Below are 55,533 nucleotides of genomic sequence, written 5' to 3' on the forward strand. Positions count from 1 at the left end.
TGAGATTGCACTCACTTTTTTCACTTCTCTATTTTATTGCGATCGCATTCCTCTTTAAAAACTGTCCGGAGTATTGACAAATCTCAATGTGCTTGTTTGGTACTTGATCTGCAAGAATCTTTAAACTTTATTAAGTATTTAAGTAAACTCCTGAAAAAATTAACGACAAAACTGCTGAATCTACTCGGTGTGATAGTAGAGGATAGCTTGGACAGAGAAGAGACGATTATTTTTGCGGTTAGAGTAATAAAGAAAACAGCACTTGCCCCACGATGTAGCTCAAGCAATTATTATCTTTATGACAATAAGATAGTGCTGCATACTCAGGACTACGCCAATTTTTACAGGACACAATGGCTGTACTTGCTTGAAAGTACCGATTTTTGTTAATATTGTTAAAACTTAACTAAATTCCTATGAAATCAACTACTAGGGCGCTGAAAGAATGGAATGTAGCAGTTAATGCTTTGGAACAAGGTCAAACGATTGTGCTGTTGCGGAAGGGGGGAATTCGCGAGCAAGCAGGACAGTTCAATGTCACTGACAAACAGGTTTTGCTGTATCCAACTTTTGAACACCAACAGCCGGGTTTATTAAAGCCGGAGTTTGCACATCAAGTCAAGACTGTCAAATCTGGTTGGCATCCTGAAGTGATTAGAATTGGTAGTTGGGCGGAGATTACTGATGTTTTTTTGGTAGCTTGGGAACCGGCAATTACTGCGCTATTTCCCTACCATATTTGGAATGAAAATTTTGTCAGCGATCGCCTAAAATGGAAACAAGCTCAGCCAATTTATATTTTATTGCTGCGGGCTTATCGCCTTGCAGAAAGCCGCGAAATTCCCTACATTCCTGAATACGGCGGTTGCCGTTCTTGGATCGATTTGGCTGATGCTATTTCGCTGGAGGGAAGCCAAGCTGTTTTGAGCGATCGCGAATACGTTGAACGCTCAAATGAAATCCGCAATCTGATAGCAAATCCTGCGAATGCTTCTGGTTAGCAGATAGTGACAACGCTGACAGATGGCACTCAGGATTTTAGTCCTCATTAATAGTTTTTAAGGTACTTTTCGAGAGGCGCGCTTCTACAAAACCCAGCCCAAAATCCGCAGCTAAGGCCATTAAAGCGGCCGGAATTGCCCCAGCCAAAAGTAACTGATTGTTGACGGTAGCAACGCCACGAAAAATAAACACCCCCAAGCCACCCGCGCCAATTGCAGCGGCAATTGTAGCAAGTCCGATCGCAATTACAGCAGCAACTCGCACCCCCGCCAGAATCACGCCCAGTGCCAGGGGAATTTCCACTTGCCATAACAGTTGCATATCAGTCATCCCCATGCCTCTTCCTGCTTCCGTAATCGCTGGATCGACGCCGACAATACCAGTATAAGTATTGCGGATAATGGGCAGTAAAGAATACAGAGTGAGGGCGATAATTGCCGTGCGATCGCCTATTCCACCCAATACCGGCACCGGGATTAGCAAGCCAAACAAAGCCAAACTGGGAATTGTTTGCATAATATTAGCAAAACCCAAAATTGGCTTTTTCAATTTGGGTTTTCGGGTGACTAAAATTCCTAGGGGCATCCCTACAATAATAGCGATAAAAATTGCCACAGTTACTAAATATAAGTGTTCACTGGCGCGCTTAATTATCTCAGCGCCATACCGATTGATAAATTGCATCATGTGGAAATTAGTAATTAGGAATTCAGAATAGTAAATTTTCCTATAATCCAGTATCTCGTAGGAGTCGGTTCACCAATATCTTTAATTTGCCGCCATCAGCTTCAAAAACCGACCGATAGCCATAAACGAATGATGCGATCGCACATCATATTATTACCCAGTCCCGGGTAATTGCAAACATTCAATAAATGCGCGAGCTTCGGGATGGTGAGATTTCAGAAAATCATCGGGGGATGCCAATTCAATCAACCGTCCATCTTGCATCAAACCTATTCTCGAAGCTAACAAAAAAGCTTCTTGAATGCCGTGAGTCACAAAAATCACAGTTTTGCCGAGTTGCTGCTGCAATTGACCGAATTCCCGCTGCAATTCCAGACGAGTAATCGGGTCTAAAGCACCAAACGGTTCATCCATTAACAATATCGGAGGGTCAGCCGCCAGTGCTCTAGCGACGCCTACCCGCTGTCGCTGTCCCCCGGATAACTGATGGGGATAGCGTTTGGCGAAGTGCTGGGGGTCGAGGTTGACTAATTCTAACAGTTGCCGGACGCGAGATTGAATACGATCGCCCTCCCAACCTTCTAATTTTGGCACTAAACCGACGTTTTGCTCGACGGTAAAATGGGGAAACAAACCAATTTCTTGAATTACATAACCAATTTTTCGGCGCAGTTGAATGGGGTTCCACTGAGTTGTCGGTTTTCCCATGACCAGAACTTCGCCGCTGCTTGGCGTTAGTAAATTGTTAATCAATTTCATGGTAGTAGTTTTGCCACTCCCGCTGCGTCCCAGCAATACTAAAACTTCTCCTTGCAGCACTTTGAAATTTAGTTTGTCTACTAAATGCCTGCGGTTGAGACGATATGTAACGTCGAGGCATTCGACAGCAACTTCATGATTGAGAGGCATGATTAGTTCCGGTGATTTGGGTTTTCAGGAATTTTAGGACTTACAGACAAGGGGCTAGAAACCTGGTTTTTTGCTTAGATAATTTGCTGCTTAACCCAAAATTTGTCAGAGAAACCGGGTTCATGAGCGTAAGTCCTAAAATTAAAATCAGCGAGCATCGGGGGACAATTCCCAATTCTTAAATCTAAAATCTAAAATCTAAAATCTAAAATCTACTTGATTTTGCCATTCTAGCAGTAAGGCTCGACATTGGAGGCAAGTTAATTTTTTGAGCAAGTCGCGAATTCCGTCTGGGGTGAGAGGATATTCAGCACCGATCCTTTCGGGGTTTACTGTTGCTGTAGGGTGCAATTCTGCAACAAAACCGTAGAGTTTTTGATTGGAGAAGGAACTGTTTATTGCCCAGCCGACGGTGTTAATCGGTTCGATGCGGGCGATCGCACTTTCTGTCACGCCTAGTTCTTTCTTGAGTATAGCTGGAACTGCCGCTGCTGGCGTGGCTTCGGCTGGTACGCGACCGCCGGGAAAATCCAGGGTTGCTTCTGCCACGCCGGGGCGATACATCGGTGGGGGAAACAGCAATTTGTCAGCTTGAATGGTCAAGATTACAACTGAATCTGCTCTTTCTACTCGCCAATATTCTACTGTTTTTCCTTCGGTTGTTTCGAGATGTTCCGCGATTAGTTTTACCCAATGAGAGTTGATTTCTACAAAGCGGTCTAGAGTTTTCCAGTGGGATTTTGGAGTTGGGTTCATGTCGGAATTTTTTAAATAAATCAGATGTTGCTTGCTATGGTAGGCGATCGTTGCCGAGCGCAACAATAGCCGATCGACCTTTTCAGCTTTGAGCCAGTTTTTTCCTCTCGATTGTAAATTTTTGCTACAACCTTACACATTCGCCTAGATAATTCCGTAACATAGACTACATAATCAAAGTTTATCTGCGCCGTCGCTCTGGGTTGTTGCAACCCCGACCTGGTTCAGAGTCTTAGCCCAAAAGGAGTTGTGATGAAACTGCAAACAGATATTCGTACTTGGCAATCCCAACCAACGCCCGGAAGCTTCGCCAATGTCCGCGACTGGGAAAGATTTGGCTGCGCCGTACCTGCACCAAAATTGACTCCTTCTATGTGGGTTAAATTGTTCAACCCGCCAACCGCATTCAGCTTTGACGAAGCGTGGCTGTTGTGTGAATCTTCGGAAGAACAGTGGCTAGCTTGGATTCCTGATTATGGCGAAATTTTACTGAGTACACATGAATTTTGCGCTCCTAAATCGTGAATTACGCAGACAAACTTTCATAAACCAGGTGTTAAAATCCATATCCCTCCGGTTCCACGGGATTTTTGGGAAACAAGCTGGTTTCTGCGTAATAATGTCGTTTGTAGTGAGGAATGCAAGTCCTTAAACCTTGATAAGGACTTGCATTCCTCACTACAAACCTCTTGTATGATGTAGTTTCAGCCGATATCATATAAGTCCTAATAGATATTAATTGAAATTTCGCCAACAAAAAGAGCAATAGAAAACCTATTGCTCTTTTTGTTCAAAAACACTCTCTAGTTTTTATCTTTAAGATAGCGGAAGTTATATCAACTGGCCTCGCTTGACCCCAATATCGCTGCGGTGACGGGTTTACTGTATCGATGATTGCATGGAAGATATTTGTGAACCCGCCCTTACAGCAATTACGGTCAATTTAGCCCCTGTGATATTGCTGGTTTATTTGCAAACTGCACGGTTATTTGCGTTTCTGACAATCGTGCCTACTTTGCCATTAATCCGAACCTCGTTCTTAGTGCTGGCTCGAATCAAAAGAGGCTGTTTGGCGAGACATTCTCTGATTGATGCTGCCCAGGCGGTGAGAGCTCCGGTGTATTCTGTACGACCCGCTGGGGCGCGAAACTGATCGGTAATTAGGAAATCCGAGGTGATGCTAGTGTCAGTACCAACATTGGTAATAATTGGAAAGTCAAAGGCTCTGGGCAATGTTCTGTCCTGGATTCTGCCCGGTAGCAACTGGTATTTCTTCGATCCACCCTTGTAGTCAAACTCTGCTTGAGGGCTTGTAGGAGGGCTTGTTTGAGCCAAGGCGGAAACAGGCAAGCTTGCTACCAAAACGGTGCAGCAACTCCAAAATAATTTCGATTTCATCTGATTCATCTCCTCAACTTTATGACGATTAGCACTAATTTAGGTATGCTCAAAAGACACTAGCTTTTAGTGAGAAAGCGCCTGATGATATTGAGCTTTTGAGTTTGAGTTCAACTTACCTAATTTATTACCAAACATCTTCAAAAATGTTAAAACTGGTTGGCCTGACAAACTGTAGAAAAGTTTCAGTTGAGTTAGATATTTACACATCTGAAGTTGTTACAGCATTGGGGAGTCGGTTTTACCAGAATGATTCATTTTCGATCGATGTCATTGGAACTTTATCAAATTTTGTCTCAGATATCAAGTTTTGCCGATCGCGTATCACGTTTTAACACTGGGAAAGCGGCTCGATCGAGGTTTGAGTGTGGCGCGCTATACCAGGGCGAGAAAGATGCTACAGTGCATCGATGGGCGTTTGAGTATTTTCAGGCGACAATAGACAGAGAAGGGGCTTGAAAATAGGTGATTTTAGTGGAAGATAGTAAATTTATCGACGTATCGGACATTATGGGTGTTCCCGTGGCTCCGGCGGGTTACAAATCGGGCTTTGTGGGTATTGTCGGACGCCCGAATGTCGGAAAATCAACGCTGATGAATCAGTTGGTGGGGCAGAAAATTGCGATTACTTCGCCGGTGTCTCAGACGACACGTAACAGGCTGCGGGGCATCCTGACGACACCGGAAGCACAAATTATTTTTGTCGATACTCCCGGAATTCACAAGCCGCATCACCAATTGGGCAAGGTTTTGGTGCAGAATGCCCGCACAGCGATTCAGTCGGTAGATGTGGTGCTGTTTGTGGTTGATGGTTCGGTGGAATCGGGAGGGGGCGATCGATATATTATCGAAATTCTCAGCAATTGCAAAGTTCCGGTGATTTTGGGGATGAATAAGTTGGACGAACAACCGGAGGATTCCGTGTTGATCGATCGCACTTACGAGCAAATTGTCAATCCTGAGTGGCCTGTAGTGAAATTTTCCGCTCTCACGGGCGAGGGTGTCGAGCCGCTGCAACAATTGTTAATCGAACATTTGGAGGTTGGGCCTTATTATTATCCGCCCGATTTGGTGACTGACCAGCCGGAACGCTTTATTATGGGCGAATTGATTCGGGAACAGATTTTGCTGCTGACGCGGGAAGAAGTGCCGCATTCGGTAGCAATTGCGATCGACATAGTTCAAGAAGAAGCAAAAATTACTAGGATTCTGGCGACAATTCACGTCGAACGGGATTCCCAAAAAGGCATTTTAATCGGTAAAAGCGGCAGTATGCTCAAGTCGATCGGCAGTGCGGCCCGCGAACAGATTCAAAAGTTAATTGAAGGCAAAGTGTATTTGGAGCTATTTGTCAAGGTGCAGCCGAAGTGGCGGCAGTCGCGTACTCGTTTGGCGGAATTGGGCTATCGGGTGGAAGAGTAAAGCGAACTGATGGAGCAAATAAGGGCGATCGTTGAGAGATTTTACAACTGAACTTCCCCTCGTAGGCAGAAGTTCAGTTTAAATCATTGTCCTAAAAACTCCGCCCGCAACTGTCAACTGTCAATTGTCAACTCTTTAAGGACGTTCTGCAAATTTTTGAACAGCTTTTGGTGCAAAAGCAGCAACTAAAAAAGAAGTTGTAATGTATTTGCCATCAGCATTCTTGCTAGTTATTGTGATGACGCCAAACACAATTGCTGCAATCAGTGCAATAAAACTCATCGCTCGCATTGCCGAGTATTGTCCATTATCTTCCTGCAAAAATTCAGCCAGCTCTTGTCCGTGTTCTGCAGAATTTGCTGTAGCTTCAAGGATAGCAGAATGTGTCATTTGATTAACCTCATAAATGATTAAAGCTTAACTAACAGGACTTACGCACTAACTGAGAAACTACACTACCTGTAGTTGTAAGGTGCGCGTTTCACACCCTACAATTAGAGTCGGTACGTAAGTCCTATACAAGTGAGATAGACCGTTGTTTAGTGCCGTAACTTGCTCAAAGCGTGCCAAGTTCTCGGCCCGACAATTCCGTCGGCTGGTAAGCCCTTAATCGTTTGGAACTGTATCACCGCTACTTTGGTCATAACCCCGAAGTATCCGTCAACAAAACCGAAATAGTATCCATTCAATTTCAAGACATTCTGAACAATTTTGACAGCATTACCTGAACTACCAATCATGAGAGTCGGCATATTCACAGGTGCACCGGAGTATAGTGCTTGCCAGGTTAGAGGACTGACAATCCCATCTTCAGGTAAAAAGACGCGGTGTTGATAGTCTTTTACGGCGTCTTCAACATAGGTGTCGAAAATACCATCGATCGAAAAACCGTAATAATATCCCCAATGATATAAAAGCTGTTGCAGTTCTTTGACGGCTGGACCAGTAGAACCCCGTTTTAAAATAGGTTTCATGAGTCCAGACGCTTCAGCAACTGCAAGAGTTGATTGAGAAGTTGTATCGGCGACGACAGCGATAGCTTGATTATTGAGAGTTTTTTCTTCTGTAAACATGATGGGAATCCTCTGTGCATTCGAGTGTTTTCATTTGATATTTCAGGTATAACTGCTGTCTTCGGTGGCTTCACAGTCGCTTTTTATAGTGAAACTTGTGTGAGTTCACACATGGGAGTGTCACTCATTTGAGTTATATGTTTCCGTTTACAGTCGATCGGCAGTGTGGCGCGAGAACAGATTCAAAAGTTAATTGAAGGTAAAGTATATTTGGAGTTATTTGTCAAAGTGCAGCCGAAGTGGTGGCAGTCGCGCACTTGTTTGGCGGAATTGGGCCGGGTGGAAGAGTGAAACTTTGGCAGTTGGCAGTTGGGGTTCTTCCGTTCTATGAATCAAGAATCGAGTACGACTTTCACTCTGAGAGAGTTTCATCGGGGCCGGAGAGTCGGTACAAACCGCCGCTTAACAACTAGAACGCCATTCCAAAAACAGTACACTAAACTGAGAGCAGCCCCATTCGCCCCAGTTGACCTATGCCGCGTTGGTTCAATACTGCTGGCCCCTGCCAAGAAGACATTCATTACGCACTGTCGCCCACGGTACGCTTACCAAGCTTAGAAAGGTTAATCGCTCAACGCAACTATTTCGTCATCCATGCACCCCGGCAAGTGGGAAAAACCACCGCCATGCTGGCGTTAGCCAAACAACTCACCGAAAGCGGACAATACACCGCCGTGATGCTGTCAGTTGAAGTGGGCGCACCCTTCAGTCAAGACATTGCGGGTGCAGAGGATGCCATTCTCGGTGCTTGGCGACGGGCGATTTCGATTCGACTTCCCCCAGAATTGCAGCCGTCTACTTGGCCCTCGTCGGAACCGGGACAGCAAATCGGCGATGTACTCAGCCTGTGGACACAATCTTCTCCTCGTCCTTTGGTGGTTTTCATCGATGAAATTGACGCACTACAAGACAAAGCTTTGATTTCTATTCTGCGCCAATTACGCGATGGTTATCCCAATCGCCCGAAAGCGTTTCCGCAATCGGTGGGTTTAATTGGTTTGCGGGATGTTCGCGATTACAAAGTGGCTGCGGGGGGAAGCGATCGACTCCATACATCCAGTCCGTTTAATATTAAAGTGCGATCGATTACTCTCAGAGATTTTAATGCCTCAGAAGTCGCGGAGCTCTACGCGCAACATACCCAAGATACCGGACAAGTTTTTACACCTGAAGCCGTAGCCTTAGCTTTTGAACTGACTCAGGGACAACCTTGGTTAGTGAATGCTTTAGCTAAGGAAATTGTAGAAGAATTAGTAACAGATGAATCTAGAGAAATTACACCACAACATATTTTAGAAGCCAAAGAAATTCTCATAAAACGACAAGATACGCATTTAGATAGTTTGGCAGAACGACTGCGAGAAAACCGAGTTAAAGCCATTATCGAGCCGATGTTGGCGGGTTTGGAATTGGGCAATATCCCCAATGATGATATTCAGTTCTTAATCGATTTGGGTTTGTGTAAGATGGATGTTCTGGGTGGATTGACGATCGCCAATCCAATTTATCGAGAAGTTTTGCCCCGCGTGCTCACCGTAACGCCAATGGCTTCGTTGCCGCAAATTGCACCGAGTTGGTTGACTCATGAAGGCAAATTAGACACGCAAGCGTTACTCAAAACTTTTCTGGGATTTTGGCTACAGCATGGCGAACCGTTACTCAAAAGTGCATCTTATCCCGAAATTGCACCGCATTTAGTGTTGATGGCATTTCTGCATCGGGTGATTAATGGTGGGGGAACATTGGAGAGGGAATATGCGATCGGACGCGACAGAATGGATTTATGTTTGCGTTATGGTGAGGTAACATTGGGAATTGAACTGAAGGTTTGGCGAACTCGGAAAGTCGATCCGTTGAGTAAAGGTTTGGAACAGTTAGATGGATATTTGGCTCGATTGGGAGAAGATGAAGGGTGGTTGGTGATATTCGATCGACGCGAGAATGCGCTCGAATTAGAAGAGCGATTGAATACTGAAATTCATCTGACACCAATGGGGCGAACCGTTACAGTTATTCGTGCGTGAAGAAGTTGTGATGAATGTTTTGGTTCTGGCGATCGCCGAAAGTGTGCGATCGACTCTAATCTAAAATATAATTAAGAAGCGGTTGACACACACGAGCGAGCTGCGGTATTACTCGATTATATCCAGTATTGTACCGCAACTGCAATACAATTATTCGATCGCGCACCCATGTAACAAGCTAGTAGATCCAAAAAAAAGATGTTTGTGTAAATCGTTAAAATAGTACCAAAAACCACCAAGGAGAAACCCATGTTAACCCTAGAAATGGCAATCCAAAAAATCCAACATTTTTCCCCCGAACAACGCAATAAAGTTATTGAATTTATCGAATTTCTAGAATTTCAAGCCAGCCAAACTAAAACGATAGAACAAAAAAACGATGACTCCGATCGAGAACAATCCTTTTTTGAGCTAGCCGGAATCTGGGAAGGAAAAAATATCACCCTAGACGACATTCGCAAAGACGCATGGGGTAAAGAAAACCAATGATTTTGTGTGACACCAATATTCTCATCGAATTCTATAAAAACAATACCGCCATCATTCAAGAACTACGGCAAATCGGCAGCCAGAACTTAACCATTAGCATTATCACCAGAGCCGAACTGTACTATGGCGCACTCAACAAAAACGAACTAAACCGCATTCAAAAACACCTCGACTTACTTCAAAATATTCCCATCGATCGACCCATCTCAGAGCAATTCATCGAACTCATGGCGCAATATTCCCTAAGCCATAAACTCACAATTCCCGATGCCATGATTGCCGCCACCGCCCTAACCCATAACATTAGCCTTTATACCCTAAACCTCAAAGATTTTCGCTTTATCCAAGGCTTGAAAATATATCAATCTCCCCTATTTCCATGACCCAAACGGTTGAACACTGAAATTCAGACTAGCCCGATGCGTCGGTTAATTACAGTGATTCGAGCGTGATGAAGTTATAATGAGTGTCTCGATTTTGGCGATCGCCGAAAGTGTGCGCTCGACTCTAAATGCTCTCTAATCTAAAATCTAATATAGATAGCTTTTTTCAATGGGACGGCTTAAGTGATTGAGTCGAATCGTGCGGCGAACTCGATCGAGGAAAGGAGATTCCGAAGGGGAGTAAGAAGGGGTTGACATACATCCTTGAGCTGCGGTATTATTCGACTATATCCAGTATTGTACCGCAACTGCGATACAATTATAAAATTTATCTGCAGCAGGGTGATCGCTCGGCAAAAGCTCGAGGTTTCTTGTATGGGTGCTTCGGTAAATCTAGTCGTTGCAACTGACGCGAATTTAAGATTGTTAGCTTCGTTGAGAGGCGATCGCGCGCAGTTGAACTCGATCGTTATACGGCATTGACCCTAAAATTCACAAAACCTAGAAAATAATTTGAACTGACTGTTTAATCCCCCTGCTCTTTGGGAAGCCTGAATAGTGGATCAGTTAGCTCTCAAAGATATTATTTTGGAAAAGTAATATTGCCAAATACAATCCGTGTTAAATAAGTAGGCTAACTTAGGAGGAAGATAGGAATGATTTTCTATATCAAAGATTCTATTGAATCTGTTAAAAATGCCTTTTGTCTGGCTTTGCAATCAATTGATGAATTTTGTAAGTTAGATGCAAAAGACAAGGGGAAGGTTGTAGATGCCAACTTCAAGTCCATGCTAAGAGACTTGATGGATCAATTCGGCATGAAGCCTGGAATTGATTACGAGGACAACTTACGCCCTAATGAGCCAGGAGCAGATTTCGTTATCTACAGTAAAGAAGCAAATAACTTAATCAAAGATCTACTTGCAGGAAACATCACAGTTGTTAGAGAGCATACAAGGGTTTATAAATCCGGAAAAACTGTGATAATCGATGCTCATTATAGAAGACTCCGTTAGAACACTCAGAGGTAATCATTCATGAAATCTGAAGTATTTAAGGTTGGTAGTTACGTTTGGGAGTGTAAATCCTCCTATACCGATCCTGGTGGAGCAATTGATGTAACTTATCTTAGGGCAGAAATTGCAGATATTGAGAATAGATGGCTGTATGAAGGAAAGCCAAGCGGTTATTATTATGTTTTTCCTGTGAACCTGATCAGCAATGAAGCAAGGCGGGAACTAGACAAACTCAAAAACTCCTACAGAGGTGACGTTGATATTGACTTTTACGATCGTGTCGATATGCAAAAGCTGATTCAGAAACTGGAAAAAATTCGTGATATGCAGTCACTCGTAGATTATATTAAAGCAGTGTGGATGGGCTAATGTCTCAAAAACTACAATTCTGGCAAACAAAAATTTTCTCTGAAGAAGTTACACAAGGTTTTACATATGAAAGTTTGTATGAGGCTCTTAAGAGCCTTTTAAGAGGAACTGAGATCCACTCATCTGAGTATGTCGAAAATTACTTTGAGAAAGTTCAGCTTAATTACCTTCGGATTAACTTAGCTCAGCTTGAAAAAATAGTTCCAGAGGATACCAAGAATCTTAAATATGTACTCTTTGATCCTAAAAAAACTACTTTTTTTATGATGGATCATCAGATATGGAGCGGTATTCAGACGCTTACTGAATCTTTTATCAGGGATACAATAAACGAAGAAAAACAAGAATTAGAGGAAAAACTGAAGAAAACTACTGGGATAGCTAAAGACTACGACTGTCTCTCTAATCTTTTTGAGAAGAAGCTTTTGTTTGTAGCTATCTTTTAGTCTTAGATAGAAATGAACTGCTCCTAATATGGTCGTTATTTTACTGGGAGATTGAGCCGTATAACAATTCGCTTGGAGCGGACTGACAGAAGGTTTGGATAGATTGCGAGAGTTATTTGCAGCCGCTCAAGCGAACCGTTATCTCGTAAACACTGCCTGACCTTGGAGATGATTCGGAAGCTCGATCGAGAGCTTGACCTACAGAAAATTGGTAGAATAAATAGACACGCTTCGATCGCGCACCCATTCAACAAGCTAGTAGATCCAATCTTTTCGCCAAACCTCAAACGAGGAGATTCTCAAATGCCATTGGCTGAACTAATGTCACAGATCCAGGAACTTTCAAAAATTGACAAGCTTCGGCTGATGCAGTTTCTGGCAACAGAACTGGTCAAAGAAGAAGATGCAACAAACTTTTTTGTTGCCGATCGAGAGTATCCGGTCTGGTCGCCTTACAATTGCTCTGAGGCTGCCAACGTTTTAATGAATCTTCTGACGACAAAACAACAAGAACAGAATGATTGACGCTCAGAGATTTCCCTACAAAATCATTGACAGCAGTCTTGGCATGGTTGATCGAATGCCGTATCTGCCATTGACACTCAGCCTGAACGGTCAATCCTTGAACGCTGAGGGCTTACTAGATACAGGCGCAAGCGTTAATGTTTTGCCCTACGAGTTAGGGCTAGAACTGGGCTTAGTCTGGGAAAATGAGACACTCTCAGTCGTATTGGCTGGGAATTTGGCTCGATTTGAAGCCCGCGCAGTCGTTGTTAATGCTCGAGTTAGTTCATTCCCAAGGCTTAACCTGGCATTTGCCTGGACAAAAGCAACCAATGTACCTTTGATTTTGGGGCAAGCTAATTTCTTCTTCGAGTTTGATGTCTGTTTCTTCCGGGCACGTTCAGAATTTGAAATCCGTCCTAAGCAGAGTGAATAGAAATGAAGACACTCCAACTATACCGTTATCTCGTAAACGCAGCCTGACTTTGGAGATGATTAGGAAGCTCGATCGAGAATAAAGAATTCCGATGGATAAATATCGCCCTACATTAAGCTGTTCTGCCTTTAAATTGTATGGCAAAAAAATCAAAGTCTTGTGGGGTGGGCGTCCCGCCCGCCCTGAATATACAATTTAAATGTCGCCCTACATTACCAACACTAATTGCTGCTTTATTCTACAATTTATCAACAGATCAAAAAATCAAAATCCCTTCAATCGGTGAAAAACGGGAACGGGAATTGCGGTCTCCTACAGCTAGGACTTGATATGAAATCTACGAGCAAGGCAACTGGTTGAGCCAACAATCCCCGTACCTTAATAGTCGGGGAGTGTCAACAACAACTATCATGGCAATTCAACCGAACTCGGTTTAGCAATGTGAGGCAGGCCCCAGCCCAATTTTTCCCGCAAAATGTGGAAAAACTCAAAAGATTGCACCCGAATAAACCGGGCTGGGTACTGAGCTCGCTCGACTTGCACCCAATCTTCGGGCAGAACATAACATCCGCCGTTGCCGTCTACCACCATTACCAGGCGGTTTGGACTCGCCGGCAAAATCTTGACCGGCTCAGTGTTGGAAAACACCAAAGCCCGCGAAGCCATTGAATGCGGGCAAATAGGCAGCAACTGCAACACCGGCACTCCGGGAATGATGACAGGCCCACCGGCAGAAAGGGCGTAAGCTGTCGATCCTGTCGGAGTCGCGATGATGACTCCATCTGCGGCAATATCAATAGAGGCGTGCTGACCGATCGCCACTTCAAAATGACACATACAAGTCAGCGGTTCCCGGTGCAGCACCATTTCATTGAGACAAAGGGCTTCCCAGAGGCAGTCGTTTTCTCGAAACAGCCGCACCGCCAGCATTGATCTTTCTTCTATTTCATATTCTCCGGCGATTACCTTTTCCAAAGCTTGCGGCAGCAAGTTCAGGTAAGTTTCTGTTAAAAAGCCCATGTGACCGGTATTGACAGTCAGCAGCGGCACTCCAATCGGAGCGACTTGGCGAAATGCCGACAGCACCGTACCGTCGCCGCCCAAAACCACTGCAAACTCCATGTCGCTGTCAAAACCGGGGGGGACGAGTTGTTCGATCTGAGTGTGGCACAGGGGGCGATCGGGGCTAGAATAGCCCAGAATTCCTCCCGAACCAGAAACCGAGCAAACCTCCCAGCCGCGGGCAGTCAGCTTGTCTTCCAACTCTGCGGCGATGCGACAAGCCACAGGTTTAACGTCGTTGTATATAATCCCAGCTTTCGGCACTTTAAAATGTAAAGGGCATTTTTTGTTTACTCCGTTTTTTAGTTTTAAGCTGCTCGTACTCTATTTCCTTGAGCTTCTTCATAATCAGATTAAAGTATTCTTCGAGATAAGACTCCAAAGTAGTAGTTTCTTTGGGGTCGATTCCGAAGACACTGTAAACGTCATCCATCGGAGCTTTCAAGGGTTTTCCGGCTGCCAAAACTTCTGAAAAAGCCAACCTGTCAGCTACGTTCCAACTCCACTGAAAGAACTTAGCAAATTGACGAGTAGCCTTCAACAAGGCGTCTGGGGTGCGCGTAATTTTAGCTTGCTTCCCTGACAGCCGTTCGCACAACCGCACGATTTCGTCAGCATCCCAAGCGCGATTTCCCACCACCGGAAAGCTTTTTTTCTCGGTTTCAGGAACCGAAAGAGCCCGGACGGCAAATTTAGCAACGTCCTGAGTGTTCATGTAGGCAAGGGCTGACGGCTTGTTGGGCAGCCAGACTGCCTGATTGTCCAAAATCGGCATTGCATACAGGCTCAGCAGTCCTTGCAAAAAGCCGCAAGGTCTCAAGATTGTGTAGTCTAAACCGGATTCTGCTAAGAACAGTTCGGTACAGCGCTTGATTTCCAACAAGGGGACTTGGGGATATTTCTCAGCGTCGAGAAAGGAAAAGAATATGTAACGCTTGATGCCTGCTGCTGCTGCTGCTTGGATCAGCGATACTTTTCCGTCCCAGTCTACTCTTTTGATGCTGACAGAATCGGCTGCACTGGCTGTTGCTGCATCGATAATAGCACTGACGCCTTCTAGGGCCGGAGGCAGACTGTCTGGCTGGCAAAGGTTTCCCGGTACGAGTTCAGCGCCCCATTCTTTCAAAAATGCAGCTTTTCTGTAACTTCTGACTAAACAGCGCACCTGGTAGCCCTCGTCTAGGGCGCGGCGGGCTATCTGGCGACCGAGAGTGCCGGTGGCACCTAAAATCAATAAAGTCATCTAGGGATTAATTATGAATCTTAAACTTTCTATAAGATGGTATCAGGTTTTTGTTAAGTTTTTATAACAAACTTAACAAAAACCTGAAATTTTCTCATTTTAGGCTTGAGATATTCGCCAGAAGGCTTGCTTTCGGCAGCAAGTAGACTCTAGAAGGCAGAAGGTAGAAGGCTTCTGAAGGATTGGTTGAAAAAAACTTATTCTTCGCCGCCTTGCAATTTGAGCAGGAGGAAGCCTCCACCTATACCCACGAAAATTAGGGAAAAGGACAAAAAGGCTGCATTGAAAATTTCAGGATTCATGATTTGATATGTCCAATTGGGCGATCGCATTAAATAAAGATAATATAATTTGGGGCAACCAGGTACATGAATGCTAAAATTTCAGTGCCGAAATTGCTGTATTTTGTTGGAGAAAACTGCCTTGAGTCTCGATCGGGAATCAAAACTAGCTGTAACTTTGGGAGATCCGGCGGGAATTGGCCCGGAAGTGATTCTCAAAGCATTGGCAGATCCCGCTGCTGGTTTGAGGGTAACGGTTATAGGTTCTAGGATAGTTTTGCAGCAAACTTACGATAAGTTGCGATCGAGCAATCCAGCAGCAGAAGCGGCAAATCCCGAAACATTAAACATTATTGATATCGAACCAGACAGCAAGTGGGGCGAAATTGTCCCCGGTGTCGGGAGTGCCGCTAGCGGGGCGGCTAGCTTTGCTTACATGGAAAGTGCGATCGCCCGTACCATCGCCGGCGAATTCTCCGCCATCGTGACAGGCCCGATTTCCAAAACTTGCTGGCAGGCGGCAGGTTACAATTATCCCGGACAAACAGAACTTCTCGCAGAAAGGGCAAAATCGCAGCGATTCGGAATGCTGTTTGCCGCCACATCTCCACACAGTGGCTGGACGTTGGTAACTTTACTCGCTACCACACATATTTCACTCCGTCAAGTCCCCGATGCTTTGACTCCAGAATTACTGAGTGAAAAACTAGAATTACTGATAAACTGTTTGCGGGAAGATTTTGGGCTAGAAAGACCGAAAATTGCGATTTCTGGCTTAAATCCTCACAGCGGCGAAAATGGCAAACTGGGAAATGAAGAGCAAGACTGGATGATACCTTGGTTGGAAACGCAGCGCGATCGCTTTCCTCAAGTGCAGTTAGACGGGCCAGTCCCCCCTGATACCCTGTGGGTAAAACCGGCTAAAGTTTGGTACGGTTTAGCCAAGGAAGCTCACGACGGTTACTTGGCAATGTACCACGACCAGGGGTTGATTCCAGTAAAATTGATGGCTTTCGATAAAGCAGTCAACACTACAATTGGCTTGCCTTTTGTCCGCACATCTCCGGATCACGGCACAGCTTTTGATATTGTAGGTCAAGGGATTGCGGATGCCTCCAGCATGAAGGCAGCATTGCAGTTGGCGGCTCAGTTGGCTAGTCGCAGAACAGCAGTTAAAATAAGGCGATAGCTTTAGTACGCCTGACGCTTGGAACAATTGTGTCATTCCTATTGATTTTCGCTGGGGTGAGGCGGCAAGCAAGCTGGTAATTTCCTTCGGTCGATTAAAATCAACTTTTGGTAGCGCAGTATGGCAGCATCTAATGATAATTCAGGCAAAATATATCAGTCAGAAAAAGAGGTTTCTGATGCAACTCTGGCAAATTCTAAAGCTGGAGAGCAACTTCAGGAATTGCTAACCATACTGACTGAATTCCAGTTATTAAAGAAATCAAAAAAAGAACCAAGCGAGCTGAAGTTACCCCTTTCGGAAAAGTCTGTGCAGCGGTTGGAGGATGAGGAAAATCGACGCCAACAATTGTCTTTTCGGATCGAATCACCGAGTATTGTGCCGGAAGTATTAACTAACGAGGAAGAGATCCCATCTCAAAGACGAGAAAACAATAATCAGGAACCCGATTTATCTATTGCCGGGAAGGTAGCCAAAAATAATCGGCAGTCGGAGGAAGAATTAGAACAAGCAGTAGAGCAGTTTAAACAGTTGCAACAACTGCTGTTTGAAAGGGATTTACCGGAATTTTACAGTAATGTTTTGAGCGTGGAACAAAGGTTGGAAAATTTTGAGAATCTGATGTCTCAACCAGAAGAGTTGATGGTTTTACTGAAACCGTTAATTCCTGAGTTAGTGAGAGAAGAAATAGAGGAGTTGAAGTCTGAATTAAAAAAGGCGATCGAACTCGCGAGCAATAATAACATTAATCCGATCGAGTTGGAGGCAAAATTAGCAGATTGGGAAAATCAAATTGCTAACTTGAACCAGCAGCCACTGCCGAATACAGAACAGTTAATGCAACGGCTGATGCCGGTGGTGGGCGATCTGCTCAACCGTAAGGTAGAGGAGTCTAAGTTAGAGGTAGCTTCGGCGATCGCACCGAGAGTCAATCAAGTAATTCACAATCAAAACGGACTTGAAGAACAGGTAGTAAGAATTGAAGATAGAATTGCGAATATTCAGCAGCGTTACCAGCAGCAACCTGAAGATTTAATTAAGCAGCTAGTACCAGTAGTTAGCGATTTGCTGAACCGCAAAATTAGTGAATTAAAATTAGAGGTTGTAGAAGCTGTTGCTCCCTCAGTACAGGTAAGAATAGCTTGGGTAGAAATAGAAGAAAAAGTATTGAGCCTCATCGAGAGCCGATTGGCTACGCAACAGTCGCCAACTCAGAAGCCAGAAGAGATAATGGCGATGCTAATGCCGGCAATAACTGATTTGCTGAATCAGAAAATCGATGAATCAAAATTACAAGTAGCAGCGACGATCCAACCTTTGATAGAATCAGCAATTCTTCAAAGGGAAGTTCAAGGAAAATTGAGCGACGTAGAAAGTAGACTAAATAATCTTCAGCGACAGCAAAAAACGCAGCCGGAAGATATAATGGCAAGGTTAATGCCGTTAATGATTGAGTCGCTGAACCGGAAAATCGAGGAAACCAAGTTAGAGGTGAGAGAGGCGATCGCACCCGGTGTCAACACGGCTCTTCAAAACAGCGGTATTGCAGCGCAAATATTAAATAATGAAACTAAGATTGTCGAAGTTCAGCAGCAAGTTTTAGCCGAGATAGAAGGGTTGATGGCAAGAATAATGCCAGTGATTGTAGAAATGCTGTCTCGAAACATCGGGGAAGCAAAGCTAGAGATAGAATCTGCGATCGCCCCGGCTGTCGATGCCATCATTCAGAATAAAAGGATCGATCAAAGACTCGCGAAGATCGAACAACAGATTGTGGCGATCGAACACCGGATTTATGAATCGACAGACTTGTTTACCGATTTACTGAAACCTTTGATTGACGAGCTGATGGTTAGCCATCACGCCCAACTGCAAAAGTCTGTCATCGAATCTATTTTACCATTGTTAGATGAAGTTGTAAGTTATAATTACAGACTCAACGATAAAGTAGGGGAACTCGATCGTAAAATTACTGATGCGGAATGGGGAGGCGATCGGGAAGAATTAATCGCCCGAATTAAAATCATGTTTCCCGAAATGATGCTCCAAACAATTAATGAGTCGAGAAAATCATTTGTCGAAACCATAAGTCCGATAATTGATGAAATAATTAATACGAAAACCAGAGAAAATAGACAATCGATGGGAGTAGCCATATCGTCGGCCCTTCCTGTGGGAATCAGCCACAGAATGAGTGAATCGCCCGATGAAATTGCAATGGCGATCGCGCCGGAAATGGCTGCCGCTATCAAACAGCAAATTCATCTCAAGCGAGAAGCAATGTCGGATGCACTTTATCCGATCATCGGCAGCACGATTTTAAAATACATCGCCGAGAGGATGCGGGAGATTAATGAAAAACTCGAAGCATCTTTAAGTCCCGAGGCAATTAGTCGCAAAATTCAAGCCAAATTACAGGGCATTTCAGAAGCCGAATTGCTGATGAAAGAAACAACACCAATGAGTGTTAAAGCTGTGTTGTTAATTCAAGCAAAATCGGGATTAGTAATTTCCGCAGTGCAGAAGTCTGAACGCGAACAGCTAGAATCAGACATAGTAGCAGGGATGCTGACTGCTATTCGGGCTGTTGTCAACGATTGTATATCTCAGTCGGGAAATATTGCAGAAATTGATGCTATCGAATACGGCTCATCTACGATCGTATTGGAAGTAGCGGATCAGTGTTGTCTAGCAGTAGTGATGCAAGGAGAAGCCCGCCAGTGGTTTAAGTATAAAATGCGATCAATATTCCACAATATTGTTCAAGAATACGGAACTCAAATTCAGTCATTTAACGGCGATCCAGCAACTGTACCACCCGAAGTAAACTCGAAATTGCAAAAATTAATCGATACAGAGGTAAAAGTTAAATCTCGTAAACCTCCAATTTTACCCATGATCGGTTTGGCAGCGTTAGGTTTAATTGGCCTACCTTGGGGAATTCATCAATACCGCAGCGGAGTTGAAGCGAGCTTAGAAGCAGATACGAATTTAGCATTACAATCTGCTCCAGAGTTATCGGTTTATCGTATCGCGGCAGATGTTAAAGATAAATTATTGGAGATTTCGGGCCGAGTGCCAAATCAAAATCTGCGATTGAAAGCGGAAAAAATCGCTCAGCAAGTGGCTCCACAATCAAGAATTGAAAATAAAATTATAGCCGTTGAAGTACCTCCTGATCCGGTTTTAGTAGAAGCCGATGTCAAGCGGACGGCAGCTCTTTTGAATAAAGTAGAAAGCATTAATATCTCAGCTCGCTATGCAGAGGGAAAAGTCGCCGTTGCAGGCAGCGTAAGCAAAGTGCCAGATGCTCAGAAAATCACTCAAGCTTTTGAGAAAATTCCGGGGGTGAAGTCTGTAACAAATACAGTGATAATAGGAACTCCACCGCCGCCAAAGATAATAATGCCAGTTCGCGTGTATTTCGGTGCAGGCTCGGCAAGTTTGGAGGCGAAAGACGTAGCACAAAAGCTTAGTAAAGTCAAGGAATATATGGAGAAAAATCGCACGAAGAATTTAAGGATAGTGGGCTACAGCGATTTTAAAAGCACTCCGGTAGAAAATCAAAAGTTGGCACTGGAAAGGGCGACAAATGTGAAAAATATTTTGGTTAGACAAGGGATAAATGGCAACAGAATACAAGTTGCTTCTACTAAGGGTCGTCCCGAAGGTGTGGAGGCAAATCAACCGCTGTGGCTGAGCAGATTGGTAGTATTTGAGGTGATCAATTAAAATTGGGAATTGGGAATTGTTGACTGTTGACTGTTGACTGTTGACTGTTGACGGTGTTGAGTGATGACAACTGCCCACTGACAACTGACAACTGCCCACTGACAACTGCCTCTTAAATTAATCTAACTCGCCCGGAGGTAAAGGCTTGTATTCGATCGCCCGCCAAGCATACTAACAAGCGGCCGCATCCATCAATGCCGGCGGCTTCTCCGCAGATGGTTTCCGACGCAAGTTCGATCGCCACCGGGCAGCCAATCAACCCATCGCGGCGGCGCAATTCCGGCAAAAGTAGCGCTAAACCGGACTTGGAGGCTGGCTTGTCTGTTGTAGAAAACATATCGGCTAGTTCTAGTAAATAGTGCCGCAGTCGATCGACCAAACACAGTTCATCTGGTACTGTACTAGCAATAGAATGCAAGCTTACCGCATTGCCCAGATCCCTTTCATCCAATCCCGCAGCCGCGAAATCTACGCAGCGGTTGAGTCCAATTCCCACAACGGCGCGAGTTTTACCAAACACATTGCCGGAAGTAGCTTCGCAGAGAATTCCCGCTAATTTGTGGCGATCGATCCAGACATCGTTTGGCCATTTCAGGCGCAGCATATCGCGACAGTCGGGAACCAAATCTTCGATCGCGTAAATCACGGCTAAACCCGCTGCTAAACTGAGCCCTGGCAACAGAGTGGGGTTGAGGTTGTCGAGTACAAAACTAACAGTTAAGACACCGGTTGGGGCGTGCCAGGTGCGCCCGTGTTGGCCACGCCCGCTGGTTTGTCGCTTGGTAAATACTGCATCTCCGTGGTGGAGTTGGGCCGCGCGGGCGATCGCCCAACTGTTGGTACTCGGACAGGTATCTAACGAGTGTAGCCAGTCACGGATGTTTGGGCGATCGGCTGCCAATGCGGGCACGGGAGTTAAGGGCAATTCAGACAACGTTTGATTTGTAGTATTTGATATCTAAAAGCTGATTATCGCATTTTCCAGAAGTGCCACCTCGCGCGACGGCGAGAATTCAGAGAAATTGGAGTGTCGTACGGTTTCAGCATCAGATTTACCTTACGCCACAACATCACTTTAACAGTAAAAATGTTGATATATAAGGACTTTGGGGGTCGCAGAGGGTTGGTTGGAGCGATCGACACCCCTTTAAAAAACCCAATTTAAAAAAAAGTTGTATTACCCCCTTGACAGTCTTGTAATACACAATGTAGTATAAATATATGACGAAGGGGAAAGAGATTCAAAGCCTTACCCCACAACCAATATGAACCTTGACAACTGAATAGGAAGTTAATCGTGTCACATAATTGTGGACATTGGCGGTGTAGACTCCGGCAACAAAAGCCCGATCTGGTTGTAGTACGCGGAATCAACCGCCACCCCGTCCCAACTTGAGTAATTCAAGGACAGAATATTGTTCATTTTCGCGGGGGTATAGCTCAATCGGTCAGAGCAGTCGCCTGTCGAGCGAAAGGTTGCGAGTTCAAGTCTCGTTACTCCCGTCAGTCGATTTTAGATTTTAGATTTTAGATTTTAGATTTACTCCACAGGAGAAGAATCTGGGAACTGGAACTTTGGTCTAAAATCCACACCTCCTGTCGGAAAGCAAGTATCCGTTTTTCGGCGGGGGTCAAAGTCCCGTAGGCAAAAGTCAAGCCGTCTCCCCCTCAAGGAGAAGATTGCGAGTGCAAACCTCGTCGGGACTCCCAGGTTAGGTGGCCGAGTGGTTGAAGGCGTCGGTCTGCAAAACCGATTTTCGCGGGTTCAAATCCCGCCCTAACCTCTGTTCCCAATCAGAAATTAAAAAATAGAAATTAAAAGATTAAACTAACAGTCTTTTAATTGAAATTTTTAACTTTGAAAAGGAACGAAGCGAAAGTGACATTGCAGCGTAGCTTAATCGTAAAGCGCCAAGTTCATACCTTGGTCAATGCGGGTGCAAATCCCGCCGCTGCGACCACAAGCAGGGATGGTGTAACTGGCAACACTCTGGTCTCCAAAACCAGCATTCTGAGTTCAAATCTCAGTTCCTGTGCCAATTTATAGTGCTGTAGGCAAATGGTTTAAGCCGCTTGGTTTTCACCCAAGTGATTGCGGGTTCAACTCCCGTCAGCACTTCTCGTGGGTCGTTGGCAGAATGGTTTTGCAGCCGCCTTTTAAGCGGATGGATCGAGGTTCAATTCCTCGACGACCTACCAAAAATCCTATCTTGGGTCGGCCCTCCTATTGGCGTGGGTAGCTGTCTGTAAAACAGTAGCTTAAAGCGTTGCTGGTTCAATTCCAGCCCGACCCATTTGTAACTGCATTTAATCCGCAGTTGCAATCTTGAGAACGTGGTGTAGCCGGATAACATCTCAGTTAATAAAACTGAAGATTGAGGGTTCAAATCCCTCCGTTCTCGCTATGGAGAGGTGGCCGAGTGGCTTAAGGCGCTTTCCTGCTAAGAAAGAGCGGTTTAACAGCCGTCGAGGGTTCAAATCCCTCCTTCTCCGTTTTCCCCCGATAGCTCAGTTGGTAGAGCGCTTGTCTGAAGAACAAGAGGTCGTCAGTTCGATACTGACTTGGGGGATTGCGTTGCCTTATAGCTCAATGGTAGAGCAAGCGGTTGTTAACCGCTAGGTTGTAGGTTCGAGTCCTACTGGGGCAGCCATTTTTTCAATTGCCGAGTGGACGAAAGGCAAGTCGCATCGCTCTGAACGATGAGGTTGCAGGTTCAACCCCTGCCTCGGCATCCAATTATTGGGAAGTCGCCTAATTGGTAGGGCACCGCTCTTTGAAAGCGGCAAAATGCAGGTTCGATCCCTGCCTTCCCAGTTCTGCTATTACCAAAGCAGATCAATTACACTCCTGTAGCCCAATTGGCAGAGGCCGCAATTTCAAAAATTGTGTTGTGTGAGTTCAACTCTCACCAGGAGTACCAAATTTTTAACTAAGTTTCTACTTGCTCCTGTGGCGGAATTGGCAGACGCGGCAGACTTAAAATCTGTTTTATTTTGAGTGTGAGTTCGAGTCTCACTAGGAGCATCAACGGGATGTAATTCAGCGGCCAGAAGCCATGCTTTGGGAGCATGGAGTCGTTGGTTCAAATCCAACCATCCCGACTTTACCCCTGTGATGTAATTGGAAAACATCACTCGCTCAGAACGAGTGTTTTTTGCAGGTTCGAGTCCTGTCAGGGGTATGAGGTTTTATTCAATCTAAAATCTCAAATCTCAAATCTCAAATCGGTTTTGCCCCTGTAGCCCAATCGGTAGAGGCGCTAGATTTAGGATCTAGTTAGTGCTGGTTCGATGCCAGTCAGGGGTATTTGGTGACATCGCGGGTGAAGTAGCCTGGGTAGGCTTGGAGGTCTCATAAGCCTCTTAATAGCAGGTTCAACTCCTGCCCCCGCCACCAAAAATGCAGGTGTGATGTAATTGGCAACATGAGGCTCTTGTAAAGCTTTTTTGCCAGTTCAAATCTCGCCATCTGCTTGGCGTGCTGGTGTAGCTCAATTAGGCAGAGCAACTGATTTGTAATCAGTCGGTTGTAGGTTCAATTCCTATCACCAGCCCCACAATTGCGGATATGGTGTAACGGTAGCATTCGAGTCTTCCAAACTCTAGGCACGAGTTCGAGCCTCGTTATCCGCTTGGCTAAACGAGAGGTTTTTTTAATCCAAAATCTCAAATTTCCAATCTAAAATCGGTTTGCGGGTGTGATGTAAAGGCTAGCATCTGAGTATGCCATTCTCAGCGCATGGGTTCGAGTCCCATCATCCGCTTTTGTAGTCCTGAGCTTCGATGGTAGAGCGTTTGCCTTACAAGCAGACGCGGGGTAATCTCCTGTCAGGACTACCAATTTATGGGAGTGTAGCTCAATGGATAGAGCGCCGTGCTTCGGACGCGGATGTTGTGGGTTCAAGTCCTACCACTCTCGTTGTTTTTGCTTTAATTTAAGGAGGTTGATTCCATTGAATGGATAATTTTTTATATTAAGAGCGATCGCCCTTTGCGTGCCCCAATCTTTGGAGCCTACATACTTTAGTACGAGAGGAAAGGTAACGCTGTCAAAATCAGCGGGCGTTTGAGAACGAGGAGTGCATTGAACCCGGCAGGTTGGCTTAAAGGTAGCCATCCTTTAAAGAGTGTGTAATAACTCATCGGCGGAGTCCCTCTAGTAACTGAGAAAACGCAATGCTCTGATAACTTGCACGTCAAAGTGCGTGAAGCGCAGCTATCCCCTAGGGAATCGCGCATTAACAAAAAACATGGGAGTGTAACTCAACTGGATAGAGTGTCGAGCTTCTACCTCGAATGTTGTGGGTTCAAGTCCTACCACTCCTGCTGAATGGGTTCGTAGCTTAATTGGTAAAGCATCTAACTGGCTGTTAGAAAGATATCGGTTCAAATCCGATCGCAATCCACCACACCAATTTTAGATTTTAGATTTTAGATTTACTCCACAGGTGAATCTTTGACGCGGGGTCATAGCTCAATTGGTAGAGCGCTTGCTTTGCACGCAAGAGGCCAGGAGTTCGATTCTCCTTGACTCCACTTCCGGTGTCTGAAGTCGAAGCGGTCGAGACGCTAGCCCGTGAAGCTAGTTATTAGCGGGTTCAAGCCCCGTCGGACACCCCTTGGAAGATGCCGCTAAATGGTTGGCAACCAGTCTTGAAAACTGGGGTACAGGTAACTGTAAGGGTTCGATTCCTTCATCTTCCTTTTAACCACCGGAAGTCGAAAAGCGAGACACCGTGCTGATAACGCGGGGATAGGAGGGGCAGTACCTCCTCGGTGGATTGGTTTATAATAAGTCTAAATTTTCTAGTTATTCAACATAGAAGCCATGAGCATTCAAGCTCTCAAATTAGAATTGATTCAGTGGATTTTGTTATTAAAGGATATTCAAATTTTAAACGAAATCCAAAAACTGAAAGAAACGTCACCTCAAATGACTGCTGTTTTCAAACCCCGTAAATTTGGCTGTGCTCAAGGAATTTTTACTTACGTTGCGGATGATTTTGATGAAACACCTCCTGGTTTTTACGAGGTAAATTTGTTGTAATATCAAATTATCAAAATGAACGTGAAACATGATGAGAAAACTAAAATATTACGTTGCTTGCACCGTTGACGGGTTTATTGCTCGCGAAGATGGCTCATTTGATTGTTTTCCTATGCAAGGAGAGCATTTTGCTGATTTGTTCGATTCCTTTCCTGAGACTATTCCGGCTCACCTTCAGGAAGCACTAGGCATTCGTGCAGAGAACAAGCAGTTTGATGCGGTTTTGATGGGACGCAAAACCTATGAGGTAGGACTAAATGTGGGTGTAACTAATCCTTATCCCAGCTTGAAGCAGTATGTCTTTTCGCGCACTATGGAAGCCAGTCCCGATGAGAATATTCAACTTGTTTCGGACAATCCTGTCGCATTGGTTCAGGAATTGAAAAAAGAAATGGGTAAAGACATCTGGCTCTGCGGTGGTGGGGCTTTAGCGGCAACTCTTTTTTCTGAGATTGACGAGATGATTGTGAAGTTGAATCCGGTAGTAATCGGAGCGGGAATTCCTCTTTTTTTCGGTGCAATCGAGCCGACCAATTTGGAAGTTGCCGATCGCAAAATCTACAGCAACGGTTTCATGTTGCTTCATTATCGAGTGAAGCATTAGCGATAAGGACTTTATTAGTTGCAATTACTGCGGGCAAAAAAGGACTGAAGTCCTTACTACAAAATGATTTTCTAGGAATTACACAAAAATTGTATGCGGTATTTTCTCGATTTCAATGTTGATTCAGACCGATCGCCACAAATTTTTACAAAAATAGTTGAATTTTCAGAACAGTTGTGTTATAGTAGCCTAGATGCGGGAGTATAGCTCAGTTGGTTAGAGCAGGTGACTCTTAATCTCAAGGTCGAAGGTTCAAGTCCTTCTACTCCCATCCCAAATCCTAAACCTGAATTTATCGAAACTCACGTTTACAGTCAACTGCTGTAGCGGTTCGATGCGTCGGGGTTTTTGCGTGGTCGGATTTTTAATGCCGATCGACCATTGGGGCGAGTCGATCGATAAAAGTGCGATCGCCCAAGCTATTTTTAAACTGAATAACGACAGGAAATGGTGATTAGCTATGATGGCAAGTCTCTCGGCGCGCTGCTATGGGGGCGATCGCGATTTAGATGCGATCGCCCATTTAATCAATATTTGCGAAGAAGTCGATCGGCTCGATGAAGGCACTTCCATCTCGGAATTACAACAAGAATTTAACCAACCGTCCCTAGATGTAGCGCGCGATATCCGCCTTTGGGAAGATGCGGAAGGAAAATTAATCGGTTTTGCTCAGTTGTCGGTTTCTGAGCCTGGGGAAGTCATTGACGGTTGGCTGTGGTTTCGCGTCCACCCCGACGTGCGATCCGGCGATGTGGAAGCAGCCGCGATCGCCTGGGGTGAAGTGCGGATGCGCGAGGTGTCTGCGATGCGGGGCGGGCGCGTGAAACTGCGAACCTACGCTCGCGCTGAGGATTGCGATCGCATTTCATTGCTGACAAGTAATGGTTTCCAGGCTGATCGCTATTTTTACCGAATGGCGCGATCGCTCTCGGAACCGATCCCAGAACCGCAATTCCCACAAGGTTTTGCCCTCATTCAGTTCCCCGGCGAAGAGGATGCGGAAGCTTGGGTAGAAATGTTCAACCAGTCATTTATCGATCACTGGAATCATCACGATTTAACGGTAGATAAATTTAAGCACCAGTTAGCTAAACCCGATCACAGAAATGATTTAGACTTGATTGCTGTTGCTGATGACGGCACATTTGTCAGTTTTTGTTACTGCGAGATTAGTGTGCAAGAGTGCGATCGTACCGGGCGCAATGAAGGCTGGATTGCCTGTCTCGGCACTAGGCGCGGCTTCCGCAAAATTGGATTGGGACGAGCAATGTTGCTCGCTGGTTTGCATCGACTCAAAGCTGCCGGTGTCGCCACTGCTATTCTCGGCGTTGATGCTGAAAATTCATCAGGTGCATTGCGGCTTTACGAGTCTGCTGGCTTCCACAATATTCGCGACAGCATTTCTTATGTTAAGGATGTTTGATCGATGTTACAGCGGGCGATCGCACTTTGACCCAAGAAACCGGGTTTTTTACCGAATCTGCGGGTTGCAACGAAATATTTTCCTGAAAAAACCAGGTTTCTAGCCACTCGTGTAAGTTTTATCTAAAAAACTTTTGCTACCCCCTTGACACCTATGTAGTATACACGTAGTATATAAATATGGCAAGTGCAGGACAAGCAAAAACCTGTATTTTTCGTGCAAATTCTGAACCTTGACAACTAAATATTGCTCAAAATTTCAACGAACATCAATTTGAAAGTCTTGTAATATAAACTCGATTGTCATGTTGTTACTTTATACGAAACTGTTCGGTTACAAACTGACTCGGCCAGAGTCAGATGTTGTACGAAATCAGTCTAATTTCAACGAATTTCCTGCGGATTCAGAACAGACAAGCTCTGCCAGATTTCAATCAAGCAAAAAGGCTGAGGAAATCCGCAATATCAAACAAGCTTATCATTTAGAACGGCGCTTCTTTTAGTAAAGATTATCAGATGTCGTGAATCTTTACCGATACTGGCAGTTTGCTAAGTCTCACAAAAAGCCAAATTCGAGAGCAGATAAGCTACCAATCCACAATCCAAAATTGCTCTAGGAGGTATCGGTAATGGTTCACATTCGTTTTGAAGGACGTTCCTATGACGTGGCAGAAGACCAACTGGGTATCGCGGCAGGAATGAGCGACAAGGCTATTAAGGAACGTCTGGCCAATCATTTTGATGTCAAGGGATCTCGCTTCGAGTCTTACGTGCTCGATCGCCGTCCCAGCGGTGATTTAATTGTGCGCCCAGAAGCTGTTTACGGCTAGAAATTCACTTAAAGCACCTATTAGACAGCGCACCCCAACTAAAGAAGCTTACAAACTGGAAACGTTCGACTTAAAATCGAATTGTAGGTTCAATTCCTACTTACCGCGAGGCTAAAGCTTCTCTGACTTGTGCGCTGCCTTTTATAGCTGAATTTTTTATATCTATCCGGTGCTTAAAAGTTCCACTTCGCGCCCCAACAAAGGAAGCTTACGTACTAGCTCATTGGTAGAGCATTTCTCTTTAAAGAAAAGGTCGCGGGTTCAACTCCTGCGTATGTGCCAACGGCTTTCTTAACTTGCGCGAAGTGACTTTATCTACAAAAAAAAAAGAATGAGCAATTTAGAATAATCACAAGTCAAAACTTTCTAGTTTAGAGATTAGAAAAATTTTGTTCCGCACCCTAACGAGTGAAGCGAATACACACATTCTAATCGATTGGTCGCAGGTTCAAATCCTGCCAGCCCCGTTTAAGGGGCTGTAGCTCAGGGGTAGAGCCATCGCACTGTCAAAACGCTTTGCTAACTTGTGCGGAACATCTCATATTTATAAATATTAGATGTAAAAGTGGTGAGGAGAATTAAATTATGAAAAATACAACTCTAATTTACCGACCGCCCAGCGAGATAGACAGTCTGATTCACGCTTTCCAAGAAGGCAGCCTGCCACGAAGTCAATGGACTCACGAAGCGCATTTAACCGTTGCCCTTTGGTATTTGTGTTATGACTCGGAGCAAGAAGCGATAAATGCGGTGCGGAATGGCATTAAACGTTACAACTCCGTTCAGGGAATTGAGACTACAAAAGATGGCGGATATCACGAAACCCTAACGCTGTTTTGGGTGCGAACTATTCGCCGGTATCTCGCCGATGAAAGCCGGAATCGATCGATGGTAAATCTTGCTAACGGTTTGATTGCAAAATATGCCGATCGCACTTTACCATTTCGCTACTACACGCGCGATCGGCTGATGTCTTGGGAAGCTCGAAATAACTGGGTTGAACCAGATTTGAGAGCGATCGAATTAGAAACAGTTTCCCTGAAATAGTTAATTTCAAATCGCAGTTTTTGCCGCGCCCCAATCGCGAGAGCTTACATACAGACCCTATTAGGTTTAGCCATAGGTTTACTAAAAAAAGCTCCCCAAACTTGCGCGGTGATTTTTAAATTTCACTCGCTAGCGTGCAACAACTGCCAACCACCGATTTTGAATACTTCTCAAATCCAAAATCCAAAATCGAATAGGAAGGTAACACCAATGAATATGAATACAGCAGAGCGCGATTTACGTTTGGAAATGCTCAACAGTCTGCTCACCACTCCTCACCGTGTATTAGAAAAAGTAGCAGAAATTCACAAGTTAATAATCGAATTAGACCCCATTTTTTACGGTCATTTAGCAGTGTGGTATCAACGTCACGGCGACGTGCGCGATCACAAGGAAGTTTTTGCCGGAAATTTGCTGACTTCGGCGCTGACGGAACACCGAGATGCCGGTTTTATGATGCTGCAAGAGTTCCCTCCCTACGAGGTTTCGCGGATTGTGGACTTTATGAAGCGGCACCAGAATAAGTTGCCCCGCAGCGCGCGCACTGCTGTCACTCGCTATCTGAAATCGCGGGAAAAGAATCCGCAGTTTTTTGATCGCGCGGCCATCCGCAACCGCAAGGCGATGAAGCATTTGTACGCAACGCTGCACGTCAAGCCGAGCGATCGCGCTAACGCTATTCTGTTTAAAGACAATCCGCCGGAAGACTCTCTGGCATTCGTTTTGAAGCAGTTAGCAAAGGCGGCGACACCTGCGGAACAGGCGAATTTGATTGTTGAGTACAAGATTCCGTATACGATCGCAGTTGGTGCGATCAAACAGCTAACGCCAACGGTTTTGGCGGCGCTGATTAACTCGATGTCCCCGCAGGAAGTCATCAACAATTTGAAATCGATTCAGTCTCGCGGCGCGATGGATCACGCGGAAGTCAAGCAGTTGATTGACTCGAAGCTGGATGAAGCGGCAAAGTGCGATCGGGTTTCTGCTTACAAAGCGAGTGTTGCGGGTGCGGGCGCGAACTTCGACGCAGCAACGGCGGCGAAGCTGGAAGCGGTGACAAACGAACAGGTGAAGAAGCGCGGCAAGATTGCGAAAGCAACCGGTTTGTTGATTGACAAGTCTGGTTCGATGGAAAGTGCGATCGAAGTTGGGAAGCGTCTCGCTGCTTTGATTTCCGGCATTTCCGACGCTGAACTGTTCGTTTATGCCTTTGACACGATGCCGTATCCAGTGCAAGCAAATGGCAGCGAATTGACAGACTGGGAACGCGCTTTCAAGCACATTCGCAGTGGCGGCGGCACAAGTTGCGGTTGCGCGGTAGAAGCAATGCGAATTAAAAAGCAGGTTGTCGAGCAATTCATTATCGTAACAGATGAAGGCGAAAACACTGCACCTTATTTTGCAGATGCTTATCAGAATTACTGTCGCAGTTTGGGGGTAAATCCTGATGTTGTGATTGTGCGAGTTGGTGCTTGGTGCGAATATGTCCAGAAGCAATTGAAGGACAAACAAGTATCGGTAGAAACCTTTACGTTTGCGGGTGATTATTACTCCTTGCCGAATTTAGTGCCGATGTTGAGCCGTCCTTCGCGACTGGAATTGTTGATGGAAATTCTGGATACGTCGCTGCCTGTGAGGGATGACAAGTAAAATGTAGGGTGCGCCGTAGCGTACCTTACTTATTATATAGCTAAAATTGACATGGAGCTAAAGGAAAACACACTATGAAACTAGCTGAAGCTTTAATTTTAAGAGCAGACTGTCAAAAAAGAATGGAACAACTGCGAGCCAGGTTGACAAGAAGTGCTAAAGTACAAGAAGGAGAAGAACCTCCTGAAAATCCCCAAGCACTAATTAGCGAATTAGATGCAGGGGCGCAGGAACTGGAAGACTTAATTAAGAAAATTAACAAGACTAATTCGCTGACAACTCTGGAAGAGGGAGTGACTTTATCGGATGCTTTAGCCAAGAGAGATGTTCTCGCCCTTAAGCGTGGGATCTACAAGTCTTTAGTTGACGCAACCGCTTTGAGGCAAGACCGCTCTACTCGCTCAGAAGTCAAATTTTTTAGTACAATTAACGTTGGTGAACTGCAAACGCAAATGGATCGAATGTCTAGACAGTATCGGGAGTTAGATACTAAAATACAGCAAGCAAACTGGAATACTGAACTTATCGATTGAGCAAGTTGGTAGCCAATGCAATAGAAGCGAGCACAATCCCCAACAGGATTAAGTTGGATGGTACGGATGAGGGGCCATAACCAAGCGGGTTCAAACCCCGTATCACTAATCAAGCCTTGCATTGTTACAAACGTACAGGGCATTGTTAAAGTTACTACCGCGTGCTGGTCTATTGATATTGGTGAGGGTGGGTTAGGGGTTTATTGCTCACTTGCAAAAGGTATGTGGAATTCCTGAAGGCTGTGAGACTGTTAAAATTTCGATTTTTTTCATCTTCAACCGAAAGCGTTTTCCCTATTTTAAATTATTCTCTAATTTGAGCGATAATTGCTTGTAATTCTGGATTAGCGATGGATGACACTAACTGGGAATCCGCACCAGCCAAAGCAGCGCGTAACTTTTCCGAAGTCAGTGCCGGATATTTCTCTAACACCTGCTGTTGAGTCCATCCCGCAGCAAAGAGCCCTAGCAAAAATTCTACAGACAATCGAGTTTCTTTCACTTCGGGTTTACCTGCTGAAGTTTTGGGTTCGAGATGAATGAGCTTTCGCCAGTCCATTGTTTTACTTAAACGATTTGGGAAGATTCCGCCGATTATACTGCATTTGGACACAGTAGAAACACGGGCCTCGTTGACTGATTGTGTAACATGATACGGCAGGTAATACCACTTTAGTTTTTAGATTTTAGATTTTAGATTGGGAATCACTGATGACAACCAGGGTTGGGAGTTTGGCGACAGTGGCATTTTTTTTAAGCTGGTGTCATTTCCCCATTTTGCGATTAAATTGTTATTACGATCGCAGTACAGCACTTTCTTATAGACTAGAGTAATGGGGTAGCGAGGGGGCGATCGCCCTTTTTCCTTTTGTCCGTTTCAATACCAAACCGCGTTAGCGTTAGCTTTCGCGATCCGAAGGAAAGCCCGCCCCTACGGGGGCTACGCCAACGAAGAGGATCGCACTAAATCTCAACCCACTGTCTAACGAACTGTGCAACCCACGGTGCAACCCACAATACAACTACTTTAACTTCTTAAAACTATGGGAAAAAAGTCGAAAGCCAAAAAATCCCAGGTCAAAAAATCCAGTTTGCTCTGCCAGCGACTCCAAGAAGCTCTCGATCGAGGCAGTAAAGTTTGGATTAAAACAAATAATAGCAGTTTCGGCGGCATCCCGACTAATTTGTTCGGGGAGTTTGTGGAACTTTTGGTGATAGTTCCCCCTAACGAACAGGCGGAACATATCGATGCTTACGGGCAAGTTACGTGGCTGATTCGACTCTCTGATATTATTGCACTTGCTTACCCTACTGAATACTGGTCTAAAGATAGATTAGAAAGTTTGCTGCCACCAGATGCAGTTACCTCCGAAGTAAGAGATTAGCTGCGTCGAGTGTGCATTGCGTACCCTAATTTTAGCTGAGTTGTATTTGGTATGGTGTGCAATGCACACCATACCAAATACAAATTTTTAAGCTGTTTGAGCAGCCAAAATATACACCTCTTCCACCGATTTTTATCAGTTTAATTAGTTGTTGCAAGCTGAAAGCTGCACTTTACAACTGCCGCCCTCTAGTTCGCTGCAACCTGCGAGAGCTTGAGCTTCTGCTGCTTCTTTATCGTCGCCCCAGCCCGCACCGGCTCCTCCTTTGCCTACTGCGATCGCTCCACAATTATTACTATTAGATGTCAGGGGTTCGCAGTCGTTCGCACCTCCGCTTTGTTCATTGCAGACGGCTACTGCTGCGTTTAGTGCTTCTTTCTCTGTAGCATGGTCCCAACTAATACCAGTGGCGTCAGAAGTCGGAGAATAAGCAGTAGCTCCATAGCTGTCCTGAGCTTTAGCTACCTGGACTGACCCCAAAATAGGAACTGTCAGAGCTGTCACTACAACCAACTTAGAAAAAAGCTTTGGCAGCATATTTACTTGAGATATTTACAAGGTTAAAATTCTATCCTCGCTCAATATTATATTAGGATATTCATTCGTGTCAAGAGTGTTTACAATTCTTTGTATTGGCTTTAATTAAAAGTGCGTTCTGTACAATAAGTAAGATTAGGGAGGTCAATCCATTGGCAGATATTCGCAGAATTCTCAGCCAACTTGCGGCCCAAGAAGGGCAGCTACTCGATACCCAATTTTTGGCGCCCTGCGTGCGCGGAGGAAGCGTACGGATAAGAGTTAGCTCAATGGTTTATACTTTTCAACCCCAGCCGCGCAAATTTGAAGGATGGGCTATTTTTAGGCCGATTAATGAGAAAATTGCTGCGGTGATTGAGGAACCGAGTTGGCCGCAAGTTGCCGAGTATTTGCAACTGCTCGTACCCGTTCGCTTGCACTTGGCTTACGTGCTGCAAGGGCAAACTTGGCTGGCTTATCCGGTTAACGAATCTGATGCTAAACAGCGCACGGGTGTTGCCAAACCCGTACCCGTGCATTTAGTAACAGAAGGTTCGCAGTTTGAGCCGATTGTTGCGCGGTGGGACGGTCATTGTTTGTGGTTTGAAGAGATTGACAGGCGCGCCGATCCGCTGCCCTCTGAGAAGTTGAAAGCAGCTTTAAAAAAGTTGATTTTGCCTCAAGATATTCGCTTTAAAGGAATGACGCCGGAAATGCGAACAGTTTACGAATTGGTGTCCCGAAATATTAAAGGTTTCGATCCGAAAGTGCGGGAAGAAAAGCGCTTGCAGCGGGCGTTGAAAATGGGAGGCGGTGAATTGCGGGATTTTTTCGATCGCGAAAATTATTGGCTAGTTGAATGGACTAGCGGAACGGGAGAACACCACACTTCTGCGATCGCCAAAAATGACTTGACAGTTATGAGTGCGGGGATTTGTCTCAGCGGATTGGACAAAGACTTCGACTTGCAATCATTAGTTGGAGTAGTTGAAGATAGATAGTAAATAATGACTACTGACTACTGACTACTGACTACTGACTACTGACTACTGACTACTGACTATGAGTATATTTTTTCACGAACAACTTTACAGAAGTGCGGCAGTGATGTCGCAGATCAAAAATTTCCCGGTAACGGTGTGCGGGGCGGGTGCTTTGGGTGCGAATATTACAGAAAGTCTGGCGCGATCGGGCTTTTGTCAGTTAAAAGTCATCGATCGCGATCGCATCGAGGAACGCAACCTTTCCACTCAACCCTATTATCGATCGGACATCGGCGCATTCAAAGCCAAAATTCTCGCCAACAACCTCTACCGCGCTTTGTCCGTCAGCATTGACGCGCACTCAAAAGAATTGACACCCGCAAATGTCGATCGGCTGCTTGCCAACAGCGCCACAATCATCGATACTTTTGATAACAGTGTCGGGCGGCAAGCAGTCAAGGATTACTGTGCGAGTGTCTCCCTTCCCTGCGTGCACGTCGGATTAGCTGCCGATTACTCCGAAATAATTTGGAACCAACACTATCGGGTTCCTTCAGCGACGAATGATGACGTTTGCGATTACCCGCTGGCGCGAAACTTGGTAATCCTGACAGTTGCAGTTGCCTGCGAAGTTATTGTTACCTTTGCTGCTACCAAACAGCAACAAAATTTAACTTGCACGATCGGAGATTTTGCAGTAAAGCCACTTATATTGTAGAATGTCGGTTGACTGTTGCCAGAAACCAGGTGAATCGAGATTGGATGCCCCCATCCCAGAAACCCGGTTTCTCACCCTCAAACAATCGTCCAACTTGCAAAAAACGCTTGAGAAAATTAACAGGGAAAGTATGGTTGGATCGCAGACTTTTTATTATTTACTTGCAGTTCTGGGCTTATTAGTTTTGACTGGCGCAAATGCAGCAAACTATACAGCGGGCAGCGCAATTTGCCCCACTAATGATTGCCATGAACCAGTAGTAAGACACCATAAAAGGATTTTAAAATGTGGCTCGAAAGGGCACGATGTGAAGAAACTGCAAAAGTTGTTGAACGCGCGGGGCTTGTCCCGACACCCGATCGTAATTGATGGCGTTTTCGGTCCGACAACCGAAGATGCAGTGAAAAGATTTCAGCGGCAAGCTCATATTCCTGTAGACGGAGTTGTGGGAGGCAAAACTTGGGACAGATTGTTTGCTAGTTCGTAAATTTAAGCACTGGACAACAAAGGTTCCTAAGTCATTATTGCTAATCATTAATCGCTGTGGTTTGTAGTTGCACAGATAGCACGTTTTGTGCAACTACAGACCCAGAATATTTCATCAACAATCAATCGCGTACTAGATTGCTAATGAATGAAGTTTTAGATTTTTGGTTTGGTCGATCGAACTCTCTTGAGTTTGGCAAAGTCCACAAGAAATGGTTTGAAAAAGATGCGGATTTTGATGCAGAAGTGCGATCGGGCTTTCTCCCGCAATACGAACTAGCCGCCTCCGGTCAACTCGACTCATGGAAAGATTCCCCCGAAAACTGCCTAGCATTAATTCTACTGCTCGATCAATTCCCGCGTAATATGTTTCGCGGAACACCTCAAGCATTCGCCACAGATAGCAAAGCTTTAGCCACCGCAGAATACGCTATTAATCATAACTTTGATCGCGAATTGCTGACTGTACAAAAATGGTTTATTTATCTGCCTTTTGAACACAGCGAAAAATTAGAAAACCAGCAAAAATCTGTGGAACTATTTCGCCAACTCAGCGGCGAACCTGACAGCGATTCAGTCATTGAATACGCGCAGAAGCATTTGGAAATAATCGAACGTTTTGGGAGATTTCCCCACCGCAATGAAATTCTAGGACGCGAAACAACCCCCGAAGAAGCGGAATTTCTCAAACAACCCGGTTCTGGATTTTAAAGGGCGATCGCAAAATGTCGATCGTTCTGATATATTCGAGGTTGTAGAGGCGGTTTGAGCGCGCAATCAGAACCAACAGCAGGCAATCTGTCTACAAAACCCGCCCCAACCCAGCGAATCTCAAATTGAATAGTGAAATTATAAAAGAAGATAAATTCTTGATTCAACAAAAAGTAGACGCTGGCGAAGAATTTATTAATCCCCCCATCGTCACCCGCGATACTGCACTCGATAAATCCGGTTGTTCGCTTCCTCAGTAAACAACAAACTCCCGTCAGGTAAAACCAGCAAACCAACCGGCCTCCCCCAAGTTTTCGGGCCAGACGGATCTGTGAGAAAACCAGTCAGAAAATCCTCATAATAACCTTGAGGGCGTCCGTTCGCCGCATTAAAAGGTACAAACACGATTTTATAACCAGTTCCAGCGTTCCGATTCCAACTGCCGCGAAACGCCACAAATGCCCCGTTGAGAAATCTTTTGGGAAACGTTTTGCCGTCGTAAAACTGAAGCCCCAAAGCTGCCGAGTGCGCCTGAAACAAAACGTCCGGCATTAATGTTTTAGCTGCTAAATCAGGTCGATCGCTATTGCCGTTTCTGGCGTGGCGCGGGTCGAGCAAATTCGGCTTAAAATAAGTGTAAGGCCAGCCGTAAAACTCGCCTTGACGAATTCTTGTCAAGTAATCCGGCACCAAATCATCTCCCAAACCGTCGCGTTCGTTGACTGTCGTGTAGAGTTGATTGGTTTTTGGGTGAAAATCCAATCCCACCGGATTTCGCAAACCGGAAGCAAAAATTTGCTGGTTCTTGCCGTCCAAATTCATCACTTGAACAGATGCCCTCGGCAGGGGTTCGACATCGGCATTAGACTGCGATCCAACTGAGACGAAAAGCTTGCTCTTGTCGGGGGAAACCACAACATTTCGCGTCCAGTGTTGGTTGTAGCCACCGCCCGGTAAATCGGCAATTTTTTGACCAGTACCAGTTAATTGTTCCTGCCCTTTTGTGTAGGGAAATCGGCGGACTTCAGCGGTATTTCCGAGGAAAAAATAGCGATCGGCAAAACCCATGCCAAAGGGAATATTTAACCCGTTTTGGGCACTGGCAAAAGTCTTGCGAACCTCAGCAACCCCATCGCCGTTGGCATCTCGCAACAGTGTAATCCGATTTTGCCGGGTTTCTGTTACCAAAACATCACCTGTCGGCGTCAAAGCCAGCCATCGGGGAGCGTCTAAATTGTCAGCAAAAACGTTGACGACAAAGCCAGGAGGCACTCGCAGCACTGGCGATGCGGGAATCGGTACTACTTGAGGAGGTTTTGAGGCGCTTTCGCTGGCTCCTGGCTGCGGCAAAGTAGTTGCAACAATACGGATTGGCTGCGGCGACAGCGGTTTGGTCGGTACAATTTGATTTGTCCCAACATTTGCCAGCGGTGCACGGGAGGGAATTTGCGACACGGGGCCGTTGTCGCCCACAGCAGGGGCGATCGCATCTGTAGCTCGATCGCACGCAATCATCGGCAACAGCAGAATTAGCAGCAAGAAACGCAGGTAATACATAGCAGCGATTTCTCCACAATTGCTGGACAATTCTATTATTCTAACTGCTATTCAACAGCTAAGCCACCGCCGGCGCGGTGGCTTAATTCCATTTACTGATACCAGTTGTACAAAACAATGCAACTGTAGGCCTGTGCTCCAAACTTTGAGCTCGATCAGTCAATCGATTTTAGATTTTAGATTTTAGATTTTAGATTTTAGATTGAAGAACGCCACCCCACGAATGAATCCGGGGGCCCCGGATCAAATTGCTTGATCGTCATTGCCCATTCCCAATCGAAAATCTAAAATCAAAAATCAAAAAGGGTATAACCTAGGTCTACCAAAGTCCTCTCACAGGAGCCGGACGGGGAGCCGGAGCCGGAATTGGACGGGGAGCCGGAATCGGAGCCGGAGCCGGAGCCGGACGAGGAGCCGGACGCGGTGGCGGTTCTGGAGCCGGACGCGGTGCCGGTGCTGGGGTTGCGGGACGAGCAACCGTTGTGGCTACAACCTTATAATCGGGGATCACCGCGATATTTTGGATCTGAGAGCCGGCGACGGTGGCTCTGACTTTCATTCCCGGTACTAGGCCAATAATTCTCAGGACGCATCTTTGAATCCTGAGAGTCCTGTACGGCGCGCTTTCTTCGCGAATAGTTACTACATCGCCGACAATACTTTTGACAAAACCGACAATGGTTGTAGTGTTTGCTGTTGTGGTGGTCTGCGTTTGGGCTATTTGAGTTGCAGGGTTAGCCATCGCAGGATTTACTGAGACCGCCGAAATTACCACCGACAGTGTTGCACCTGTCAATAATTTGATGTTCTGAAGACGCATTGAAACCTCACATTAACTGCTATTCAGGGTCGGGTTTGCTTCCGATGCACGAAAGTCCCAACCTCTATACCTAATCCAGTTTAATCCCCAGAGTAGGAAATTTATGACAATCTCAAAAAAAGATTATCGAACAAGTATTGAAAGACTAAATTTTACATCATAAGTTCCCGATTTACAACAAGTTCAGCGGTTTGCATCTCTAGAGTGTTGCCGTGATATATTGAGTTTATTCGATCGACCGTTGCAGTTTTTTTCCGCAGACCTAACTGTTCCTGGGAGGAACTCTACCCAAAGACAGATTGTGCTTGCCGGATATAGCAGCGCCATAGTTTGAATAGTCGATCGCCAGTCGGCCCTTGCTAAAAAAGCAAATTAGTCGGAGGTAAAATTTAATCATTTTCTTGCAAGATTTACGCATAAACCGGGTTTCTTTAACGACATTCTATTGCGTAACTCCACTGAGCAGCTTATAAAAACCTTGTTGTTTTGGTATTATTGCGTAAGCTGTGTGTTGAGTTACAAGTTATCAGTGGTGGAATTTCAACTACAAACAGTGCCGCGCAGTTGCGGTCAAAAAGCCATCTCAAAAATTTTCTCATGGGGTGCTGTTGGCGGATAATTAGATAGGAACTTTGTAGGAACTGCTGGTTAGGAGTTTAGCGAACAAAAAAATGGTGAACAGCAAATTTTTATTTAATAAGCTAATTGTGCTTAGCTTGAGTGCAGTCGCGCTGTCGGTGGGCATACAGCAGCAGGCGACTGCTGAAGTGGTGGCTAATTCAAGTAATAGTGCGATCGCAGCGCAGCGGCCCACATCCGAGACACAATTGCCGAATCTCGGAACCCCAGAACTACCACCCTTGGGAGAACCATTTCGTTATATTCCCCAGGAACCAAAGCCTGCAGTAAATCCTATTGAGGAAGTGCGTTTAGTCCTGAAATTGCGAGAACGCCGCGTCTATGTTTACCGACAAAATAAGGTGCAAACCAGTTTCCCGGTTGCTGTGGGAAAAGGCGGCTGGGAAACTCCTACTGGCAATTTTAAAGTTATGCAAATGATCAAAGATCCTGTTTGGCAAAATCCTTGGACAGGAGAACTTATTCCTGCTGGGCCAGACAATCCATTAGGGAGTAGGTGGATGGGATTTTGGACGGATGGCAAGAATGTGATTGGTTTTCATGGTACTCCGAATCCAGAGTCGATCGGGGGGGCGGCTTCTCACGGTTGTGTCAGAATGTTTGACAAAGACGCACAGGCTTTATTTGAGAAAGTCGCAGTTGGCACACCGGTGATAGTTGAGCATTAGTTATTTGGAGGTTGGGGTGCATAAAAACAAATGAACAGGCAAGATGCCTGTTCCACAAAGACTTAAATTTGGTTGTGGGCTGGGCATCATGCCCGCCCCTGAAAGACTTATTGATAATGCAGCTATTGGGTGAGTTAAAACTTACATTTTGCACCCCTCTCAGCAACAGGCTTTTCGGCCTGTTCCACAAAGAGTTAAATAGATTGCTGATATTTTTCCAGCAACTCCGGGATGTAATCGTAGCCATCAACACCGATCGCCGGAATGATATTCGCTCGACTTTTAGCCAAAGCTTGTTTAAAAGATTCAGCCCCCATTTGACCCCGCAAAATAGTCAACAAGCCAGCCGATTGACGCCACTCCATCGCACCAATTTGCTCCAAAGTATACATCCCCAAACTGCCCGCAAATATCGCTTTTTCTAGTGAGTTGATTCTGTAATAAGCTTGAGCCAAGTAAGCCAAATTCAGACCTTGCAAATATAAATCCCCTGAGAATTGAGCCGCTTGCCAACCTTTGAGCAAATATTCGATCGCACCTTCAGCATTTTCCAGGGCGATTTTAGCAATACCAAGACTGCTGGAACAAAAAGCTTGACTTTGGCGATCGCCCAATTTTTCCGATAGCAACAAACCTTGTTCCAAATAACCGATCGCACTCTCGTAAACCTCCGGTTCCACCTCCTCCAACTGCCGCGCTTGAAACACTTCGCTGTAGCCCAAATTAGCCAGAGCATTTGCCTCGCCTTGTCGCTCTCCCGCTTGTCGTGCCATAATTAAAGCCCGCTGGCTGTAATTAATCGCTTCCTGATAATTTTTTTGAGCAACATAGTTGCGGCTGATGTGATTGAGATTGGCAACTTCGCAAGCTTTGTCTCCTTCGGTACGGGCAATTTCCAGCGCTTGCTTGTGCAGCAAGAGCGATCGCTCATAGGCCCCAGCCGCCTGCATCGAATAACCCAAAAGCGTCAGAATCCGAGCTTTCGCTTGAGTGCCTTCAACTCGCCGCAGCGGTTCATCTAAATAATCCAAAGTATGCCGCAGAGCTTTACCATCAAACGAAGCAAAGATTCCCCCGTAAAGCGGAAAGTATTCTCGCTGAGAAAAAGCGCGCAAAATTTGCAAAGTTACTTGAAAACAAGCATTTGCCAACTGCTCGCCACTCTTTGTAGAATTATTAAACCCACTAGCTAGCTGACTCCAAATTACCGCAAAAGTAATGTAAGTAGAAATTGAAGCTTTTGTGGACACTTTGGAATCATAAACTTGCTTATCAAACCATGTCGCCAACGCCCGCTGCAAACACTGCAATATAATCGCCACTTCCACCAATATGCCTAAATCTAAACTCGATTTCTGGGCTGCAAATTGAACGACAGATTCACCAAGCGCTATAGTATTCAAAAGAGCCTGGGTAAAGGGACTATTAACTTTTTTGGCCCAAAAAGCCCAAGGCCCATTTTGTTCGGGACTACCGGCAAATCCTAGCTGCTGCGGCTGATAAATCCAGCCCACGAGTTCCGGTTCCAAACGCTGCCAAGATTCTAAACCTTTGGCGATGCCGGCGGTGATTTGCTGCAAATCTTGTTCGGTTTCGGGATTGGCAGTTTGCAGCATTTGTTGGTGCAGAGATTTGGCTAATTGCTGCAATTGATCTAGAGTCAGCGGATGTTCTTTATTCGGATCAATTACTTGCAATAATGCCAAGAGGCGGGCGTTAGATTCAGCAGTAACGATTTGTTGGATAGAGGATGCAATTGCGCGATCGACGCGGTTATCTTTCTGCCAGCGTTCCCATTCTCCTTGGATGGTTTTGAGAGCTCTGAGGCTGCGATTTGCCTTTGCTTGTTTGATTTCGTCTTTTTCATTTCTGAGTTGATTTTCGGCGGCATCAAGGCGTTCGCCGAAACAGCGTTCAAAGATTTCGCCAGTACCGGTACTAATGTCTTGCACCAGCATTTGATAAACTTGTTCTTTGGAGCGAATTTGACCTTTGAGGGTGATTTCGACAATTTTGTCGATTAGGGCTAGGTAGCGATCGCGCAGTGAGGTAGAGTCTGGCATAATTTATTTTTAGTTAATAAGTTTTTATGGACAGCGCTTGCAGCTTGCACCATTTCATGCTGCTATTTAATTTTACAGCTCATCTGGATTAATGCCCATTTCTCTGAGGCGATCGGCTAAACTATTTGCCCGCTGACTTTCTGATTCGGCACGCTGACTTTCTAATTCAGCTCGCTGACTTTCTAATTCGGCTCGCTGCCTTTCAAACTCCTCTGGAGTCAGAACCCAATTGCCACTGACATCGTACCAACGCAGCCACAACCTCGAACAACCTTGATAACAACCTTCCCACAAACCTATACCTAATTCTAATTCCGGTATCCAGAATCGGGGTTCGGTTAAAACTTGTTCGCGGTAACGATTGCTAATCAAACGAAATACTCTCAGTTGATTGTTGTACCGACTAAAAACAAAGTAGTAAGGAATCTGCAAAATCTGTTCGTAAACTCGCCACTTAGTAGGCGGTTTATTTGGTGTTTCTTCTGTGATTCCTAAATCCTCATCTTCAGTTCCAGGTGATAGCAGTTCTACTACTACCAGAGGACTGACATTTTCTTGCCACATCACGTAGCTGAGGCGTAATTCGTCACCTCGATAAAATCTCGGAACCCCCAAGACGACAAACCAATCAGGTCTTTTGTACCAATTGAGATGGTTAGAATCGTAGTAGAGATTAAGGTCTGTCGCTATAAATATTTGTTCGGGCGGATGGTTTGCGGGCCGACAGGTTAAACGCAGCAGTTCAGGTTGAAAGTCGTGGAATTCGTCAGGCAAACCGGGTTCCTCCGGGTCTTCACTGGGTAAATCATACATCGTAGGGAGGACTTTTGTTTGCGAAGGCTGCGAATCCGGTACGTACATCGTCATAAGATTACCCAGGCGAGACGGCTTGAGGAGATTGAAGCGGTACGGTAATTGTAATATTATAGCGCGATGTGATTTCTTGTGGCAGAAAGTCAGTATCTTTTACACCGGGAATTTTATCGAGATAGCAATTTTTTACGGCTAACAGAAAGCCTGCGATCGCTTCTGATGAATTTTGGGAGTCGGCTACCTTCAAGAAATCTTGCCATTAACTCTCATCGTTGCCGTTAATATCTAGCAGTGTAATCGCTGACTTTATCCTCTGTTCCGCTGCGGTTTATTTGGTTTAAATAGTGCAGTATTAACTCAAAAATAGTAGCGAGTAAATTGCCGTCTGTCGTGCCTTTTTTCTTGGCAATGAGTGGTTTGACATAGAGTTTTGCTAGCAAAACGGTGATGTTTCTGCCGCCGGCTATTTCGGTTTTAAGGTTTCGTAGATTTTGAGCAGCCACAGTGGGCGGATGCCAAAGGTTCGGAAGAGGAAAAATAAGTAAATTCCCCAGATGTAGGGACTTTTGGGAAGTGATTTGATGCAGGGGCGATTGCTTTGTTCAGCTTTGAGAGCATTGATGTATACACGGAGATTTGGGATCCTTGGTTGTGACAAATTAGCTTTAGGTTCGTCCAAAATTTTTAAGGCTGATTCTAGGTTTGATACAGCCTGATTTAACTCCGGTGAAGTTAGCGTCTTTGCTTTTTCTTGAAGGTGAAGAGCAATACTTAGCAAGACAGGGGTCGCAGGGCTACGCAGATTGGCATCGGAGTCTTTCAGCAGCGGAACTAGCTGCGGCACAACAGTTTTAGCTTCTGCACCAATCGTCCCCAAAGCAGAGGCTGCACTACTACGCAGATTGGCATCGGAGTCTTTCAGCAGCGGAACTAGCTGCGGCACAACAGTTTTAGCTTCTGCACCAATCGTCCCCAAAGCAGAGGCTGCACTACCTACGCACATTTGCATTGGAGTCTTTCAGCAAGACTATTAGCTGCGGCAATGCAGTTTAAGCTTTTGCACGGATTTTTTTCAAAGCAGAGGCTGTACTACTACGCACATTTGGATTGGAGTCTTTCAGCAAGACTATTAGCTGGGGCAGTGCAGTTTTAGCTTCTGCACCGAAACTTCCCAAAGCATTGGTTGCACTACTACGCACAGTTGCATCTGAGTCTTGAAGCAGGGAAATTAGCTGTGGTAGTGCAGTTTTAACTTCTGCACGCATCCTTGCCAAAGCATAGTCTGCACGGCTACGCACCTTTGCATCGGAGTTTTTCAGCAACAGAATTAGCTGCGGCACAGCAGTTTTAGCTTCTGTACCCATCTTTCCCAAAGCATTGGCTGCACGGCTACGCACATTTGCATCGGAGTCTTTCAGCAACAGAATTAGCTGCGGCACAGCAGTTTTAGCTTCTGCACCCATCCTTCCCAAAGCATAGTCAGCACGGCTACGCACAGTTGCATCGGAGTCTTTCAGCAACAGAATTAGCTGCGGCACAGCAATTTTAGTTTCTGCACCAACCGACACATCTGAGTCTTTCAAGGTTTTGACAAAGGCAGGAATAGCAGGAAGACCGATTTGTCTTAGAACCTCAGCAGCACTCTGGCCGACTGACAAATTCTGATCCTGCAAAGCTTCCATCCTATCAGGGATGGCTGGTTCACCTATTTTTCGTAACAGCTTAATAGCTGGATCAAGTGCCATTTCATCGTTAATATTTAACTTCTCGGTGAGGAAGGCAATCTGTTTGGGATTAGCTGTGGGTTCCTCCCCAATTCCAGTCGCAGCATTGCGAGTCAACAGCAAAGGCGATGTGAAAGATAGAAACGAGAGGGCAATTACGGCAGCTAATCTGTGTCGGTAGTGCTTCGTCATGGGCTAGAATCCTTGTGTTTGATGAGCCGTCTCAGCCATTTGAATAATTGTGTATACATTCTCATCAAACTGTTTCAGGACTCCGGGCGATCTAAATTTGTGCTTGCCCGTGGTGCAATCGATCGCCCTAAATACTGCTTAAAAAGGGTGACTTTAAGAACATTCGGCAGTCTAAGGCATAATTAGATATCTTATATTCGTTCTATGATGTGTTTATGATTTCCGAACCCCTTACCCTCTCAACAAGCAATCCTGTTTTAGCGGCAAAAGGATTAACTCGTCGTTTTGGCGGTTTAATTGCTGTAAACAACGTATCTTTTACAGTTGAAAAACACGAAATTTTTGGATTAATCGGCCCTAACGGCGCGGGCAAGACAACTCTATTTAATCTAATGACTGGACTGATACCTGCTTCTAGTGGCAACCTGATTTATCAAAATGAAAATATTTCCCAATTGAAGCCTTATCAAATTGCTAATAAAGGTATTGCCAGAACTTTTCAAAATATCCGGTTGTTTGGGGAACTTTCTGCTGTGGAAAATGTGGCGATCGCCCGACACATCCACAGTCGATCGGGCAATCCAGTTTTATCGGTGCTGGCGGGGATTTTCGGCTTGCCAGCATCTAACGCAATGGAACGCAAAACCCAGCGAAAAGCCTTAGAATTGTTGGATTTAGTCGGATTGGGCGATCGCGCGGGCGAACAAGCCAAAAACTTGGCCTACGGCGACCAGAGGCGCTTAGAAATTGCCCGCGCTTTAGCCTTAGAACCGCAAATACTCTTGTTAGATGAACCGGCAGCGGGCATGAATCCCAATGAAAAGCACAAATTAAGCGAATTTATCCGAGAAGTACGCCAGCAATTCAATTTAACTGTAATATTGATCGAGCATCATGTACCGCTAGTTATGGGGTTGTGTGATCGGATTGCCGTGTTGCATTTCGGTCAGCTTATTGCTTTGGGAGAACCTGCTGTTGTGAGAAATGACCCGGCGGTGATTGAGGCTTATTTGGGAGATGAAACGTAGAAATTGTAAATGTTTGCCTGCTCTGACGGGGAACGAGTAAAATTAATAGTTAGCCTTAAATGAATCTTCCAGCCCTCTTAAGAGGAATTTAGCTATGAGCCAGGTTTCAACCCCTGGTTCACTGCTGGAAAAGAGACAGTTTTGTTATCAAAAATCCCGTCACACAAAATGCAAGATAGCCCACCTAAAACACACCAAAACATCCTCTTAGAAATCAAAAATGTTTCTGTAAATTATGGCGGAATTCAAGCCATACAAAATATTAATCTCACGATTAATGCAGGCGAGGTTGTCAGTCTCATCGGTGCCAACGGTGCGGGCAAAAGTACCACCCTGAGAGCGATTTCTAAAATAGTTAATTTGCGGCAAGGACAAATTATTTATAGCGGGCGCGATATTAGCCGCCGCCAAGCTCACGAAGTTGTGAAATTGGGAATCGCCCACAGTCCCGAAGGGCGGCGGGTTTTGGCCCAGCAAACTGTGTTAACTAACTTGGAATTGGGGGCCTATATTCGATCGGACTCGGCGGCAGTAAAAGCCGATTTAGATCGCCAATTTGAGATATTTCCGCGCCTAGCAGAAAGGCGCCGCCAGCTAGCAGGAACCCTCAGCGGCGGGGAACAGCAAATGCTGGCGATCGCCCGTGCGCTGATGAGTCGCCCGAAGCTGCTATTATTAGACGAGCCTAGTTTAGGTTTAGCACCTGCGATCGTCAAAGAAATTTTTGCAATCATTCAAAACTTGCGCTCTACGGGCGTTACAATCCTTTTAGTGGAACAAAACGCCAGTTTAGCACTGCAAATTGCCGATCGGGGTTACGTGCTAGAAGCTGGTAATATTACTCTCACAGGTATTGGAGCGGATTTGCTAAACGACGAGCGAGTCAGGAGCGCATATTTAGGATGATGTGGTTAATTTTGGCAAGTTTGAGCGCTTTTTTTGAAGCAGTAAAAGATGTTGTTAGCAAGCACAACCTGAAAGCAAACGACGAATATGTCGTAACTTGGTCGCTAACATTTTTTACAGCAGCCTTTTTAACTCCCTTGCTATTTATTATAGAAATACCTCCCTTAAACCAGCAATTTTGGATAGCTTTGTTAATCGGAGGCACCATGAACGCCGTCATTGCTCTCCTCTACATTAAAGCCATCAAACTGTCGGATTTATCCCTCGCCGTGCCACTGGTAGCTTTGACGCCCTTATTCATGCTGCTGACTTCACCGTTAATTGTCGGTGAATATCCCAACTTTTTTGATGGTATTGGAGTTTTTCTCATAGTCATGGGATCTTATCTATTAAACATCAAAGAAAAATCTCAAGGCTACTTAGCCCCATTCAAAGCACTTCTGCACCAACCCGGGTCAAAATTGATGTTACTCGTAGCTTTTCTCTGGAGTATTACCACAAATTTTGACAAAATCGGCGTGCAAAACTCTTCCCCGATTTTTTGGGTGTTCGCTTTATTGACGAGTATGAGTGTCCTATTGCTGCCAGTTTTACTGCACAAAACCTCTAACCCCAAGCGCCAAATTATCCAATACTTACCGATGCTAATGGCAACGGGGTTTTTCAATGCTTTAGGAGTCATTTTTCAGATGCAAGCTTTGACAATGACTTTAGTCGTGCAAGTAATAGCACTTAAGCGTACCAGCGTATTAATGGGTGTACTGTTCGGCCATTTCATTTTCAAGGAAAAAGATATTCAGGAAAGATTTTTAGGGGCTGCTATCATGATGGGAGGAGTTTTATTTATAACATTATAAAATTTTCATATTTTATGTAATTTGGTTCGCGGCCTCGGAATGCAAGTCCTCTCCAAAATCCTACGACTTACATTCCGAGGCTGCGAACGCTTTTTTCGTGGCATAATTAAGCGAGAGGCTGTGCCTCTGAGACTTCGTTTAATTTCGACTTGTTATATATAGAGGAAAAATTAATGCACAAAATAGCCGCCACACCGGGAGGTTGGAACCCTCAAGCAGAAGGAGTAATTTTTATTCAGCAAACCCCAGCACCAATAGTATTTATTAGTGCTGCTGACACCGACATTCAAACACTCGCGGCCGCCGCCTCCAAAATGCCTGCCGAATTCCCCAAAATGCGCGCAGTAAACCTGCTTCAGTTGCAGCAACAACTAACAATTGATACTTATGCCGAGGAAGTTTTAGAACGCGCAGAGGTAATAATCTTAAGACTTTTAGGAGGGCGTTCTTATTGGTCTTACGGGTTAGAAATTCTGCGAGAAACGGTGCAAAAAACTAACGCCTCACTGATTGTAATGCCGGGAGAAGACAGTCCCGATCCAGATTTAATCAGCCATTCCAATGTATCGCTGTCAGCAGTCAATAAACTGTGGCGCTATTTCACAGAAGGCGGAGTCCAAAACTTTGTTAATGCACTAAAATTTGCCGCCGATACTTGCCTCAAAACTGCTTATAATCCGCCCCTACCTCAAACAGTTTCCCGCGTCGGAATTTACGAATGGGGCGGAGAAGCGGGGGCGTGTTTTGCAACTTTACAACCAGATTCAGATCCCCCTAAATCCCCCTTAACAAGCGGGACTTTGACAACTTCTTCCTCCCCCCTTATTAAGGGGGGCTGGGGGGGATCTCCGGGTTTACCAACCGACGCTGATCCCCCTAAATCCCCCTTAACAAGCGGGACTTTGACAACTTCTTCCTCCCCCCTTATTAAGGGGGGCTGGGGCGGATCTCCGGGTTTACCAACTACATCTAAAGTCGGAATTTTATTTTATCGCGCTCATTATTTATCAGGAAACTTAGCACCAATTGATGCACTTTGTCAAGCTCTAGCAGAGCGAAACTTAGTACCGATTCCCGTCTTTGTGTCTTCTCTGCGGGAACCAGATTTGCAAATAGAATTGCTGGAATATTTCCAGCCAAAAGAATCAGAACCAATTCAATTATTGCTAAACACTACAAGTTTTGCAGTCTCCGGTTTTAGCAGCCAAGAACCGGCACAAAACAGCTTAAAATCCTTAGACGTTCCAGTATTGCAAGCAATCTTCAGCGGTGGCGGTTTGGAACAGTGGGAAACGGAACTTCAGGGACTTTCGCCCCGCGATGTGGCGATGAATGTAGCATTGCCGGAAGTAGACGGAAAAATCATTACTAGGGCGGTTTCTTTTAAAGCCGTACAGACTTGGAACAGCGAATTAGAAACAGATGTAGTAGGCTATGTAGCAGCGGGCGATCGCATTTCATTTGTAGCAGATTTAACCGCGAATTGGGTGAAGATGAAACAAACCCCAGCCACTAACAGACGCATTGCCATAATTCTCGCAAATTACCCCACTCGCAACGCCCGCTTAGCCAACGGCGTCGGCTTAGATACGCCCGCTAGCTGTGTCGAAATCCTCAAAGCTATGCAGCAAGCTGGCTATCAAATTGAAAACATCCCCGCTAGCGGCAACGAGTTAATTGAACTGTTAACTTCTGGGGTGACAAATGACCCGGAAGGACGCGAATTGCGCCCTGTTCATCAATCATTGGATTTGGCAGAATATGAAGAATATTTTGCTACTTTGCCGCAGGAAGTGCAAGATGGGATTTGTAAAAGATGGGGGATTCCGGGAAGCTATGCACAAGACTTTATAAGTAACAATACGTCTTTTCCGATTCCGGGTATTCAGTTCGGTAATGTATTTGTAGGAATTCAACCATCGCGGGGATATGAACTTGACCCCGCCTTAAATTATCATGCCCCAGACTTAGAACCCACTCATAATTATTTAGCTTACTATTATTGGCTGCGAGAAAAATTTGGAATTGACGCTATAATTCATGCCGGAAAACACGGCAATTTAGAATGGCTTCCCGGTAAAAGTATAGCATTGTCTAACAAATGTTATCCAGAAGTAGCATTAGGCGCAATGCCGAATTTTTATCCTTTCATTGTCAACGATCCGGGGGAAGGTTCCCAAGCAAAAAGACGATCGCAAGCTGTGATTATCGACCACCTGACACCGCCGATGACTCGCGCCGAACTCTACGGGCCTTTGCAGCAGTTGGAAACCTTAATTGATGAGTATTGTGAAGCCCAAAGTTTAGATCCGTCCAGATTGCCCATGATTCGCGATCGCATTCTCGCCCTCACCAACAAAGAAAACTTAGATAAAGACTTAGGAATACAACTAAATAAATCGGAATTTACAGAATTTATCACCCGCACAGACGGCTATCTTTGCGAACTCAAAGAATCCCAAATCCGCGACGGATTGCACATTTTCGGTCAGTGTCCCGAAGGTAGACAGTTGAGAGATTTGATAATTGCGATCGCCCGCCATCCTACCAACGGGCGATCGGGCTTAACCCGCGCCCTAGCAGAAGACTCAGGCTACGATTTCGACCCCTTAACCTGCGATCCAACGTCGATAATTCAGCACCGCATAGCAGGCGATTTAACAGCAGAACTCGAAGAAAAAGCCGCTGAATTAGTAGATAAATTAATCGAAAACATCCGAGTTCATCCGCGTTCATCTGCGGTTAAAAATATCCAAATAGGAGAAACAACCAAACAAGAATTAGACTGGATAAATAACTATCTTTTACCTTCACTCCTCCAAACAAACCAAGAAATTACCAACCTTTTGCGCGGACTAGATGGGCGGCACATACCAAGCGGCGCATCCGGCGCGCCCACTCGCGGCCGACCAGATGTATTGCCCACCGGTCGCAATTTTTACTCAGTAGATATCCGCGCCATTCCCACAGAAACCGCCTGGAGAGTTGGCAGAGTTGCTGCTGAAACTTTAATCGAAAGATACACCCAAGAAAACGGCGAATATCCGAAAACTTTGGGTTTGTCAGTGTGGGGAACATCCACGATGCGGACGGGGGGAGACGACATCGCCGAAGCCTTGGCGCTGATAGGAGTTCAACCAGTTTGGGATGGCCCTTCGCGCCGGGTTGTAGATTTTGAAATCTTGCCAATTTCTGTTTTGGGGCGGCCGCGAGTTGATGTTACTTTGCGAATTTCTGGCTTTTTCCGCGATGCTTTTTTTAATTTAATTGATTTGTTTGACAGTGCGGTAAAAGCTGTGGCAGATTTAGACGAATCGGCAGAAGACAACCCTTTAGCCGCACAAGTTAAGGAAGAGATTTTGTATTGGGAATCTACAGGTTTGAGTCAGGAAGAGGCGCAAGGGCGATCGCAATTTCGAGTCTTTGGCTCAAAACCGGGTGCTTACGGCGCAGGACTTCAAGGCATCATTGAAGCTCAAAACTGGACAGACGACAGCGATTTAGCAAAAGCTTACATTAATTGGAGCAGTTACGCCTATACCTCCTCTAGTTCCTCAAATTTGCCGGGAGATGTAGCAGGAGTTAAACAGAGTGAATGGGGAGGTTCTGCACCCGAAGCATTTGAAAAACGCCTCGGCCAAATGCAAATAGTTCTGCAAAACCAAGACAACCGCGAACACGACATCCTCGACTCCGATGATTATTATCAATTCCAAGGCGGAATGACGGCTGCAATTCGCAATTTGCAAGGCAAAAATCCTGAAACCTATTTCGGAGACAATTCAATTCCTGAAAATCCAAAAGTGCGACAACTCACAGAAGAAATTGCGCGGGTTTATCGCAGTAGGGCTGTGAATCCCAAATGGATAGAAGGTGCGATGCGCCACGGTTACAAAGGTGCTTTTGAAATTGCAGCAACAGTTGATTTTTTGTTTGCTTACGATGCTACGGCAAATTGTGTAGAGGATTTTATGTATGAAGGAATCGCAGAGGCTTACATTTTTGATGAGAAAGTGCAGACATTTATTCAAGAAAACAATCCTTGGGCACTGCGAGATATGGCGGAGAGATTGCTAGAAGCTCGTCAGCGGGGGTTGTGGGAGAGTGCGAACCAGGATACATTGGATAAATTGAGGTCGATCGCCCTGCAAGCCGAAGCCGTCATCGAATCCCATACATAAATACTCAAAACGTCACGATCGTCGCAGCAGAGGAATCGCGGCTTGCGGTAATATCTAGTAATGTTTCGCGATCGCTGAAAGCTTTATGATTCGCCGCTACATTGCTAGCATCAGCACCAGCATCCTCAAACGTACCTGCGCCGCAGCCGCTGTATTAGCCGTAACTTTGGGATGTTCGTCAACGAAGCCGCCCAACACCGCAGCGCCATCGGGTTCGATCGACGAATCCGCCGTCCTAGCGCAGTCCCCAACGTCTCTGTTAGCTCAAAACCCCAACAAAACCAGAAAATCCCTCAGCCTTCCCTCTTGCCCGCAAAACGATGCCTTCACGGAGTCAGTTAACTTTGCCACCCAAGCTTCTAATTTGGCTCAATCAGCCAATTCAAAACAAGACTGGGACGAAGTAGCTGCCCTGTGGGTGCAGGCCGTCGCCTGGATGCAAGCCGTTCCCCCCGGCAGTCCCAGACGGGCGTTTGCGGAGAAAAAAGTAATCGAGTACATGAGAAACCTGGTTTATTCCCAGCAGCAAGCGAGCGCAACCAGATCGCAAGCCAGTACAGTCAGCTTCAGCAGCGATTTGCTCAACGAACAACTACAACTTTACCTATCCTACGTTGCTGCGGTCGGCCCACCAGATGTTTTGATTGTCGGCAGTTCCCGCGCATTGCAGGGCGTCGATCCCAGACAGCTAAAACAATCTTTGGCCCAAAGGGGCCGTCCGGGCTTAAAAGTATTTAACTTTTCAGTCAATGGCGCAACTGCACAAGTCGTTGACTTTCAACTACGGCGGCTTTTGAAGCCCGGTCATTTGCCTCAAATGATTGTCTGGGCTGATGGTGTGCGGGCATTTAACAGCGGCCGGGACGATCGCACTTTTAATTCGATCGTCGATTCTGAAGGCAGCCAACTTTTAGCAGCAGGCATTCGCCCCGAACTGCTGTCCGATGAATTCAACGAGATTCCGATGTGTTACAGATTCCCGCAGCCCTGCGCTAACAACAATTTCCGCAAAGCATTTACCTCTATTGATCGACAGTCCAGTGGAACGGGCATCTTGCCCGTTGCCTCAAATGCTACAGGCGGGCAAGACACCCACCCCCCAATCAAATTCCTCTCCAGTGGAAGAACGGGCATTTTGCCCGTTGCCTCAAATGCTGCAAGATATGAGGTACAACCGATCGCAGCGGATGCAGCAACTCAAAAAACACAATTGATTCCAGTCTCGCGACGCACAACAGTAGCCCTCAGACAACTCAACCAATTGGCAGATTCGATCGACTCCAACGGATTCATGGCGATGTCGGGCACTTACAACCCCAACACTTATTATCGAGAACGCGCTTACGTTTCAGGTCAGTACGATCGCGACTACGAAAACTTTAACCTCGGAGGCAAACAAGCAGCAGCCTTTAACTCAGTTGTAGCATTTACCAAAGCTCGCAAAATTCCCCTAATTTTCGTCAATTTGCCCCTCACCGACGACTACTTAGACGGAACTCGCCTGCGGGCAGAACAGCAGTTCCGGCAGAGAATGCAGCAACTCTCGCGGCAAAAAGGCTTCGCTTTCCGCGACTTGTCGCAGCGGTGGCCGGGCCGCAATGACTATTTTGTTGACCCCAGCCACCTCAACCGCTTTGGGGCGATCGCCGTTTCTCGCTTACTCGCGGCCGATTCCAGCATTATCTGGCCACGGCCCAAATCCAGCCGCAGCGAGGGGTGAAGGAAGTTCGGCAACGGATTCTGTAACGGATGTAGCGGATATAACGGATGTCAGTCCGATGGAAGTCGGAAGAAGGAAGATGTGGAAATGCAGTCATAATATTTTTTATTCCCGGCTTTCTTTTTACCAGGCAGATCCTGGTAACGCAGATCCACAGGCTCTGCCTCGCAATACTCAAAAATAGTTTAAAATCTAACCTGATGCCCAAAACCAATTTGTGCGATCGAACATTTTAAGATATTTCACTCAGCCTAAAATCTAACAATCAAAAATCCATAGATTGTGAGTTCACTCTAAAATCTAACAATCCAAAATCCAAAATCTAAAATCGATAGGTTGTGAGGTCACTCTAAAATCTAACAATCCAAAATCCAAAATCTAAAATCTAAAATCGATAGGTTGTGCAACTAAAACAAGTAATTATCGCCCACAAAGCCAGAGATACCCTTAGCCAGCGGTGGGCAGAACAATGTGCCCGCCAATTAGAAAGTCGCGGGTGTCAGGTTTTAATGGGGCCAAGTGGCCCGAAAGATAACCCGTATCCGGTGTTTTTAGCTTCTAGTAACAGCCCAATTGATTTAGCGGTAGTGCTGGGGGGTGACGGTACGGCCCTAGCTGCCGCGCGGAATTTGGCGGCTGACGGCATCCCGATTTTGGCAGCGAATGTGGGGGGACATCTGGGTTTTTTAACCGAGTCTTTTGAGGATTTCCAAAATACTGAGGAGATTTGGGACAGACTTTCGGAAGATAGGTATGCTGTGCAGAAGCGGATGATGTTGCAGGCAACAGTTTTTGAGGGAAACAGAAGCAATCTCGAACCCCAAAGCGATCGATTTTTGGCACTAAATGAAATGTGTGTCAAACCTGCTTCAGCCGATCGAATGCCGAGCTGTATTCTAGAAATGGAAGTTGACGGCGAAGTAGTCGATCAGTATCAAGGCGACGGTTTAATTGTGGCAACTCCCACCGGTTCGACTTGCTACACCGCATCTGCCAACGGGCCGATTATGCACTCGGGAATGGAGGCGATCGCGGTTACTCCGATTTGCCCTTTGAGTTTATCCAGTCGGGCGATCGTCCTCCCGCCCGGTTCAGTCGTCAGCATTTGGCCTTTAGCAGATTACGAACTCAGTACCAAACTCTGGACTGACGGGATTTTAGGTACTGCAATTTGGCCAGGACACCGCGTAGACGTGCGGAGGGCAGACTGCGAAGCCAAGTTTATCATTTTGCGGGAAAATTATTCTTATTTCAACACTTTGAGGGAAAAACTTCACTGGGCAGGAGCCAGAATTCGGTACAGCAACAATCACCGCAATTAATCCGAATCATTCAATAGACACCGCAAGAATTGCCAGTCTTGAACAGGCAGGATGCCTGTTCCACAATAATAATGATTGGAGAGGTCTAATATCAACCCGCATTAACCCGTGGGGCCAGTAAGCGTGAAAAAACCTGTTAAATCACCAACAATCTAGATACAAAAACCACCCTCAGCCAACCCATAATCTTTGTACTTTGTTAAGATCGCTCAATATCTTGACAAACAGCCTGATCTATGCAGCTTTTCAAAAAATCAACCCGACCTTTCAACCCTCAAGATACATATCCCTGTCCCGTGTGCCGCACCGGTCAAATTTATACCATGCCGATGATGGACGCCCTAGCTTGCAACTTCTGCCAGCACATTTATACCGCAAGCGTTGAAAGACAATCGCTCCAAATGGCAGATCGCCAACCGCCCGTAACTTGGCACTGGAACGGCAAACAGTGGATAGGATCCCACCTCGAAGGCGTAGAATTCGGATGGCCCTACTGGGCAGCGGCTCTGGGTCTAATTTTCCTTCCCACTACTTTGCTGGGACTTTCAGCTTACTATTTTCCCCCGGTTCCCGGCAGCCGGTTGTCGTGGCTGCCCGTAGCTTGGACAGGCTTAGCTTTTTTGTCCCATTTAGGCATTGTGCTGTGGTTGGTAGGTGAATTTTATCAATTCCCGGTGGTAACTTACTTCA

At 45.6% G+C, this 55,533-nt stretch carries 55 protein-coding genes, 31 tRNA genes and 1 pseudogene (1 of these 87 only partly in view); 67 read left to right on the forward strand and 20 right to left on the reverse strand.

All coding sequences use genetic code 11. The features are described 5' to 3' along the window. Positions 1-416 precede the first annotated feature (416 nt). Positions 417-1,001 (forward strand): DUF1802 family protein, encoded by a 585-nt coding sequence (locus QUA07_RS18985; RefSeq protein WP_333327889.1) that lies wholly within the window; start codon positions 417-419, stop codon positions 999-1,001. Between the two features lie 37 nt (positions 1,002-1,038). On the opposite strand, the gene QUA07_RS18990 is transcribed toward QUA07_RS18985, so the two are convergent. From QUA07_RS18990 to QUA07_RS19000, 3 genes are all read right to left on the reverse strand, one after another. Next, the gene (locus QUA07_RS18990; RefSeq protein ID WP_333327892.1) at positions 1,039-1,689 is read right to left on the reverse strand and encodes an ABC transporter permease; all 651 of its coding nucleotides are present in this window, start codon (positions 1,687-1,689) and stop codon (positions 1,039-1,041) included. Positions 1,690-1,842: 153 nt separating this feature from the next. Continuing rightward, positions 1,843-2,598 carry an ATP-binding cassette domain-containing protein gene (locus QUA07_RS18995; RefSeq protein ID WP_333327895.1) on the reverse strand — a complete coding sequence of 252 codons (756 nt, stop codon included), beginning with the start codon at positions 2,596-2,598 and terminating at the stop codon, positions 1,843-1,845. Between the two features lie 198 nt (positions 2,599-2,796). Next, complete coding sequence (locus QUA07_RS19000) at positions 2,797-3,354, reverse strand: NUDIX hydrolase (RefSeq protein WP_333327897.1); 558 nt, start codon at positions 3,352-3,354, stop codon at positions 2,797-2,799. A 252-nt stretch (positions 3,355-3,606) separates the two neighbouring features. Between QUA07_RS19000 and QUA07_RS19005 the strand changes: the two genes are divergently transcribed. Next, on the forward strand, positions 3,607-3,879 hold the full coding sequence (locus tag QUA07_RS19005) for a hypothetical protein (RefSeq protein WP_333053531.1): 273 nt from the start codon (positions 3,607-3,609) through the stop codon (positions 3,877-3,879). 441 nt (positions 3,880-4,320) lie between these two features. On the opposite strand, the gene QUA07_RS19010 is transcribed toward QUA07_RS19005, so the two are convergent. Further along, positions 4,321-4,752 carry a hypothetical protein gene (locus QUA07_RS19010; RefSeq protein WP_333327900.1) on the reverse strand — a complete coding sequence of 144 codons (432 nt, stop codon included), beginning with the start codon at positions 4,750-4,752 and terminating at the stop codon, positions 4,321-4,323. A 267-nt stretch (positions 4,753-5,019) separates the two neighbouring features. On the opposite strand from QUA07_RS19010, the gene QUA07_RS19015 reads away from it, so the two are divergent. Both QUA07_RS19015 and era read left to right on the forward strand, forming a co-directional pair. After that, on the forward strand, positions 5,020-5,211 hold the full coding sequence (locus tag QUA07_RS19015; RefSeq protein WP_333327902.1) for a hypothetical protein: 192 nt from the start codon (positions 5,020-5,022) through the stop codon (positions 5,209-5,211). 51 nt (positions 5,212-5,262) lie between these two features. Then, the gene (gene era, locus QUA07_RS19020) at positions 5,263-6,174 is read left to right on the forward strand and encodes a GTPase Era (RefSeq protein WP_333328090.1); all 912 of its coding nucleotides are present in this window, start codon (positions 5,263-5,265) and stop codon (positions 6,172-6,174) included. Positions 6,175-6,309: 135 nt separating this feature from the next. Here era and QUA07_RS19025 read toward each other — a convergent pair whose 3' ends face one another. Together QUA07_RS19025 and QUA07_RS19030 are read right to left on the reverse strand one after the other, a co-directional pair. After that, a complete protein-coding gene (locus tag QUA07_RS19025; protein WP_333327905.1) occupies positions 6,310-6,564 on the reverse strand; it encodes a hypothetical protein in 255 nt (84 codons plus the stop codon). Between the two features lie 149 nt (positions 6,565-6,713). Further along, entirely contained in the window at positions 6,714-7,247 is a 534-nt protein-coding gene (locus QUA07_RS19030) for a peptidoglycan-binding protein (protein WP_333327908.1), read from the reverse strand. Between the two features lie 147 nt (positions 7,248-7,394). Here QUA07_RS19030 and QUA07_RS19035 point away from each other — a divergent pair. The 9 genes and pseudogenes from QUA07_RS19035 to QUA07_RS19075 form a co-directional block, all read left to right on the forward strand. After that, positions 7,395-7,538 (forward strand): annotated as a pseudogene (locus tag QUA07_RS19035) (GTPase Era); the annotation flags it as partial. 182 nt (positions 7,539-7,720) lie between these two features. After that, positions 7,721-9,271, forward strand: a complete 1,551-nt coding sequence (locus QUA07_RS19040; RefSeq protein ID WP_333327910.1) for an ATP-binding protein — start codon at positions 7,721-7,723, stop codon at positions 9,269-9,271. Between the two features lie 249 nt (positions 9,272-9,520). Next, positions 9,521-9,760 (forward strand): DUF2281 domain-containing protein, encoded by a 240-nt coding sequence (locus QUA07_RS19045; RefSeq protein ID WP_333327912.1) that lies wholly within the window; start codon positions 9,521-9,523, stop codon positions 9,758-9,760. After that, on the forward strand, positions 9,757-10,143 hold the full coding sequence (locus QUA07_RS19050) for a type II toxin-antitoxin system VapC family toxin (RefSeq protein ID WP_333327915.1): 387 nt from the start codon (positions 9,757-9,759) through the stop codon (positions 10,141-10,143). Before QUA07_RS19045 ends, QUA07_RS19050 begins: the two co-directional genes overlap by 4 nt. Before the next feature lie 656 nt (positions 10,144-10,799). Next, positions 10,800-11,159, forward strand: coding sequence for a hypothetical protein (locus QUA07_RS19055; protein ID WP_333327917.1), 360 nt, complete (start codon positions 10,800-10,802; stop codon positions 11,157-11,159). Positions 11,160-11,180: 21 nt separating this feature from the next. Beyond that, complete coding sequence (locus QUA07_RS19060; RefSeq protein WP_333327920.1) at positions 11,181-11,528, forward strand: hypothetical protein; 348 nt, start codon at positions 11,181-11,183, stop codon at positions 11,526-11,528. Continuing rightward, positions 11,528-11,974 carry a hypothetical protein gene (locus QUA07_RS19065; protein WP_333327923.1) on the forward strand — a complete coding sequence of 149 codons (447 nt, stop codon included), beginning with the start codon at positions 11,528-11,530 and terminating at the stop codon, positions 11,972-11,974. Before QUA07_RS19060 ends, QUA07_RS19065 begins: the two co-directional genes overlap by 1 nt. 303 nt (positions 11,975-12,277) lie before the next feature. Next, a complete protein-coding gene (locus QUA07_RS19070; protein ID WP_333203042.1) occupies positions 12,278-12,499 on the forward strand; it encodes a hypothetical protein in 222 nt (73 codons plus the stop codon). Then, positions 12,492-12,914 carry an aspartyl protease family protein gene (locus QUA07_RS19075; protein WP_333327927.1) on the forward strand — a complete coding sequence of 141 codons (423 nt, stop codon included), beginning with the start codon at positions 12,492-12,494 and terminating at the stop codon, positions 12,912-12,914. Before QUA07_RS19070 ends, QUA07_RS19075 begins: the two co-directional genes overlap by 8 nt. Positions 12,915-13,322: 408 nt before the next feature. Here the strand turns inward: QUA07_RS19075 and QUA07_RS19080 are convergent, their stop codons facing one another. From QUA07_RS19080 to petM, 3 genes are all read right to left on the reverse strand, one after another. Next, positions 13,323-14,240 carry an NAD(+) kinase gene (locus QUA07_RS19080; RefSeq protein WP_190657000.1) on the reverse strand — a complete coding sequence of 306 codons (918 nt, stop codon included), beginning with the start codon at positions 14,238-14,240 and terminating at the stop codon, positions 13,323-13,325. A gap of 1 nt (position 14,241) precedes the next feature. Continuing rightward, positions 14,242-15,219 (reverse strand): NmrA family NAD(P)-binding protein, encoded by a 978-nt coding sequence (locus tag QUA07_RS19085; protein WP_190657002.1) that lies wholly within the window; start codon positions 15,217-15,219, stop codon positions 14,242-14,244. Between the two features lie 197 nt (positions 15,220-15,416). Further along, the gene (gene petM, locus QUA07_RS19090; RefSeq protein WP_422614758.1) at positions 15,417-15,551 is read right to left on the reverse strand and encodes a cytochrome b6-f complex subunit PetM; all 135 of its coding nucleotides are present in this window, start codon (positions 15,549-15,551) and stop codon (positions 15,417-15,419) included. Positions 15,552-15,591: 40 nt separating this feature from the next. Between petM and pdxA the strand changes: the two genes are divergently transcribed. Together pdxA and QUA07_RS19100 are read left to right on the forward strand one after the other, a co-directional pair. Further along, on the forward strand, positions 15,592-16,689 hold the full coding sequence (gene pdxA / locus QUA07_RS19095; RefSeq protein WP_333327931.1) for a 4-hydroxythreonine-4-phosphate dehydrogenase PdxA: 1,098 nt from the start codon (positions 15,592-15,594) through the stop codon (positions 16,687-16,689). Between the two features lie 120 nt (positions 16,690-16,809). After that, complete coding sequence (locus QUA07_RS19100) at positions 16,810-20,421, forward strand: OmpA family protein (protein ID WP_333327934.1); 3,612 nt, start codon at positions 16,810-16,812, stop codon at positions 20,419-20,421. A gap of 112 nt (positions 20,422-20,533) precedes the next feature. On the opposite strand, the gene QUA07_RS19105 is transcribed toward QUA07_RS19100, so the two are convergent. Then, the gene (locus QUA07_RS19105) at positions 20,534-21,355 is read right to left on the reverse strand and encodes a biotin--[acetyl-CoA-carboxylase] ligase (RefSeq protein ID WP_333327938.1); all 822 of its coding nucleotides are present in this window, start codon (positions 21,353-21,355) and stop codon (positions 20,534-20,536) included. 495 nt (positions 21,356-21,850) lie between these two features. On the opposite strand from QUA07_RS19105, the gene QUA07_RS19110 reads away from it, so the two are divergent. From QUA07_RS19110 to QUA07_RS19300, 39 genes are all read left to right on the forward strand, one after another. Further along, positions 21,851-21,924, forward strand: a tRNA-Asp gene (locus tag QUA07_RS19110). 132 nt (positions 21,925-22,056) lie between these two features. Next, positions 22,057-22,131 (forward strand) — tRNA-Glu (locus tag QUA07_RS19115). Then, a tRNA-Cys gene (locus tag QUA07_RS19120) sits at positions 22,132-22,205 on the forward strand. 102 nt (positions 22,206-22,307) lie between these two features. Further along, positions 22,308-22,382 (forward strand) — tRNA-Met (locus QUA07_RS19125). 3 nt (positions 22,383-22,385) lie between these two features. Beyond that, a tRNA-Trp gene (locus tag QUA07_RS19130) sits at positions 22,386-22,460 on the forward strand. Positions 22,461-22,466: 6 nt separating this feature from the next. Beyond that, a tRNA-Glu gene (locus QUA07_RS19135) sits at positions 22,467-22,540 on the forward strand. A gap of 5 nt (positions 22,541-22,545) precedes the next feature. Next, positions 22,546-22,620: transfer RNA gene (locus tag QUA07_RS19140), tRNA-Lys, on the forward strand. Between the two features lie 13 nt (positions 22,621-22,633). Continuing rightward, positions 22,634-22,715, forward strand: a tRNA-Tyr gene (locus tag QUA07_RS19145). Positions 22,716-22,749: 34 nt separating this feature from the next. Continuing rightward, a tRNA-Tyr gene (locus tag QUA07_RS19150) sits at positions 22,750-22,823 on the forward strand. A 4-nt stretch (positions 22,824-22,827) separates the two neighbouring features. Next, a tRNA-Ser gene (locus tag QUA07_RS19155) sits at positions 22,828-22,914 on the forward strand. Positions 22,915-22,918: 4 nt separating this feature from the next. Next, positions 22,919-22,991 (forward strand) — tRNA-Phe (locus tag QUA07_RS19160). Between the two features lie 6 nt (positions 22,992-22,997). Further along, positions 22,998-23,072: transfer RNA gene (locus QUA07_RS19165), tRNA-Asn, on the forward strand. A gap of 10 nt (positions 23,073-23,082) precedes the next feature. After that, a tRNA-Gln gene (locus QUA07_RS19170) sits at positions 23,083-23,157 on the forward strand. 5 nt (positions 23,158-23,162) lie between these two features. After that, positions 23,163-23,236 (forward strand) — tRNA-Gln (locus QUA07_RS19175). A 29-nt stretch (positions 23,237-23,265) separates the two neighbouring features. Then, positions 23,266-23,342 (forward strand) — tRNA-Leu (locus QUA07_RS19180). Positions 23,343-23,365: 23 nt separating this feature from the next. Further along, a tRNA-Leu gene (locus QUA07_RS19185) sits at positions 23,366-23,446 on the forward strand. A gap of 4 nt (positions 23,447-23,450) precedes the next feature. Beyond that, a tRNA-Pro gene (locus QUA07_RS19190) sits at positions 23,451-23,523 on the forward strand. 4 nt (positions 23,524-23,527) lie between these two features. Continuing rightward, positions 23,528-23,603, forward strand: a tRNA-Leu gene (locus tag QUA07_RS19195). Positions 23,604-23,654: 51 nt separating this feature from the next. After that, positions 23,655-23,728, forward strand: a tRNA-Leu gene (locus QUA07_RS19200). A 95-nt stretch (positions 23,729-23,823) separates the two neighbouring features. Then, positions 23,824-23,895 (forward strand) — tRNA-Thr (locus QUA07_RS19205). Positions 23,896-23,901: 6 nt separating this feature from the next. Next, positions 23,902-23,978: transfer RNA gene (locus tag QUA07_RS19210), tRNA-Thr, on the forward strand. A gap of 5 nt (positions 23,979-23,983) precedes the next feature. Next, positions 23,984-24,054: transfer RNA gene (locus QUA07_RS19215), tRNA-Gly, on the forward strand. A gap of 136 nt (positions 24,055-24,190) precedes the next feature. After that, positions 24,191-24,261: transfer RNA gene (locus tag QUA07_RS19220), tRNA-Val, on the forward strand. A gap of 6 nt (positions 24,262-24,267) precedes the next feature. After that, positions 24,268-24,340: transfer RNA gene (locus QUA07_RS19225), tRNA-Arg, on the forward strand. A 333-nt stretch (positions 24,341-24,673) separates the two neighbouring features. Then, a tRNA-Arg gene (locus tag QUA07_RS19230) sits at positions 24,674-24,747 on the forward strand. 6 nt (positions 24,748-24,753) lie between these two features. After that, positions 24,754-24,830, forward strand: a tRNA-Ala gene (locus QUA07_RS19235). A gap of 54 nt (positions 24,831-24,884) precedes the next feature. Further along, positions 24,885-24,957: transfer RNA gene (locus QUA07_RS19240), tRNA-Ala, on the forward strand. Positions 24,958-24,963: 6 nt separating this feature from the next. Then, positions 24,964-25,038 (forward strand) — tRNA-His (locus QUA07_RS19245). Between the two features lie 4 nt (positions 25,039-25,042). Further along, positions 25,043-25,125 (forward strand) — tRNA-Ser (locus QUA07_RS19250). Positions 25,126-25,249: 124 nt separating this feature from the next. Continuing rightward, entirely contained in the window at positions 25,250-25,468 is a 219-nt protein-coding gene (locus tag QUA07_RS19255) for a hypothetical protein (protein ID WP_333327941.1), read from the forward strand. 28 nt (positions 25,469-25,496) lie between these two features. After that, the gene (locus tag QUA07_RS19260; RefSeq protein WP_333327944.1) at positions 25,497-26,072 is read left to right on the forward strand and encodes a dihydrofolate reductase family protein; all 576 of its coding nucleotides are present in this window, start codon (positions 25,497-25,499) and stop codon (positions 26,070-26,072) included. A 197-nt stretch (positions 26,073-26,269) separates the two neighbouring features. Beyond that, positions 26,270-26,343 (forward strand) — tRNA-Lys (locus tag QUA07_RS19265). 189 nt (positions 26,344-26,532) lie between these two features. After that, on the forward strand, positions 26,533-27,495 hold the full coding sequence (locus QUA07_RS19270; protein WP_333327947.1) for a GNAT family N-acetyltransferase: 963 nt from the start codon (positions 26,533-26,535) through the stop codon (positions 27,493-27,495). Positions 27,496-27,799: 304 nt separating this feature from the next. Next, positions 27,800-27,997: a radical SAM protein gene (locus QUA07_RS19275; protein WP_333327950.1), complete on the forward strand. Its 198-nt coding sequence runs from the start codon at positions 27,800-27,802 to the stop codon at positions 27,995-27,997. Positions 27,998-28,123: 126 nt separating this feature from the next. Beyond that, positions 28,124-28,324, forward strand: a complete 201-nt coding sequence (locus QUA07_RS19280; RefSeq protein ID WP_333327953.1) for a hypothetical protein — start codon at positions 28,124-28,126, stop codon at positions 28,322-28,324. 210 nt (positions 28,325-28,534) lie between these two features. Further along, positions 28,535-28,606 (forward strand) — tRNA-OTHER (locus tag QUA07_RS19285). Positions 28,607-28,909: 303 nt separating this feature from the next. Beyond that, positions 28,910-29,371, forward strand: a complete 462-nt coding sequence (locus QUA07_RS19290) for a hypothetical protein (RefSeq protein WP_333327956.1) — start codon at positions 28,910-28,912, stop codon at positions 29,369-29,371. Positions 29,372-29,581: 210 nt separating this feature from the next. Further along, positions 29,582-31,021, forward strand: a complete 1,440-nt coding sequence (locus QUA07_RS19295; RefSeq protein ID WP_333327959.1) for a hypothetical protein — start codon at positions 29,582-29,584, stop codon at positions 31,019-31,021. Positions 31,022-31,095: 74 nt separating this feature from the next. Beyond that, positions 31,096-31,554: a DIP1984 family protein gene (locus QUA07_RS19300; RefSeq protein ID WP_333327962.1), complete on the forward strand. Its 459-nt coding sequence runs from the start codon at positions 31,096-31,098 to the stop codon at positions 31,552-31,554. A 304-nt stretch (positions 31,555-31,858) separates the two neighbouring features. Here QUA07_RS19300 and QUA07_RS19305 read toward each other — a convergent pair whose 3' ends face one another. After that, the gene (locus QUA07_RS19305) at positions 31,859-32,113 is read right to left on the reverse strand and encodes a DUF433 domain-containing protein (RefSeq protein ID WP_333327966.1); all 255 of its coding nucleotides are present in this window, start codon (positions 32,111-32,113) and stop codon (positions 31,859-31,861) included. A gap of 484 nt (positions 32,114-32,597) precedes the next feature. Between QUA07_RS19305 and QUA07_RS19310 the strand changes: the two genes are divergently transcribed. Beyond that, entirely contained in the window at positions 32,598-32,939 is a 342-nt protein-coding gene (locus tag QUA07_RS19310; RefSeq protein WP_333327969.1) for a hypothetical protein, read from the forward strand. A gap of 144 nt (positions 32,940-33,083) precedes the next feature. On the opposite strand, the gene QUA07_RS19315 is transcribed toward QUA07_RS19310, so the two are convergent. Continuing rightward, positions 33,084-33,476, reverse strand: a complete 393-nt coding sequence (locus QUA07_RS19315) for a DUF4189 domain-containing protein (RefSeq protein WP_333327973.1) — start codon at positions 33,474-33,476, stop codon at positions 33,084-33,086. Between the two features lie 152 nt (positions 33,477-33,628). Between QUA07_RS19315 and QUA07_RS19320 the strand changes: the two genes are divergently transcribed. The 4 genes from QUA07_RS19320 (at position 33,629) to QUA07_RS19335 (ending at position 36,353) form a co-directional block, all read left to right on the forward strand. Continuing rightward, on the forward strand, positions 33,629-34,456 hold the full coding sequence (locus QUA07_RS19320) for a hypothetical protein (protein ID WP_333327975.1): 828 nt from the start codon (positions 33,629-33,631) through the stop codon (positions 34,454-34,456). Positions 34,457-34,517: 61 nt separating this feature from the next. Continuing rightward, positions 34,518-35,156: a ThiF family adenylyltransferase gene (locus tag QUA07_RS19325; RefSeq protein WP_333327977.1), complete on the forward strand. Its 639-nt coding sequence runs from the start codon at positions 34,518-34,520 to the stop codon at positions 35,154-35,156. Positions 35,157-35,196: 40 nt separating this feature from the next. Continuing rightward, the gene (locus QUA07_RS19330) at positions 35,197-35,643 is read left to right on the forward strand and encodes a peptidoglycan-binding domain-containing protein (RefSeq protein ID WP_333209086.1); all 447 of its coding nucleotides are present in this window, start codon (positions 35,197-35,199) and stop codon (positions 35,641-35,643) included. A gap of 143 nt (positions 35,644-35,786) precedes the next feature. Continuing rightward, positions 35,787-36,353 carry a DUF924 family protein gene (locus QUA07_RS19335; protein ID WP_333327979.1) on the forward strand — a complete coding sequence of 189 codons (567 nt, stop codon included), beginning with the start codon at positions 35,787-35,789 and terminating at the stop codon, positions 36,351-36,353. Between the two features lie 210 nt (positions 36,354-36,563). On the opposite strand, the gene QUA07_RS19340 is transcribed toward QUA07_RS19335, so the two are convergent. Together QUA07_RS19340 and QUA07_RS19345 are read right to left on the reverse strand one after the other, a co-directional pair. Then, a complete protein-coding gene (locus QUA07_RS19340) occupies positions 36,564-37,910 on the reverse strand; it encodes a sorbosone dehydrogenase family protein (RefSeq protein ID WP_333327982.1) in 1,347 nt (448 codons plus the stop codon). Positions 37,911-38,229: 319 nt separating this feature from the next. Next, complete coding sequence (locus tag QUA07_RS19345) at positions 38,230-38,730, reverse strand: autotransporter (protein ID WP_333227542.1); 501 nt, start codon at positions 38,728-38,730, stop codon at positions 38,230-38,232. Positions 38,731-39,401: 671 nt separating this feature from the next. On the opposite strand from QUA07_RS19345, the gene QUA07_RS19350 reads away from it, so the two are divergent. Beyond that, entirely contained in the window at positions 39,402-40,037 is a 636-nt protein-coding gene (locus tag QUA07_RS19350; protein WP_333327985.1) for a L,D-transpeptidase, read from the forward strand. 194 nt (positions 40,038-40,231) lie between these two features. Here QUA07_RS19350 and QUA07_RS19355 read toward each other — a convergent pair whose 3' ends face one another. The 6 genes from QUA07_RS19355 to QUA07_RS19380 form a co-directional block, all read right to left on the reverse strand. Then, positions 40,232-42,100, reverse strand: coding sequence for a tetratricopeptide repeat protein (locus tag QUA07_RS19355; RefSeq protein WP_333327989.1), 1,869 nt, complete (start codon positions 42,098-42,100; stop codon positions 40,232-40,234). A 72-nt stretch (positions 42,101-42,172) separates the two neighbouring features. Then, on the reverse strand, positions 42,173-42,967 hold the full coding sequence (locus QUA07_RS19360; protein ID WP_333327993.1) for a Uma2 family endonuclease: 795 nt from the start codon (positions 42,965-42,967) through the stop codon (positions 42,173-42,175). A gap of 4 nt (positions 42,968-42,971) precedes the next feature. After that, positions 42,972-43,160: a hypothetical protein gene (locus QUA07_RS19365; RefSeq protein ID WP_333327995.1), complete on the reverse strand. Its 189-nt coding sequence runs from the start codon at positions 43,158-43,160 to the stop codon at positions 42,972-42,974. A gap of 31 nt (positions 43,161-43,191) precedes the next feature. Continuing rightward, positions 43,192-43,416: a hypothetical protein gene (locus QUA07_RS19370; protein ID WP_333327998.1), complete on the reverse strand. Its 225-nt coding sequence runs from the start codon at positions 43,414-43,416 to the stop codon at positions 43,192-43,194. Beyond that, entirely contained in the window at positions 43,377-43,922 is a 546-nt protein-coding gene (locus QUA07_RS19375) for a HEAT repeat domain-containing protein (protein WP_333328001.1), read from the reverse strand. The genes QUA07_RS19370 and QUA07_RS19375 overlap by 40 nt, the downstream gene beginning before the upstream one ends. Before the next feature lie 40 nt (positions 43,923-43,962). Further along, positions 43,963-44,829 (reverse strand): HEAT repeat domain-containing protein, encoded by an 867-nt coding sequence (locus QUA07_RS19380; RefSeq protein WP_333328004.1) that lies wholly within the window; start codon positions 44,827-44,829, stop codon positions 43,963-43,965. Positions 44,830-45,044: 215 nt separating this feature from the next. Between QUA07_RS19380 and QUA07_RS19385 the strand changes: the two genes are divergently transcribed. From QUA07_RS19385 to QUA07_RS19415, 7 genes are all read left to right on the forward strand, one after another. Beyond that, positions 45,045-45,857 carry an ABC transporter ATP-binding protein gene (locus tag QUA07_RS19385; RefSeq protein WP_333328007.1) on the forward strand — a complete coding sequence of 271 codons (813 nt, stop codon included), beginning with the start codon at positions 45,045-45,047 and terminating at the stop codon, positions 45,855-45,857. A gap of 168 nt (positions 45,858-46,025) precedes the next feature. Next, positions 46,026-46,763, forward strand: a complete 738-nt coding sequence (locus QUA07_RS19390; protein WP_333328009.1) for an ABC transporter ATP-binding protein — start codon at positions 46,026-46,028, stop codon at positions 46,761-46,763. After that, positions 46,760-47,620 carry a DMT family transporter gene (locus QUA07_RS19395; RefSeq protein WP_333328012.1) on the forward strand — a complete coding sequence of 287 codons (861 nt, stop codon included), beginning with the start codon at positions 46,760-46,762 and terminating at the stop codon, positions 47,618-47,620. The genes QUA07_RS19390 and QUA07_RS19395 overlap by 4 nt, the downstream gene beginning before the upstream one ends. A 173-nt stretch (positions 47,621-47,793) precedes the next feature. Beyond that, positions 47,794-51,801: a cobaltochelatase subunit CobN gene (gene cobN, locus QUA07_RS19400; protein WP_333328015.1), complete on the forward strand. Its 4,008-nt coding sequence runs from the start codon at positions 47,794-47,796 to the stop codon at positions 51,799-51,801. An 85-nt stretch (positions 51,802-51,886) separates the two neighbouring features. Next, positions 51,887-53,521 (forward strand): hypothetical protein, encoded by a 1,635-nt coding sequence (locus QUA07_RS19405; protein WP_333328018.1) that lies wholly within the window; start codon positions 51,887-51,889, stop codon positions 53,519-53,521. A 401-nt stretch (positions 53,522-53,922) separates the two neighbouring features. Next, positions 53,923-54,843, forward strand: a complete 921-nt coding sequence (locus QUA07_RS19410; RefSeq protein WP_333082018.1) for an NAD(+) kinase — start codon at positions 53,923-53,925, stop codon at positions 54,841-54,843. 236 nt (positions 54,844-55,079) lie between these two features. After that, positions 55,080-55,533, forward strand: partial view of a hypothetical protein gene (locus QUA07_RS19415; protein ID WP_333328021.1) — the 5' portion only. 32 nt of this gene lie beyond the right edge of the window; the window shows 454 of its 486 coding nt (coding positions 1-454); it begins with the start codon at positions 55,080-55,082; its stop codon lies off the right edge, out of view.

Source organism: Microcoleus sp. T3_A4, assembly GCF_036700465.1.
Taxonomy (GTDB): Bacteria; Cyanobacteriota; Cyanobacteriia; order Cyanobacteriales; family Microcoleaceae; genus Microcoleus.

Coding starts and splice junctions, on each gene's coding strand:
- QUA07_RS19255 (WP_333327941.1), top strand. CDS start 25,250: ATGAGCATTCAAGCTCTCAAATTAGAATTGATTCAGTGGATTTTGTTA.
- QUA07_RS19355 (WP_333327989.1), bottom strand. CDS start 42,100: ATGCCAGACTCTACCTCACTGCGCGATCGCTACCTAGCCCTAATCGAC.
- QUA07_RS19390 (WP_333328009.1), top strand. CDS start 46,026: ATGCAAGATAGCCCACCTAAAACACACCAAAACATCCTCTTAGAAATC.
- QUA07_RS19290 (WP_333327956.1), top strand. CDS start 28,910: ATGAAAAATACAACTCTAATTTACCGACCGCCCAGCGAGATAGACAGT.
- pdxA (WP_333327931.1), top strand. CDS start 15,592: ATGCTAAAATTTCAGTGCCGAAATTGCTGTATTTTGTTGGAGAAAACT.
- QUA07_RS19325 (WP_333327977.1), top strand. CDS start 34,518: ATGAGTATATTTTTTCACGAACAACTTTACAGAAGTGCGGCAGTGATG.
- QUA07_RS19380 (WP_333328004.1), bottom strand. CDS start 44,829: ATGACGAAGCACTACCGACACAGATTAGCTGCCGTAATTGCCCTCTCG.
- QUA07_RS19075 (WP_333327927.1), top strand. CDS start 12,492: ATGATTGACGCTCAGAGATTTCCCTACAAAATCATTGACAGCAGTCTT.
- QUA07_RS18990 (WP_333327892.1), bottom strand. CDS start 1,689: ATGATGCAATTTATCAATCGGTATGGCGCTGAGATAATTAAGCGCGCC.
- QUA07_RS19405 (WP_333328018.1), top strand. CDS start 51,887: ATGATTCGCCGCTACATTGCTAGCATCAGCACCAGCATCCTCAAACGT.
- QUA07_RS19345 (WP_333227542.1), bottom strand. CDS start 38,730: ATGCGTCTTCAGAACATCAAATTATTGACAGGTGCAACACTGTCGGTG.
- QUA07_RS19305 (WP_333327966.1), bottom strand. CDS start 32,113: ATGGACTGGCGAAAGCTCATTCATCTCGAACCCAAAACTTCAGCAGGT.
- QUA07_RS19055 (WP_333327917.1), top strand. CDS start 10,800: ATGATTTTCTATATCAAAGATTCTATTGAATCTGTTAAAAATGCCTTT.
- QUA07_RS18995 (WP_333327895.1), bottom strand. CDS start 2,598: ATGCCTCTCAATCATGAAGTTGCTGTCGAATGCCTCGACGTTACATAT.
- QUA07_RS18985 (WP_333327889.1), top strand. CDS start 417: ATGAAATCAACTACTAGGGCGCTGAAAGAATGGAATGTAGCAGTTAAT.
- QUA07_RS19260 (WP_333327944.1), top strand. CDS start 25,497: ATGATGAGAAAACTAAAATATTACGTTGCTTGCACCGTTGACGGGTTT.
- QUA07_RS19395 (WP_333328012.1), top strand. CDS start 46,760: ATGATGTGGTTAATTTTGGCAAGTTTGAGCGCTTTTTTTGAAGCAGTA.
- QUA07_RS19315 (WP_333327973.1), bottom strand. CDS start 33,476: ATGCTGCCAAAGCTTTTTTCTAAGTTGGTTGTAGTGACAGCTCTGACA.
- QUA07_RS19350 (WP_333327985.1), top strand. CDS start 39,402: ATGGTGAACAGCAAATTTTTATTTAATAAGCTAATTGTGCTTAGCTTG.
- QUA07_RS19060 (WP_333327920.1), top strand. CDS start 11,181: ATGAAATCTGAAGTATTTAAGGTTGGTAGTTACGTTTGGGAGTGTAAA.
- QUA07_RS19010 (WP_333327900.1), bottom strand. CDS start 4,752: ATGAAATCGAAATTATTTTGGAGTTGCTGCACCGTTTTGGTAGCAAGC.
- QUA07_RS19360 (WP_333327993.1), bottom strand. CDS start 42,967: ATGACGATGTACGTACCGGATTCGCAGCCTTCGCAAACAAAAGTCCTC.
- QUA07_RS19005 (WP_333053531.1), top strand. CDS start 3,607: ATGAAACTGCAAACAGATATTCGTACTTGGCAATCCCAACCAACGCCC.
- QUA07_RS19085 (WP_190657002.1), bottom strand. CDS start 15,219: ATGACTTTATTGATTTTAGGTGCCACCGGCACTCTCGGTCGCCAGATA.
- era (WP_333328090.1), top strand. CDS start 5,263: ATGGGTGTTCCCGTGGCTCCGGCGGGTTACAAATCGGGCTTTGTGGGT.
- QUA07_RS19050 (WP_333327915.1), top strand. CDS start 9,757: ATGATTTTGTGTGACACCAATATTCTCATCGAATTCTATAAAAACAAT.
- QUA07_RS19045 (WP_333327912.1), top strand. CDS start 9,521: ATGTTAACCCTAGAAATGGCAATCCAAAAAATCCAACATTTTTCCCCC.
- QUA07_RS19375 (WP_333328001.1), bottom strand. CDS start 43,922: ATGCAAATGTGCGTAGGTAGTGCAGCCTCTGCTTTGGGGACGATTGGT.
- QUA07_RS19310 (WP_333327969.1), top strand. CDS start 32,598: ATGGGAAAAAAGTCGAAAGCCAAAAAATCCCAGGTCAAAAAATCCAGT.
- cobN (WP_333328015.1), top strand. CDS start 47,794: ATGCACAAAATAGCCGCCACACCGGGAGGTTGGAACCCTCAAGCAGAA.
- QUA07_RS19040 (WP_333327910.1), top strand. CDS start 7,721: ATGCCGCGTTGGTTCAATACTGCTGGCCCCTGCCAAGAAGACATTCAT.
- QUA07_RS19100 (WP_333327934.1), top strand. CDS start 16,810: ATGGCAGCATCTAATGATAATTCAGGCAAAATATATCAGTCAGAAAAA.
- QUA07_RS19025 (WP_333327905.1), bottom strand. CDS start 6,564: ATGACACATTCTGCTATCCTTGAAGCTACAGCAAATTCTGCAGAACAC.
- QUA07_RS19275 (WP_333327950.1), top strand. CDS start 27,800: ATGTTGTTACTTTATACGAAACTGTTCGGTTACAAACTGACTCGGCCA.
- QUA07_RS19070 (WP_333203042.1), top strand. CDS start 12,278: ATGCCATTGGCTGAACTAATGTCACAGATCCAGGAACTTTCAAAAATT.
- QUA07_RS19385 (WP_333328007.1), top strand. CDS start 45,045: ATGATTTCCGAACCCCTTACCCTCTCAACAAGCAATCCTGTTTTAGCG.
- QUA07_RS19300 (WP_333327962.1), top strand. CDS start 31,096: ATGAAACTAGCTGAAGCTTTAATTTTAAGAGCAGACTGTCAAAAAAGA.
- petM (WP_422614758.1), bottom strand. CDS start 15,551: ATGCGATCGCCCAATTGGACATATCAAATCATGAATCCTGAAATTTTC.
- QUA07_RS19340 (WP_333327982.1), bottom strand. CDS start 37,910: ATGTATTACCTGCGTTTCTTGCTGCTAATTCTGCTGTTGCCGATGATT.
- QUA07_RS19065 (WP_333327923.1), top strand. CDS start 11,528: ATGTCTCAAAAACTACAATTCTGGCAAACAAAAATTTTCTCTGAAGAA.
- QUA07_RS19000 (WP_333327897.1), bottom strand. CDS start 3,354: ATGAACCCAACTCCAAAATCCCACTGGAAAACTCTAGACCGCTTTGTA.
- QUA07_RS19015 (WP_333327902.1), top strand. CDS start 5,020: ATGTCATTGGAACTTTATCAAATTTTGTCTCAGATATCAAGTTTTGCC.
- QUA07_RS19335 (WP_333327979.1), top strand. CDS start 35,787: ATGAATGAAGTTTTAGATTTTTGGTTTGGTCGATCGAACTCTCTTGAG.
- QUA07_RS19270 (WP_333327947.1), top strand. CDS start 26,533: ATGATGGCAAGTCTCTCGGCGCGCTGCTATGGGGGCGATCGCGATTTA.
- QUA07_RS19030 (WP_333327908.1), bottom strand. CDS start 7,247: ATGTTTACAGAAGAAAAAACTCTCAATAATCAAGCTATCGCTGTCGTC.
- QUA07_RS19280 (WP_333327953.1), top strand. CDS start 28,124: ATGGTTCACATTCGTTTTGAAGGACGTTCCTATGACGTGGCAGAAGAC.
- QUA07_RS19295 (WP_333327959.1), top strand. CDS start 29,582: ATGAATATGAATACAGCAGAGCGCGATTTACGTTTGGAAATGCTCAAC.